Raw genomic sequence first — 44,498 nt, forward strand, 5'->3', positions numbered from 1 at the left:
AGGGAGTCGGCGGCACGGGCGAGCGCGGGGACCGCTCCCTCGGAGCTGCCCGGCAGGAGCGACACCCCCGCCTCGCCCCGGAGCTCCACATCGGCGCCGGCCGCCGCGGGCGGTGCCGACAGGCTCAGGGTGAGGGTGCTCGACGCTCCGGTGGCGTGGTCGAGGACCAGATGGACGGTGTCCGCGGGACCGTGCGCCGCCGCCACGACCTGTCGTACGTCACCGAGTACCGGCAGCAGCACCGACAGGGCGTGCGGGCCGACGTCCCACAGCGCGCCCTTCTCCCGCCGCCACGGAGAGGCCGCGAACGGGCTGTCGGTCGTGAACACCGACCCCAGCCACTGTGCACGGGCCGTGAACCAGCCCGGCACGGCGGCCTGTTCCTCGATCCAGGCGTCCGGCTCCTTCTGGAAGCGGGCGGTGAAGAAGACCACCGAGGCCACCCCGGCGCGCTCCACGGCCTCCGTGACGGCCCGCGCCTCGGCGGCCGACACCGCCAGCGGCTTGTCCAGCAGCAGATGGCGGCCCGCCCGCGCCGCACGCACCGCCAGCTCCGCCTGTACGGACGGCGGCAGGGCCACCGCCACCGCGTCCACGTCGGCCAGCAGCGCGTCCACGTCGGCATGGGCGGCGACGCCGTACCGCTCCGCCAGCTCGGTGGCCGCCGCCGGCCGGCGCCCCCACACGCCGGCGAACTCCACGCCGGTGTGCCCGGCGAGAGCGGGAGCGTACGCAGTCCGGGCCCACGGGCCCGTCCCCAGCAGTCCGATGCGCATGTCGCGTTCCTTTCTCCGAGCCGTTCCCCGCGGCCTCGTCATGCCGTGCCGCGAGCCGTTCCCCGCAGCCCCGGAGAGGCTGCGCCGCATGTCTTGTCCGCCGTCTCACAACGTTGCCCGCAAGTCGTCGGGGGCGGCCTCAGGATGCCGCGCTCCGATCGCCCTCCGGGCACGTGCGGACCGTGTCCGCAGGCCCGGCGAGCCAGCCGGCGATGGTGGCGGCGATCGGCTGTCCGGTGTCCATCTCGATGAATCCGAACTGGCCCGACTGGTTGCATTCCAGGAACCACCAGATCCCGTCGGCGTCCTCCGCGAAGTCGAACGCCCCGTAGGCCAGTGAGGCGTCGCCCAGGTAGTGCAGCACGCTCTCGGCGACCCGTGGGGGCACGTCCGCCGGCTGCCAGGGGGAGACCGACGGGGCGAAGCGGACGTCCACGTCCTCCGGCCGGGCGTCCGGGTCGACGGGCTTGCGCGCCGCCAGCAGGGTGTCGCCGACGGCGGTGAGCCGGATGTCGGCCCGCTTGGGCACCCGCCGCTGCAGCAGCGTCGGGCCGAACGCCACCGCCGAGAAGTCGGCGTCCGGCGGGACCCGGGTGGTCGGCACCGCACGGGGCGGCTCCTGCGGATGCGCACCGGAGACGGGCTTGACCACCAGATCCGGGAATCGCTCCGCGAACTCCCGCGCCGCCTGCGGGAACGTCGTGATCAGCGTGGCGGGCACCGCCAGGCCGCAGTGCTGGGCCAGGTGCAGCTGCCAGGGCTTGTGGCGGGCGCGGCGGGCGGCGTCCGGGTGGTTCATCCAGCGCGCCTCGGTGGCGCGCAGCATGCCGTACAGCGCCTGCGCCGACTCCTCCGTCAGCCATGCGGACGGCTGGGCCGCGCGGGCGGCCGCGTTCCCGGGTCTGCGCACCCACACGGAGCGCAGTCCGCTCAGGCTCACCAGGCGTCCGCCGACGGACAGATGCGCGCGGTGGGCGCCCTGCACGAATTCGCCCGACAGTGACACCCCATGGGTGAGATCGGCGGGGTCGAGCCGGACGACGGGCACGCCTGCCTCGCCCAGCCGGAGGACCACCATGTCCGCCGTCACGTCCTCTTCACTGGTCAGGATGAGCACGGTCATCTTCCAAGGCCCACGCTTCAGTCGTCGAAGTGCGTCTTGGAACCGGCGGTCGACGTCGTCGTTCCGAGTGCTCTCAAGGTCGCGTGGTCGGTGGCGGCGATCCGCCCGTCCGGGAGGACGTTCAACTGCAGTCCGGAGTCGTATGCATACGGAGTGGTGACGTCCAACTGCACTGCTGGCCGCGCGTAGTTGAGCGTGAACGGTTGCATGGTCTCTCCCTGATTCGGCTTTCACGTCCTTATACGAATCGAACGGGTGAATGGTTTCCTTACTCTGCGTGATGGCGGTGTGGAGGAGTCGCCGCGAGGGTGCCGCAGACGGGCGACAACGAAACGTCGTCCTGCTGTGAGGGTGGGCGGCGCGCCTGCATGACACATGACGAAGTGTCGGACATCACAGCCGACGCCGACCCCGACGCTGACGCCGACCCCGACGCGCCGACGCCGACGCGCCGATGCCGCCGGTGGGATCGATGCCGTGCGTCAGCGGGCGCCCGGCCGGCCGGTCACCTCGCCAGCGCCTCGCGCGCCACCGCCAGGGCCTGCTCCGCGTAACCCCGCCCGAACAGCACCGCGTGCACCAGCAGGGGGAAGAGCTGGTGCACCCCGACCCGCTCACGCCGGCCGGCGGCCGTCGGTGCCGTCTCCTCGTACCCGGCGAGGACCCGGTCCAGGTGGGGGCAGCCGAACAGCTGCAGCATGGCCAGGTCCGTCTCCCGGTGGCCGCCGTGCGCGGCCGGGTCGATCAGCCGGACCTCGCCGTCGGCGCCCCACAGCACGTTCCCGTTCCAGAGGTCGCCGTGCAGCCGGGCGGGCGGCTCGGCGGGCCCCGCCAGCTCCGGCAGCCGTGCGCAGACCCGTTCGAACACGCCCGCCTCGGCCGGGCGGAGCGTGCCACGGTCGACCGCGCCGCGCACATACGGCAGCACGCGCTGCTCGCCGTACCAGCCGGGCCAGTCCGGCCAGTCGGGGGCCGGCGTGTTGCGCATGGGGGCGAGGCCGATGCAGGCGTCCTCGGGGCCGCCGGGGGGCGGTGCTCCGAAGTGCGGCGCGCCGGCCGAGTGCAGGGCGGCCAGCGCCCGGCCGAAACGGTGCGCCGCCGCCGGGTCGGGGTGCCCGGTCGGCACCCGCTCGGTCACCAGCCAGTGCTCGTCGTGCCCGAGCACCGCCGGTACCGCGACCGCGTCCGCCGCCGCCAGCCAGCGCAGTCCGGCCGCCTCGGCGCGGACCGCCCCCGGGACGCCGTCGGGCTTGACCATCACCGTCGTCCCGTCGTCCAGCGTCACTTCGGTCGGCCGTCCGTGCGCCGCCCTGGCGCCGGTGACCGGGCGCCCGGTGAGCCGGGACGCCGCCTGCCCTGGATCCTCGTCTCGGTCGGCCACGCCCCCAGCGTACGGCCGGGACCGGACCCCGCCGCGGCGCCCTTCGACCGTTACTACGACGCTTTTCGGCCAAACCCCGGCAGTTACTACCCGTGCTGATCTCGTACGACTAGCGTGAGGGCGCCGCGTGGCCACACCAGGGGCACAGGGCCCCACGGGACTTGCGCGCGGCGGAGGATCTTCCCCGTGACCACAGCATCCGTGCTGATGGCCGACGTCTTCGAAGTCCAGCCCTACACTTCCCACTGCGAGATCATTCTCGGCGAGGGTGCGCATGCCGTGATCGGCGTGTCCCCGGGCAACAGCTACTTTTCCGCCCGACGCCTGCACGAGCTCGCCCGCTGGGGACTGGACCACTTCGACAGGGTCGACTTCGTCTACACCGACCTGTACGTGGCCGAGATGTACGAGGCTTCCGGCTATCCACCCGACGAGGCCCGCCGCAAGGCCGTGAAGAATCTGAGAGGCGTCCGCGCCAAGGTGCGTGACGCGGTGTCGGCGGCCGACCCGCACGGGCTGCGGCTGGACTGGCACCCGATGTCGGAATTCCGCACCAACCCCGCCTATCAGGAGATCCACCGCGAACTGCAGGCGCGACTGGCGTCCGACGGGGCCTTCCGGGCCGTCTGCGACGCTCTGGTGAATCGTTTCCTCGCCGCTCGTGGCGAGGTGCCCACCGAGCGGCAGCAGGCCGTGTGCCTGGAATACGTGTGCGCCGAGGCGCCGCTGTTCCTGGACACCCCCGCCATCCTCAAGGTGCCCTCCTCGCTCAACTGCTATCACCAGCTGCTGCCGATGGCCGAACTGCTGTACTCACGCGGTGCCGGCCTGCGCGCCTCCCGCAACCAGGGTCACGCCATCGTCACCCCGACCGCCCTGGAAGGAGCCGTGGCATGACCACCGCCCCCGGCATCCGCGCCGACCACCGGCCCCTGCCCGACTTCCCGTTCTCCTGGGACGGCACGCGCGTGCCCGCCGAGGTGGCGGAACTGCGCGCCGCCACCCCCGTACGGCGCGTGCGGACCATCGCCGGCGACGAGGCCTGGCTGGTGTCGTCGTACGAACTGTGCGCCCAGGTCCTGAAGGACGACCGGTTCTCCCTGAAGGACACCTCCGCACCCGGTGTGCCCCGGCAGTACGCGCTCACGATCCCGCCCGAGGTCGTGAACAACATGGGCAACATCGCCGGGGCCGGGCTGCGCCGCGCGGTGATGAAGGCGCTCAACCCCAAGGCGCCGGGCCTGATGGAGTGGATGCGCGAAGAGGCCCACCGCCTGGTGGACCTGATGCTGGCCGACGGCCCCACGGCCGACCTGCGCGGGGCGTTCTGCGAGCCCTACTCGGCGGGCATGCACTGCCGGCTCCTGGGTATCCCGCAGAGCGAGGCCCCGGCCTTCCTGCGCAGCCTCGACATCGCCTTCATGAACTCCGCGTGCCCGGTCACCGGTGCCCGGATCAACTGGGACCGGGACATCGCCCGGATGACGGCCCTGCTCGACGACCCGGCGACGCACGGCCTGATGGGCGAACTGGCCGCCCTGCGCGACGACCCCGGCTACGCGCACCTGACCGACGAGATGCTGGCCACCGTCGGCGTCACCATGTTCGGCGCCGGAACCATCTCCACCTCGGGCTTCCTCGCCATGGCCCTGGTCCACCTGCTGACCCACCCCATCGCCCGCGACCTCCTCAGGGACCGCCCCGACCTGACCGGCGCGGGGGTGGAGGAACTGCTGCGGGTCAACCTCTCCATCGGCGACGCCCTGCCGCGCCTGGCCCTGGAGGACGTCCGGCTGGGGGACGTCGAAGTGCGCCGGGGCGAACTCGTCCTGGTGCTGGTGGAGGGCGCCAACCTCGACCCGGCCAAGTTCCCCGACCCGCACCGCTTCGACCCGCACCGTGACAACACCGCCGACCACCTCTCCTTCGGTGGCGGCGCCCACTACTGCCCCGCCACCGCGCTCGGCCGCGCCCACGCCCGCATCGCCCTGGAGGTCCTGCTCGACCGGATGCCACAGCTCGCGCTCGCCGTGCCCCCCGGCCAACTGGTCTGGCGCACCGGATTCATGAAGCGGATACCGGAGCGGCTGCCGGTGACCTGGTAGCCCGCAAGCGGGCCTTTGCGCGGCCGCCGGACCTGGTGGCCCGCCGCAAGTGGATGCCCGAGCGGCTGCCGGTGACCTGGTGGCCCGCCGTGCCGTTCCCCCGTACGGCGTCCCCGGCCCGGTACCCCGGGCGGGGCCGCCGACGGAACGCGGGTGCCGTCAGCCGCCGGCGACGTACGCCCCCCGGGTGAGCCCCACCGGATTGCCGGGCGGCAGCAGTCCGGCACCCTCGACGGCGCGGGCGAGCGGCTCCAGCAGCTCGGCCAGGCGCGCGGTGCGGTCCGCGCCGAGCGCGGCCCAGGGCCCCTCGGCCGCCGCGTCGGTCAGCGCCTCCACCTCCGCCCGCAGGGCCGCCCCTGCGGGGGTCAGCGAACCGTCCGCCGCGAGGAGGCCGCCCTCACTCAGCCGCGCCTCGGCCGCCGCCCAGTCCGCCTGCGCCCACTTCCGCGTCTCCCGCAGGAACAGCCCGTCGGACTCGCCGGCCGCCGCCTTCAGCACCATGGCGTCCACTGGTCCGAGCCCCTGGCTCACCAGCACCGCGACGTGCCCGTCGCCCCGGTGCTCGCGCAGGGTCGTGAGTGCCTGCCACAGCCGCGCGGTGGGCTGCGCCGGGCGTTCCAGGACCTGGTTGGCGGCGGCCAGCACCCGGCCCGCGGTGTCCGCGGCCGCCGCGGCCTCCCAGGCGAGGTCCGCGGCCTCGGCGAACCCGTCGGAGCCGACGGCCTCCGGCCCGAACAGGCCGGTCAGCGCCGCGTCCATGGCCTGCCGGCGCGCCGCAAGCACCTCGGCCGGAGCCGCGTACCCCCAGGCGTCGGGCAGCGCCCGCGCCACCCGGGCCGGATGGAAGACGTAGAACGAGCTGCACACCACGGCGGGGGAGACCGCGCCGAGCGGCGCGGACCGCAGCGCGAAGTAACCCATCCAGAAACCGCGCATCCCGAGCGCGTCCGCCGCCCGGTGCGCCTCCGGGGCGAAGTACACCAGGTCGTGCACCGGCTCGTACCGCTCCCACATGGCCCGCGCCATCCCGTCCGCCACAGCTTCCTCCCACCGCCTCGCCCCGCCGTTCCATCGGCACCAGCCTGCGCTATGACGCCTGTCATAACAAGGGGGGGGATCGGCGGCCGGAGGTCCGCGACCGCGCGGCCGGCGCGACCCGGCCGGACGCGCGCGGTCCCCGGCGCACGCGCACCGGCCCCGCCGCGCCGCCCGATTGACCCGGACGAGGGGCCGGACGGCGCAATCAGTGGGTCAGACGGGTGGTGCGGTGCCCCGGCTGGACGGCCCGGATGGTGGGAGCCGGAGCCCTCGCTGACGGTGGTTCATGTCGAGGCCGGGTCCATCCAGCTGATGAGGTATCCGCTGCCCGGTCACGTCGGAAGGACATCACTATGCGTTCTGCCCGCATGCTTCTGGCCACGGCGGCCGCCACGGGCGCCATCGCCATCGCCACGCCGGGCGTCGCGTCCGCCGCCTTCGGCGGCGACGACGGAGGCCGTGACGACTCCTCATACAGCCGGGAACGTGACTCCGGCGGCGACCGGGATAAGGGTTCCGGTTCCGGCAGGGACCAGGAAAAGGATTACGGCAAGGAAGGCGGCGACGAGGGAGGACGCGGCGAGCCGCGCGGCGGAATGCACACGGGTGGCGGAGCGCTCGCCTCGGTGCTGCGCAGCGGCGACTGGGATTCGGGCTCGGACTCGGACTCCGGCTCGGGCCGCGGCGACAGCCGCTTCGACCCCGAGAGCTACAAGGGCGACAGCGGTGACAAGGGCGGCAAGGGCGGCAAGGGCGGTGGCGACGACGGTGGTGGCGGCGGCAAGGGCGACTGGGGTGACGACGAGGAGAAGCCGCGCGGCGGCATGCACACCGGTGGCGGCGCGCTCGCCACGCCCGGAGTCACCGCGGGCGGGCTGGCCGTGCTCGCCGTAGGCGCCACCGGCATGTACGCCCTGCGGCGCAAGAAGGCCACCGCGCCGGCTTCCTGACGGGGCGGCACGGGGCCGCGGGCGCCGTCGGCGCGTCCTGCGTGCCGTCGGCCCGCGCCCCCGGCGCCCCGCCCGGGCGCCGGTAACGGTGCCCCGCCCTCCGCTCCGATCCGCGTGCTGCCGTGCCCGAATGAGGTGATGTCCGATGGCAGCAGACCCGTCCTCCCCGACCGCCACCGATTCCCCGGCCGCGCCGAATGCGCGCGGCGGGCGCCTGGCCCTGTGGGGCGTGGCGATCGCCGTGCTCGCCATCAGCATGTTCGGCGGGCACGACAACGGCTCCGGTGAGGTGTCCGGCGCGTCCCGTACCCCGGGTGCGAGCGCCGTGGCCCGGTCCGACCCCGAGCAGCCCGGCGACGCGCTGCCCCGCTCCGTGCCGACCCGCCTGCTCATCCCCAAGATCGCGGTGGACGCGCCCTTCACGTCCCTGGCCATCGGAACCACGGGCCAGCTGCAGCCTCCACCGGCGGGCGACACCAACCTCGTCGGCTGGTACGCCGACGGAGTGGCGCCCGGCGAGCAGGGCACCTCGATCATCGCCGGGCACGTCGACACGACGACCTCCCCCGCCGTCTTCGCCAATCTCGACGCGCTGGAGTCCGGCGACACCTTCTCCGTGGAGCGCGCCGACGGGCGGACGGCGAAGTTCGTCGTCGACAGTGCCGAGTCCTTCGCCAAGGACGACTTCCCCAGCAAGCGGGTGTACGCCGACGCGGCGCGCCCCGAGGTCCGGCTGATCACCTGCGCCGGCGACTACGACCACGACGTGCGGGACTACACCGAGAACCTGGTCGTCTTCGCCCACCTGGTGTGATCGGCCGCGCCGAGGCCCGGACGGCGTGGCTCGGGCGGCCGGGGCTCAGGCGGCCCGGTCCGCGAAGGGGCCGCCCGCCGTGAACGCCAGTGCGGCGAACCGTTCGCCGATCCGCCGGTGCGCGGCCGCGTCCGGGTGCAGGCCGTCGGGCAGCGGCAGCTCGCCGGAGTCGGCCTCTCCGTACAGCTCACGGCCGTCCAGGTAGTGCAGTGCCGGATCGTCGGCCGCCCGCTCGCGGACGATCCGGGACAGCTCCTGCCGGATCACACCGAGGGTGAGTTTCCCGGTCGCCCGGTCCGCCGGGGCCCCGGCGGCGTGGAACCGCACCCGCCCCTCGCTCAGCGCGGAGAAGTCCGGGGCGCTGGGGCTCGGCGTGTCCTCGTGGATGGGGCACAGGATCGGGGAGACGACGAGCAGCGGTGTGCCGGGGTGGCCCTCGCGAACGGTGTCCAGGAAGCCGTGGACGGCCGGGCCGAAGGCGCGCAGCCGCATCAGATCCGTGTTGACCAGGTTGAGGCCGAGTTTGACGCTGATCAGGTCGGCGGGGGTGTCGCGCAGCGCGCGGGCGGTGAACGGATCGAGCAGGGCGCCGCCGCCCAGCCCCAGGTTGATCAGTTCCACCCCGCCGAGGGAGGCGGCCAGGGCCGGCCAGGTGGTGGCGGGGCTCGCCGCGTCGGAGCCCTGGCTGATCGAACTGCCGTGGTGCAGCCACACCTTCAGACCCCGGTCCGGTACGGGTTCCACGGGCGCGTCGGTGCGCAGCGCGACCAGTTCGGTCGTCTCGTTGTGCGGCAGCCAGATCTCCACGTCCTTGACCGCGTCGGACAGGCCGGCGAAGCGCACGGTGCCGACGGGGCCGGCCCGGCGCTCGGCGGCGCCGGTGCTCAGATCGATCGTGAGGGTGTTGCCGCCGCCGACCGTGGCGCGGCCGGCCGGACGGCCGTCCACGAGCAGGTCGTAGACGCCGTCCGGGCGAAACGGCGCGCCGACGTAGATCCGCTTCGTCGCCAGGGTGTCCAGTTCGACCGTGGTCGCCCGGGTGCGGAAGGACAGGCGTACGCCGGAGGGCTGCGACTCGGCGAGGGCCAGCTGGGGGTCGGCGCACTGGGCGCGGGCCCGGGCGGGCAGCCGGTGCGGCAGCAGTCCGTGGGCGGTGCGTTCGAGGTCGAGGGCGCCGCGGATCAGCTCGGGGGTCAGGGGCGTGGTGTGCATGTGGTGGCCGGTGTTTCCAGGAGTGGGCGGTGGGCGGTGTGGGCGGCCGGGCCGGTCGTGTCACCGCGCGTGAGCGGTGCCGGGGCCCGGGCCCGTCGCGTCACCGCGTGTGCGGGGTGAGTGGGGCCGAGTCAGCGGTGTCAGGGGGCGGGCCAGTTGCGCAGCAGGGCGTCGAGGGCGTCCAGGATGCGGGTCCACGACTCCTGCGAGTCGGGAGCACTGTGGCTGAACCCGCCGGCCGTCTCCAGGCTGACGTAGCCGTGGAAGACGCTGCCGAGGAGGCGGACCGCATGGGTCTCGGAGGGTTCGGGCAGGTCGTAGCCGCGCAGGATGGCCCGGGTCATCAGTGCGTGCCGGCCGCCGGCGCTCGCGGCCGCAGTCTGCGCGTCCATCGGGTGGCGGGCCGCCGCGTAGCGTCCCGGGTGCTCGCGGGCGTAGTCCCGGTAGACGTTCGCGAAGGCGGTGAGGGCGTCCTTGGCGGCCCGCCCCGCGAGCGCGTCGGCGGCTCGGTCGGCCAGTTCCTCGAGGGCGAGGAGGGCGATGCGCGTCTTCAGGTCCTGGGAGTTCCTCAGGTGCGAGTACAGGCTCGCCACCCTGACGTCGAACCGCCGGGCCAGTGCCGACACCGTCACCTGCTCGAAGCCGACCTCGTCGGCCAGCTCCGCGCCCGCCCGGACCAGGCGCTCGGTGGTCAGGCCTGCACGAACCATGAGTGTCCTCCCGTCGGTCACGTAGGAGTATGCATTTGCCTAAAGCCTTTAGGCAAATGGTGATGTGCTGTAGGCAGGGGCCGCGGGCGGCCTCAGGGCACCGGCCGGCGGGGTCGGGGAGGTAATCGGGTCGCGCGCGAGCCGGCCCGCGTCCTAGCCTGCGCGGCATGGCAAAAGCACCCGTTCTCACCCCCCGGGCGGACGACTTCCCGCGCTGGTACCAGGATCTGATCGGCAAGGCCGAGCTGGCCGACAACGGGCCGGTGCGCGGCACCATGGTCATCCGACCGTACGGATACGGTCTCTGGGAGCGGATGCAGCAGGAGATGGACGTCCGCATCAAGCGGGCGGGAGCCCAGAACGCCTACTTCCCGCTCTTCGTCCCGCAGTCCTACCTGACGAAGGAGGCCGAGCACGTCGAGGGCTTCGCGCCCGAGCTGGCCGTCGTCACGCACGCCGGCGGCAAGGAGCTGGAGGAGCCCGTCGTGGTGCGGCCCACCTCCGAGACGATCGTCAACGACTACTTCGCCAAATGGGTGCAGAGCTACCGCGACCTGCCCCTGCTCATCAACCAGTGGGCGAACGTGGTGCGCTGGGAACTGCGGCCGCGCGTGTTCCTCCGTACGACGGAATTCCTGTGGCAGGAGGGCCACACGGCGCACGCCACCTACGAGGAGGCCCGGGAGTACGCCGCCCACATCCACCGCGACGTGTACGCCGACTTCATGCGCGAGGTCCTCGCCATGGACGTCGTACCGGGACGCAAGACGGTCAGGGAGCGGTTCGCCGGCGCGATCAACACCCTCACCCTCGAAGGCATGATGGGTGACGGCAAGGCCCTGCAACTGGGGACCAGCCACGAGCTGGGGCAGAATTTCGCCAAGGCCTTCGACACGCGGTACCTGTCGAAGGACGGCCGTCGGGAATACGTCTGGCAGACCTCGTGGGGCTCCACCACGCGCATGATCGGCGCCCTGGTGATGATGCACGGGGACGACGACGGCCTGCGCGTGCCGCCCCGGCTGGCGCAGGTCCAGGCGGTGGTCGTCGCGGTCAAGGACGACGCGGCGGTGACGGCCGAGGTCCGCTCGATCGGCGAGCGACTGCGGGCGGCCGGCGTACGCGTCCATGTCGACGACCGCACGGACGTGCCGTACGGCCGCCGAGCGGTCGACTGGGAACTCAAGGGCGTGCCCGTACGGATCGAGGTGGGACCGCGCGATCTGGAGAACGGCACCGCGGTCCTGGTCCGGCGCATCCCCGGCAGCAAGCAGCCGGTGCCGGCCGAGGCGCTGCCCGGGCTCGTGCCCGGCGTGCTGGAGGAGGATCAGGCGCTGCTGCTGGCCCAGTCCCGCGAGCGCCGCGAGGCCCGCACCGCCGAGGTGGCCACCATCGAGGAGGCCGCGGAGGCCGCGGGCACCGGCTGGGCGCGCATCCCGTGGTCCGCGCTGGGGCCGCAGGGCGAGGCGGCCCTTGCCGAGCAAGGGGTCTCCGTGCGGTGCCTGGTCGCCGCGGACGGCTCGGTCCCGGGCGGCGACGACCAGCCGGGCAACATCGCGATCGTGGCGCGCGCCTACTGACGGGAGCGCACCGGTCCCCGCGCACGGGCGCCGTCACGGCACCGGCTACCGCGCGCGGGGCCCCTCAGAGCCACGAACAGACCACCCCGGCCCCTCGCCCGGCTCCAGCGCGCGGGCGGGGCCCCTGCCCGCTTCCCGCGGGCGCGTGCGGGACCGCGGTGCCCTGACTTGTGCGTGCGGGGGCACAATGGAACGCTTCGGTCCGCAGGTCGCGACCATGGCCGGCAACGGCTGTGAGCACCGGCTTTCCGAGTGGCTCGCGCTCTCGGCCGACCGGCCGCGGGACGGAACGGGGAGTGGACGGATGGAGCTGGAGCTTCGGCACCTGAGAGTGCTGTGCGCGATCGCCGACGCGGGCAGCGTGGGCCGCGCCGCCACCCAGCTCGGGTACTCGCAGCCCGCCGTCAGCACCCAGCTGCGCCGCATCGAGCGGCACCTGGGCGAACCGCTCTTCGAACGAGGCACGAGCGGGGTGCGCCCGACCCGCTACGGCGCCGAGGTGGTCGCCCAGGCCCGTGACGTCCTGGCCCGCGCCGACGCCATCGGTCACCGTCCGGCGGGCGAGCGGCCCCGCCGTACCCTGCGGGTGGCCGCGACCAACTCACCCATGCTCTCCGGCACCCTCTCCCGTGTCCGCACCCGGCTGCCCGAGCTGTCCCTGGCCGTCACCAGCGTCTACGCCTCCTCGCGGATCGTCGAACTGCTGGAGGAGGGCGCGGCGGACATCGCCATCGCCGCCGACTATCCCGGGATGGAGCTGCGCCATTCGAGCGCCGTGCGGCACCGCGGGATCGTCACCGAGCCGACGTTCGTCGCCCTGCCGGCCCGGCACCGGCTCCGGCAGTGCGCCCAGGTGCAGCTCGCCGACCTCGCGCAGGACGCCTGGTTCGTGACCCCGGACGACGGCGCGGGCTGGCCGGGGGTGTTCTACGACGCCTGTGCGGCGGCCGGGTTCACCCCGGTCACCGTGCACGAGTTCCTCGGTGACCAGACCCAGCTGCAGAGCATGATCGCCGACGGCCTCGGGGTGTCGCTCGTGCAGCCGACGCTGCGGCCCATGCCGCACGTCGTCGTCAAGCCCCTGGTCGGCTCACCGCTGTGGTGCCGCTACGTGCTCGCCTGGCGGCCCGACGTCGTCACGGACGACATGGCGGAGACCCTGTGCCAGTCCGCCACGGCCGCGTACCGCGACCTCGTCGCGCAGGCGCCTCACCTGCGGACGTGGGCCTCGCGGACCTGGAGCGCCGCCGGGGCGTAGCGGCACCGCGGGGGCACTCCGCGATGTTATGAGCTGACCGCGCCATGTGCTATGTCACACACCATTGTTGGGCGTGCGGCCCGCTGAGACAGTGCCTCACACGCCTCAACACCCCACAGAGGCGCATCCCTTCGTGGAGGAACCAAGATGCGCTATCGCTTCGCGCTGCCCGGGCACGGGCCCGGACGCAGAGCCGGACGTCTGGCCGGCGCCGCCGCCGTCTGCGTCACGGTGGCCGGTCTCCTGTCCGCCCCGGCAGTGGCGGCACCCCGGCCGCACTCCGGCACGGCCGTCGCCGTACCCCGCAAGGCCCCTGCCCGGCCCTCGCCCACCGGGGCGGTCACCGCCGCCACGGAACGTCCGGCGGCGCAGACCCGGCCGTCGAGTCCGGCCCAACTCCCGCCGCAGGCACCGTTGCTGTCGCCCGGTCACGACAAGGGGCGCGAGGCCCCGGCGGCCGCCTCCTGCACCCCGGCCGACTTCGGCGGCCGCACCGGTTCCGCCCTCGTCTCCTTCGTGAAGGCCTCGTCCACGGACTGCGTCAACACCCTGTTCTCGGTGACCGGCAAGGATGCCTACGACGTCTTCCGGCAGGCGCAGATGCTGACCGTCGCGAACGCGTACACGCGCTCCGCCGGGCAGTACCGCGGCGACGACTCCGGCAGCCTGGAGCAGCTGGTGCTGTTCCTGCGCGCCGGCTACTACGTGCAGTTCAACCACCCCGGTGACGTCGGTTCGTACAACTCCCGGCTCACCACGGCCGTCACCGCCGGCCTCGACACCTTCTTCGCCCGCGCCCACTCGCGCGACGTCAGCGCGGCCAACGGCCGCATCCTCGGCGAGACGGTCATCCTCACCGACAGCGCCGACCAGCAGGGCCGCTACCTCTACGTGTACCGGCGGCTGCTGAACGGCTACGACAGTTCCTACGACGCCGTCGACAGCATGATCGCGGCCGTCAACGACGTCTACACGCCCCTGTGGCGCGGCAACTGGAACCCGCAGTACGTGCAGGCGGTCGAGGCCGACCCGCGGGTCATCGACACCCTGTACGACTTCGCGCTGGCCAACACGGACCTGCTCGGTACGTCTCTGGCGTTCCTGGACTCCAATGCGGGTATGAACGTGGGCCGTTACGTCGAGCACCCGGAACTGCGCGACATCGCCGCGCCGCTCACCCGGGACCTGCTGGACGAGACGGAGATCGCCGGCCCGACGGCCGGACTCTGGGTGGCCGTGGCCACCCAGGCGAACTACTACGACGGCGCCAACTGCGCGTACTACGACGTCTGCGGCCTGCCGGACCGGCTCACCGCGGCCGTCCTGCCCACCACCCGGCACTGCGACGCGAACGTCGCCATCCGGGCCCAGGCGCTGACCGCCGCCGATCTCGACGCCACCTGCGCGAGTGTCCTGAACCAGGACGCCCACTTCCGCTCACTGGTGCGGGCCGGCGGCCCGATACCCGGCCAGTACGTCTCGTCCCTCCAGCTCGTGGTCTTCAGGAGCCGCGCCGACTACCAGACCTACGCCGGCGCGATCTGGGGCATCAGCACCGACAACGGCGGCATGACCCTGGAGGGCGACCCGACGGACCCGGCCAACCACGCCACCTCGATCATGTACCAGAAGGACTACGACGACGGCTTCACGGCCCGGATCTGGAACCTCAACCACGAGTACACGCACTTCCTGGACGCCCGCGACGACATGCAGGGCGACTTCGGCCGGCAGATCTCCGTGCCGGACGTGTGGTGGATCGAGGGCCTCGCCGAGTACGTGTCCTACGGCTACCGGAACATCGCCTACGCCCAGGCGGTCCAGGAGGCGGGCAAGCACACCTACCGGCTCAGCACCCTGTTCGAGAACACCTACGACAACAGCGACACGACCCGCGTCTACCCGTGGGGCTATCTCGCCGTGCGCTACATGATCGAGAGGCATGCCGACGACGTCCAGCGCATGCTCGCCCGCTTCCGCGTCGGTGACTACGCCGGCGGATACGCCGTCTACCACGACGGCATCGGCACCCGCTACGACGCCGACTTCGACCAGTGGCTCACGGCGTGCGCCGCGGGCGCCTGCGTCGGGCCGGCCTCGGCCTGACCGCACGCGCCGCAGTGGAACGGCCGCCGACCGGAGAACCCGGTCGGCGGCCGCACGGTCCGCTGGGCTGCGGTGTCAGACCGCCGTCACCGGGAACGTCGGGTACTCGACGCCCGAGACGTGCTGGACGACCCGGACGACCTGGCAGGAGTAGCCGAACTCGTTGTCGTACCACAGGTAGAGGATCGCGTTGTCCCCGTCGACCTTGAGGGCGCCGGCGTCGACGATCGAGGCGTGGCGCGAGCCGATGAAGTCGCTGGAGACCGCGTCGGGTGCCGTGGTGAAGTCGATCTGGCGCTTGAGCGGCGAGGTCAGCGACACCTCGCGCAGGTAGTCGTGGACCTCCGCGCGGGTGGTCCCACGGGCCAGCTGCAGGTTGAGGATCGCGATCGACACGTCCGGCACCGGCACGCGGATCGAGCTGCCGCTGATCTTCGCCTTGAGGTCGGGCAAAGCCTTGGCGACGGCGGAGGCGGCACCGGTCTCGGTGAGCACCATGTTGAGCGGCGCGGAGCGGCCGCGGCGCTCGGACTTGTGGTAGTTGTCCAGCAGGTTCTGGTCGTTGGTGAACGAGTGGACGGTCTCCACGTGGCCGCGCAGCACGCCGTACTCGTCGTCCATCGCCTTCAGCGGCGGGACGATGGCGTTGGTGGTGCACGAGGCGCAGGACAGGATCTGCTCGTCCGGCTTGATCATGTCGTGGTTGACGCCGTGGACGATGTTCGGGACGTCGCCCTTGCCCGGCGCGGTCAGCACCACCTTGTCGACGCCGGGGCGCAGGTGCTTGGACAGCCCCTCACGGTCACGCCACTTGCCGGTGTTGTCGATGAGGATGGCGTCCCGGATGCCGTACTCGGTGTAGTCCACCTGCGACGGGTCGTCGGCGTAGATCACCTTGATCTCGTTGCCGTTGGCCACGATCGTGCTGGTGTCCTCGTCCACGGTGATGGTGCCCTGGAACTGACCGTGGATGGAGTCGCGGCGCAGCAGCGAGGCACGCTTCACGAGGTCCCCGGCGGCCCCGGCCCCGCCGCCGCGGACGACGATGGCGCGCAGCCGCAGGCCGTTGCCGGAGCCGGCCTTCTCGATCAGCAGGCGGGCGACCAGCCGGCCGATCCGGCCGAAGCCGTACAGAACGACGTCGCGCGACTCGCGGCGCTCGATCCGGTCGGGGCCCGTGGCCCCGGCGACGGCCTCGGCGGTGAACTCCGCCACCGTCAGGCCGCGGTCGTCGGCCTTGTGCAGGGTGGCGAGCATGCCGAGGTCGATCTGCGAGGGCCCGAGGTCGAGGGCGGTCAGGGCCTGCAGGTACGGCATGGTCTCGGTGACCGAGAGCTCCGCACCGGCGATCTGCCGGGCGAAGCGGTGCGTCTTCAGGATGCTGACCACCGACTTGTTCACCAAGGAGCGGCTGTGCAGCAGGATGGTCACGTCCCGCTCGCGGTGCAGCTTCCCGATGAGCGGGATCATCGATTCCGCGATCTCCTCGCGGATCTTCCAGTTGGTGAACGAGTCGTCGTTGACAGTCACAGATCTATCTTTCGAGCTAGGCAGCGCTCATATGCTAACCACACCCTACTTCGATCATCCTGGTGGGTTGCCGGGGGGTGCCGGCGAGTGAGGATCCGCCCCGGCACCCGGGCGCGTCATGGCATCGGTCCCGGGGTTCGTTCCTGAATCAGGGTGGAAGTGCGGGAGAAACCCGGGTCGTGGATTGCACGCCCGCACGGGCGTGCCCAAGGTCAGGGCGTGAGCACCTCTTCCGTCCCCCGGCCCGAGCCGGCCGCCGAGTCCGGCCCGCGCCGCCGCCCGGTACTCCCGCGGATCGCCCGGCGCGGTGTCCCCGAGGGCGCGCTCCCGGCCCTCGCCCTCTTCACCGCCGTCCGGCTCACCGGCCTCCTGGCCGTGATCCTCACCAACGGCCTCAGGGGACACCCACTCGTCCGGAACCTGGCCCACTCCTGGGACTCGCGCTGGTACCTGCACATCGCCACCCACGGCTACGGCCGCCTCATCTACGTCACCCCGGACGGCGCCATCCAGACCGACTGGGCGTTCTTCCCCCTGTACCCGGCGCTCATCAGAGCGCTCACCACCGCCCTGCCGGTCACCCCGGGCCAGAGCGCGATGCTCATCGCCTGGGTCGCGGCGATCGTGGCCGCGTACGGCCTCTACGCCGTCGGCCATCAGCTGTACGGGCGCGGCGTCGCCACCGCCCTGGTCGCCCTGTGGGCCGTACTGCCCCATGCCGTCGAACTGACCATCGCCTACACGGAGTCGCTGTTCACCGCGCTCGCGGCCTGGTCCCTGTACTGCGTCCTGCGCGGCCGCTGGCTGTGGGCGGGCTGGCTGGCCGCGCTGGCGGGCCTCGGCCGCCCCAGCGGATTCGCGGTGGCGGTCGCCGTCGCCCTCGCGGCCGCCCACGAGGCGCTGCGGCAGCGCGGCCGGGTCCCGGCGAGCCTCTGGGCCGGCGCGGTACTGGCCCCGCTGGGCTGGCTCGGCTACGTGCTGTGGGTGGGCAGCCGGACCGGCGACCTGCTGGGCGGCTATCTGCGGGTGCAGAGCGCCTGGGACTCCCGCTTCGACTTCGGCGCGGGCGCGCTGCGCTTCCTGAAGGCGCTGCTCCTGCACGGTGGCGGTTTCGTCTACCCGGCCGCCCTGGTGATCGTCGCGGCGGCCGTCCTGCTGTTCGCGCTGCTGTGCCTGGAACGCGCCCCGCTGGCCCTGGTGGTGTTCGCCGGGGTGCTGATCCTGCTCGTGCTCGGCGGCTCCGGCTCCTTCTCGTCCAAGCCGCGCTTCCTGCTGCCGGCCTTCCCGCTGCTCATCCCGATGGCGCGGGCACTCGTCCGGACCTGGCGCCGGCGACCGGCCCAGGCGCTGCTCGTCACCGGTGCCCTCACCGCGGCGTCCCTGCTGTTCGGCGCCTATGTGCTGGCGGTGGCCCACTCCCCGCTGTGAGCCCCCACCGGCCGACGGCCCGGCTCTCCCGCGGCCGGAGAGGCCACAGCGAGGGTGAGACCGCCGAGCACGGCGACGAGCGGACGACACAGGCGCATGTCGGTGCCCTGCGGGGGTGGGGGAGGGGTCGGAGGACGCGGACGACGTCCGCATCCGCCATCTCACACCCGGGCGGCCCGCGACCCCACCGCCGACACGGGCGCGTCAGCCGTCCGGGGGACGCGCCGCCGACGTCGTTTCAGACGGCCGTGCGGCCGCCCGCCACGTCGAGCACGGCGCCGGAGATTCGGCTCGCGTCGCCGGATGCCGGGTAGGCGCTGGCCGTGGCCACCTCCTCGGGCCGGGCGACGCAGCCGAGCGGCGAAAAGGGCCGAAGAACTCTGAACGGACATGACGCTCCTCGGATGTGCGGGCCGCTGTGCGAAGACCGGGATTCGGGGTAGGCGGGCAAGGCCCGAGGAAAGGATCGTCATGACGACCTTCGTGATCAGCGTCCCCGGCACCTTCACCACGGCGGTGGCGGCGGAGACCCGGACACGGCTGGCCCGCGCGCTGCGGCCCGCCGATCCCCATGGCACGCGGATGGGGAACGCCGAGGACCTGGACGTGCTCAGCGTCAACGAGGACAACACCTTCACGCTGCGACTCACCGTCGAGGCGGACACCGGCCCGCACGCCGAGGAGGAGGCGCGCCGGCTCGCGGACTCCGCTCTGCGCGACGCGGGAGTGGACGAGGGCGGCGCGCCCCTGGGGCCCGCCGTGATCACCGGCATCGACTCCGAGATCCGCTGACCGGGACCGCACGGCGGCGGGGCTGCCCGCGGGGCCGAATCGGGTCAAACGGATAGGATCTAGGCATTTGCCGTATATCCAGGTGACTGGCCCGCCACGCGCCACCGCCCCACCGGAAGTGATCGATGCCCCGCAAGCGCGCCATGGACGAAGGCGACGAGCTGCTGGTCAGACTCGGCTCGCTCACCGCCCAGGCGCGCCGGCGCGCGGAGCTGCAGCGCACCCAGGTCGAGCTGGCCATCGCCCTGCAGCGGGGCATGCTGCCGCGGGACCTTCCCGCCGCCCCGGGTCTGCACCTGGCGGTGCGCTACGCGCCGGCCAACCTCGGTCTCAACGTGGGCGGCGACTGGTACGACGCCTTCACCATGCCCGACGGCCGGATCGGGCTGGCCATCGGCGACGTCCAGGGGCACAACATCGAGGCCGCCGCCTTCATGGGCCAGGTCCGCGCCGGCCTGCGCGCACTGGCCTCCGTCACCGGCGACCCCGGCGAACTCCTCGCCCGCACCAACGAGCTGCTGCTCTCCCTGGGCAGCGACCTGTTCGCCACCTGCACCTTCATGCGGCTCGACCCGGCCACCGGAGTGCTGGAGAGCGCGCGGGCCGGCCACATCCCCTCCGTGTGGGCCACCGCGGACGGGAAGTCCGGCGTCGTCGAGGACGAAGGAGGACCGCCGCTCGGCGTCGAGAAGGGCATGGCATACCCGGTGACCCGGCATCGGCTGGCCACCGGCGGCGTGTTCGTCCTGCTCACCGACGGAGTCGTGGAGGGCCCGTCGCTGGACATCGAGGACGGACTCGACCAGGTGGTACGCCTCGCGGGCGTCGCCGCCGTCGCGGGACTGGAGGCCCGTGCCCTGGCCGCCGCCGTGATCAAGGGCGCCGAAGGCATCGGGCACGAGGACGACGCCGCGGTGCTCGTCGTCGGCCTCGACGGCCCCGGCGGCCGGCTGTGAACCGGTGCTCGGCTCTTGAACCGGTGCTCGGCTCCTGAACCGGTGGTCGGCTCCTGAACCGGTGGTGGTCTTCGGTGCCGGCCGCCGGGCGGCGCCGGGCCGGTGGCCATTTCGGTGGCCGCCCGGAGCCGGCCCCGGATTCAGCCATAGGGCCGGACCGCGAGGTCTCTCGCCTCGCCGACCGTGCTCCGCCGGTGTGAGATTGCTGCTGTGGTGGGTAGTGAGAGTCTGCGCCGGCCGGGCGGTTACATCGTCCAGGTGCTGGCCGTCGCTGCCTGCTACTACGCGGCGGGCCGGCTCGGCCTGCTGCGCGAGCTGTCCGTGGACGGCGCCGTCGTCACCCCCATCTACCCGCCGACCGGCGTCGCCGTCGCCGCGCTGCTGATCCTCGGGCTGCGCTGCTGGCCCGGCATCGCGCTCGGATCCCTCCTCGTGGTGCTGTCGCTCACCAGCTTCCGCCCCGACGTGCTCGTCATCCTGTTCGGCAGCACCGCCGCACCCGTGTGCGCGGCGGTGCTGCTGCGCCGGGCCGGCTTCCGGAGCGACCTCAGCCGACTGCGGGACGGCGTCGCCCTGGTGTTCCTGGCCGCCCTGGCCGCCATGCTGATCAGCTCCACCCTCGGCGTGGGCGTCCTCGTCCTGACGGACAGGCTCGCCTGGCACAGCTTCTGGTCCGTGTGGCTGGCCTGGTGGGTCGGGGACGCGATGGGCGTGCTGATCGTCACCCCGTTGCTGCTGTTGCTGCACGAGGCCCGCTGGCCGCCGCCGCTGGGTCGCTGGAAAGAGGCGACCTCGCTTGCCGTCATCACCTGCTGCCTCGTGCCGCTGGCCGTCTACACCTCGATCAGCCTGCTCTTCCTCGTCTATCCGCTCGTCATCTGGGCCGCCCTGCGCTTCCAGCTCGTGGGCAGCGTTCTGTGCGCGCTGCTGACCTCCGTCGTGGCCACGGTCGCCGCGACCGACGGCGCCGGGTCCTTCTCCGGGCTGGGCCGGATCGAGGTCATGGTGAAACTCCAGGCCTTCAACGGCGCGCTGGCCCTCACCGCGCTGCTGCTGTCCGCCGTGATCATCGAGCAGCGCAACACCCGGAACTCGGTGGAGAAGGCCTGCCAGGAACTGGTCGAGGTGCTGGAACACCTCACCGCCGGCGATGCGCCGCCGCCCCGGGCACATCCCGACGCGGACGAAACCGACGACCGTCCGTGGCCCACGGGGACCTCGTAGGGCGTTCCGAGGGCCCCGAGGACCCGAGGACCCGAGGACCCGAGGACCCCGAGGACCCCGAGGACCCCGAGGACCCCGAGGACCCCGAGGACCCCGAGGACCCCGAGGCCCTGAGGCCCTGAGGCCCTGAGGCCCTGAGGCCCTGAGGCCCCGGGGCGCCAAGTGCGCGAACGGCGTGTCGAACGACCGGCAGGGGGCACTGGGAGACGATGGGTGCGGCCCGTACGGCACGAGCCGGACCGGAGGGACAGGGCGGCATGGACCAGCGGGTGACTCCGCGGACGGCGGGCGCGGCTGACGAGAGGACCGGGACGGCCGGCCCCGGTCCCACGGGCCCGGCGCACCCCCGGGACGACGGCACCACCCGACCGGCCGGGACGGCCGACGCGCCTCACGGAGGCGACCGGAGCGCACGACGGGCCGGGACCGCGGACGCCCCGCGCGGTGGCGAACGGAGCGAGCGGTCCGCCCAGGGTGAACGGAGCGAGCGGTCCGCCGAGGGCGCCGACGCGCGCCGCCGTATCCCGCGTACCGATGTGCTCCTGCGCGACCCCCGGCTGTCCGCGGCCGTCGAGCGGCTCGGGGTGCGCCTGGTGAAGTCCGCCGTCCGGCAGGCGCAGAACCGGGCCCGGACGGGGGACATCCGGCCCGAACAGGTGCCGGACGCGGCCCTAGCCCTGTTGCCCGGCACCGCCGGCGGCCTGCGTCCGGTGATCAACGCCACCGGAGTGCTGCTGCACACCAACCTGGGCCGGGCCCCGCTGTCCGCCGCGGCCCGGCAGGCCGTCCAGGAGGCCGCCGGCCCCACGGACGTCGAGCTGGAGCTGCCGACCGGCGTACGGGCCCGGCGGGGACGCTCCGCCCTCGCCGCACTGCACGAGCGGGTGCCGTCCGCCGGTGCGGTGCACGTCGTCAACAACGGCGCCGCCGCCCTGGTGCTGGCCGCCACCGCGCTCGCGGCGGGCAGGGAGATCGTCGTCAGCAGAGGCGAGATGGTGGAGATCGGCGACGGCTTCCGGCTGCCCGACCTGCTCGTCTCCACCGGCGCACGGCTGCGCGAGGTGGGCACGACCAACCGTACGACCGCCGCCGACTACGCCGACGTGATCGGCCCGGACACCGGGTTCGTGCTGAAGGTGCACCCGTCGAACTTCCGGATCACCGGTTTCACGAAGTCGGCCGAGGCCGCCGAACTCACCGGTCTCGGCGTCCCCGTCGTCGTCGACATCGGCTCCGGACTGCTCGCGCCGCATCCGGCCCTTCCCGCGGAACCCGACGCCGACACCCAGCTCCGCGCCGGCGCCGCGCTGGTCACCGCGAGCGGCGACAAGCTGCTCGGCGGACCCCAGTGCGGACTCCTGCTCGGCGCCCCGGACCTGGTCCGCACCCTCTCCCGGCACCCGCTGGCCCGCGCCCTGCGCGTCGACAAGCTGACCCTGGCCGCGCTCGAGGCCACGCTCACCGGGCCGCCCACCCCGACGGCCCTCGCGCTCACCGCCGACCCGGACCGCCTGCTGGCCCGCGCCGGCCGGCTCGCCACCGGCCTGGCCGCCGACGGCATCGACGTACGGGCCGTGCGCTGCACCGCCACGGTCGGCGGTGGGGGAGCACCCGGCGTCCCGCTGCCCAGCGCGGCGCTCTCGCTCCCCGAGCCGTACGCCGCCGCACTGCGCACCGGCCGGGTTCCGGTCGTCGGACGCCTGGAGACCGGCCGCTGCCTGCTGGACCTGCGGGCCGTGCCGGAGCAGGACGACGAACGACTCGGGCAGGCCGTACGGGCGGCGGCCCCGAGGGCCTCGACGCCCCCGGTGGGCTCGGCGGTCCCGGCGGACTCGACGGACTCGTCGGCCTCGTCGGACTCGACAGGCGCGAAGGGATCGGTGGACCCGGCTGACCCGCCTGACCCGCCTGACCCGCCCGACCCGGCGGACCAGCAACCTACGGCTTCGGCGCCCGACGGGCGGCCGGCCGAGGGTGCGCGGCCGGTGCGGGCCACCGAGGAAGGGTAGGTGGGTGCGATGCGGGTCCTCGCCACCGCCGGACACGTCGACCATGGCAAGTCGGCTCTGGTACGCGCCCTCACCGGCATGGAGCCCGACCGCTACGAGGAGGAGCGCCGCCGCGGCCTCACCCTCGATCTGGGCTTCGTGTGGACCGCGCTCCCGGACGGCGAACACCTCGCCTTCGTGGACGTACCCGGCCATGAACGGTTCGTCGCCACCATGCTGGCCGGTGCCGGACCCGTGCCCGCCGTACTGTTCGTGGTCGCCGCCGACCAGGGCTGGCAACCCCAGTCCCAGGAGCACCTGGCGATCCTCGACGCACTCGGCGTCCGGCACGCCGTCCTGGCGGTGACCCGCTGCGACCTCGCGGACCCCGAACCCGTGCGCGCCGACGCCGTCGAGCGCCTCGCCGGTACCTCCCTCGGCAAGGTGCCGTCGGTCGCGGTCAGCGCGGTCACCGGCGCGGGCCTGGACGAGCTGCGCGCCGAACTGGCCCGGCTGGCGGACGAGTTGCCCGTGCCCGACCCCGACGCCGACGTACGCCTGTGGCTCGACCGGGCCTTCACCGTCCACGGTCACGGCACCGTGGTGACCGGCACCCTCGGCGCGGGCACCCTGCGGGTCGGCGACCGGCTGGTCACCGGGGACGGCAAGACCGCCTTCCGGGTACGCGGGCTGCAGAGCCTGCACGAGGAGCGGACGGCCGTCAGCGGCGTGGCCCGCGTGGCCGTCAACGTGCACGGCCACGGCGACGACGGCCTGCGCCGTGGGCAGCTGCTGCTGAGCCCCGACCGCTGGCTGTCCACCGAGGTGATCGACGTCCGGGTCGCCGGCGAGCCGGTGGCCGACCTGCCCCGCTCGGTCACCCTGCACATCGGCTCCGCGGCCGTACCGGTGGCCGTCCGCCCGCTCGGCGAGGACACCGCCCGGCTCACCCTGGGCCGCGGACTGCCCCTGCGGGTCGGCGACCGCGCGGTGCTGCGGGAACCCGGCGGCAGCCGCACACCCTGCGCGGCCACCGTCCTCGACGTACGGCCACCCCGGCTGACCCGGCGCGGCGCCGGCCGGGCCCGCGCGGCCGAACTCGACGGCATGACCGGCCGTCCGGACGGCGTCGCCGAGCTGCGCCGCCGCAAGCTGGTCCGCGCCGCCGACCTGCGGGCGATGGGCGTCCCCCCGCCCACCGCACCCCTGGCGGGGGACTGGCTGGCCGACACCGCGCACTGGGAGACACTTCAGGAACGGCTGGCCACCGAGGTCGAACGGCATGCCCGCGCACACCCGCTGGAGCCCGGGCTGCCCGCCGAGGCCGCCCGCCGCCTGCTCGGCCTGCCCGACCGCGTCCTGGTCGACGCACTGGCCCGGGTGATGCCCCGACTGCGCTCCGCCCAGGGCCGGCTGTACCTCCCCGACGGCGCCCGGCGCACGCTTCCCCCGGCCGTCGGTGCGGCCGTGGAGGCCGTACGCGGCGACCTCGCCCGTACGCCGTTCCGCGCCCCCGAAGCCGGCCGGCTCTGCGAACTGGGCCTGGACCGCAAGGCGTTGGCCGCCGCGGTGGCCGCCGGGGCCCTGCTGCGCATCGCGGAGGGGATCGTGCTGCTGCCCGGCGCCGACGCCGGGGCCGCGGCCGTGCTGCGCGCCCTGCCGCAGCCGTTCACGCCGAGTGAGGCGCGGCGCGCGCTCGACACCACACGCCGGGTGGCCGTACCGCTGCTGGAGTTCCTCGACGCCCGGGGCTACACCGAGCGGATCGACGACCGGCGCCGGCGCTGCCGTGCCGGCGCGGTGAACGGAGGCGGACAGGAATCGAACCTGCCTGCCCGAGATCCTCGGGCACCTCGGTTTTGAAGACCGGGAGGGCCACCAGGCACCCACACGCCTCCACCGCACGTCAGGCTACCGCCCCAGGAGACCGGGATGACAGCGACCCGCCAAGCGTCCGTCCGACTCACGCAGTTCGCCCACGGCGGAGGCTGTGCCTGCAAGATCCCGCCGGGCGAGCTGGAGGAGGTCGTCGCGGGGCTGACCGCGTCACCGCTCGCCGGGGGCGACACCCCGCTGCTCGTCGGGCTGGCCACCGGTGACGACGCGGCCGTCGTGCTGCACCGGGGGACGGCGGTCGTCAGCACGGCCGACTTCTTCACCCCGGTCGTGGACGATCCCTACGACTGGGGCCGCATCGCCGCCGCCAACGCCCTGTCCGACGTGTACGCCATGGGCGGCCGGCCGGTGCTCGCCGTCAACCTCCTGGCCTGGCCGCGCGACCGGCTCCCGTTCGAGCTGGCCCGCGAGGTGCTGCGCGGCGGACTGGACGTCGCCACGCAGGCGGGCTGCCACGTCGGCGGCGGGCACAGCGTCGACGACCCCGAGCCCAAGTACGGCATGGCCGTCACCGGCATCGCCGATCCCGGGCGGCTGCTGCGCAACGACGCCGGCCGGCCCGGGCTGCCGCTGTCGCTGACCAAGCCGCTGGGCCTCGGCGTCCTGAACAACCGGCACAAGGTCACCGGGGAGCGCTTCGAGCAGGCCGTCGCCACGATGGCGGCCCTGAACCGGGAGGCCTGTGAAGCCGCCCTGGCCGCCGGGGCCTCGTGCGCCACCGACGTCACCGGGTTCGGCCTCCTCGGCCATCTGCACAAGCTGGCCCGTGCGTCCGGCGTCACCGCCGTGGTCGACACCGCCGCCGTGCCCTACCTGGACGGCGCCCGGGAGGCCGTGCGGGACGGCTACGTCAGCGGCGGCACCCGGCGCAACCTCGAATGGGTCGCCCCGCACACCGGCTTCGGGAACACGGACATGGACACCCGGCTGCTGCTGGCCGACGCCCAGACGTCCGGGGGACTCCTCGTCGCCGGAGAGGTGCCGGGCGCACCGGTGATCGGCCGGCTGGTACCGCGAGGAACCCATTCCGTCGTGCTGGAGTGACCCGGAGCCGCTCCGCTCGGGCCGCGCTGGAGTGCCCCGCGAGCCGATCCGCTCCGGTCGTGCCGAAGTGGCCCGCGATCCGGTCCGGCCGTGCCGAAGTGACCGGCCCCGGTGCCGATCCGCGGCATCCGCCTCGATGTGGTGGAACCCTCCCGAAACCTCCCATCTTGGCCCCCCGGCCCGGCGGTGATCGGTCGCCGACCCGCTGGCTAAACAGCCCCGTCTACCCGCCCTGTCCGAATCCATGCCGCCCCTCACCGCGTGATTCCCGCGATCGGGGAAGATTGGCCGATCGCTTTGGTCGATGCCGCGGGGGTGGGTTAGCCTGCGGCGTATTTTTCTCATCATGCAAATCCGTGAACTGCGGAAATGCACACGCCAATGGCCGGGTCAGGCCGCGTGCCCGGCCGTGGTTCCGAGCCCTCCGCACGAGGGCTCCTGGGGAGCGGAACGAGGGTGCGCATGGCCGGCAAGGCGACCGGTACGACCGACATGGTCCCGGGTGACCAGGAACTGAGAAGACTGCTCGCGGGGCTGACCGCGGTGCGCGACGGAGACTTCGGCACGCGGCTGCCGGACGACTCCACCGGCCTCATGGGCGACATCGCCACCGTCTTCAACGGCATGGTGGACCAGCTGTCCGTGTTCACCTCCGAAGTCACCCGCGTGGCCCGTGAGGTGGGCACCGAAGGCACCCTCGGCGGCCAGGCGCAGGTACCGGGCGTCTCCGGCACCTGGGCCGACCTCACCGACTCCGTCAACGCGATGGCGGGCAACCTCACCACCCAGGTCCGTGACATCGCCCAGGTCGCCACCGCCGTGGCCAAGGGCGACCTGTCCCAGAAGATCGACGTACCCGCGCGGGGCGAGATCCTGCAGCTGAAGGAGACCGTCAACACGATGGTCGACCAGCTGTCCGCGTTCGCCGACGAGGTGACCCGGGTCGCGCGCGAGGTCGGTACCGAAGGCCGGCTGGGGGGCCAGGCGCAGGTGCCCGGAGTCGCCGGTGTCTGGCGCGACCTGACGGACTCGGTCAATTTCATGGCCGGGAACCTGACCGCCCAGGTGCGCAACGTCGCCCAGGTGACGACGGCGGTGGCGCAGGGTGATCTGTCGCAGAAGATCACGGTGGACGCGCGCGGCGAGATCCTGGAGCTGAAGAGCACCATCAACACGATGGTGGACCAGCTGTCGGCGTTCGCGGACGAGGTGACCCGGGTGGCCCGCGAGGTCGGCACCGAGGGCCGGCTCGGCGGGCAGGCGGACGTCAAGGGGGTCAAGGGCACCTGGCGCGACCTGACGGACTCGGTCAACTTCATGGCCGGGAACCTGACCGCCCAGGTGCGCAACGTCGCCCAGGTGGCCACGGCGGTGGCGCAGGGTGATCTGTCGCAGAAGATCACGGTGGACGCGCGCGGCGAGATCCTGGAGCTGAAGAACACCATCAACACGATGGTGGACCAGCTGTCGGCGTTCGCCGACGAGGTCACGCGGGTGGCCCGCGAGGTCGGTACCGAAGGCCGGCTGGGGGGCCAGGCGCAGGTGCGCGGGGTCGCCGGCACCTGGAAGGACCTCACCGACAACGTCAACGTGATGGCCTCCAACCTCACCGGCCAGGTCCGCTCGATCGCCCAGGTCGCCACCGCCGTCGCCAAGGGCGACCTCTCGCAGAAGATCACCGTCGAGGCCAAGGGCGAGGTCGCCGCCCTCACCGACGTCATCAACACGATGGTCGACACGCTGTCGGCGTTCGCCGACGAGGTGACCCGGGTGGCCCGCGAGGTGGGCACCGAGGGCCGGCTGGGCGGCCAGGCGCATGTGCCCAACGTGGCCGGCACCTGGAAGGACCTGACGGACAACGTCAACTCCATGGCCAACAACCTCACCGGCCAGGTGCGCAACATCGCGCTGGTGACCACCGCCGTGGCCAAGGGCGACCTGTCCAAGAAGATCGACGTCGACGCGCGCGGCGAGATCCTCGAACTGAAGACGACCATCAACACGATGGTGGACCAGCTGTCGGCGTTCGCCGACGAGGTCACCCGCGTCGCGCGCGAGGTGGGGACCGAAGGGCGGCTCGGCGGACAGGCCGAGGTCGAGGGCGTCTCCGGCACCTGGAAGCGGCTGACCGAGAACGTCAACGAACTCGCCGGAAACCTCACCCGGCAGGTCCGCGCCATCGCCGACGTGGCCAGTGCCGTCGCCGAGGGGGATCTGACCCGGTCCATCACGGTCGACGCCTCCGGCGAGGTCGCCGACCTCAAGGACAACATCAACTCCATGGTGGAGTCCCTGCGCGAGACGACCCTGGCCAACCACGAACAGGACTGGCTCAAGACCAACCTCGCCCGCATCTCCGGCCTCATGCAGGGCCACCGGGACCTGCCGGTCGTCGCCGAACTCATCATGGACGAGCTGGCGCCCCAGGTGTCCGCGCAGTACGGCGCCTTCTACCTCGCCGAGGACGGCGACGGGGGGCCCGAGCTGCGGCTCGTCGGCTCCTACGGCCGTCCCGAGGAGGACACCCGGCCCGTCCGCATGTCCTTCGGCCGCACCCTGGTCGGCCAGGCCGCGCGCAGCCGCCGCACCATCGCCGTGGACCGGCTGCCGACCGGGTACGTCACCATCTCCTCCGGGCTCGGGCAGATCGAGCCCACCGCGCTGCTGCTGCTGCCCATCGTCTTCGAGGAACAGGTCCTCGGCGTCATCGAACTGGCCTCGGTCACCCGGTTCACCCAGATCCACCGGGACTTCCTGCAGCAGCTGGTGGACACCATCGGGGTCAACGTCAACACCATCGTGGCCAACGCCCGGACCGACGAACTGCTCCAGGAGTCGCAGCGGCTGACCAGCGAACTGCAGTCCCGCTCGGCCGAGCTGCAGGCGCGGCAGGAGGAGCTGCAGAGTTCCAACGCCGAACTGGAGGAGAAGGCCTCGCTGCTGGCCGACCAGAACCGCGACATCGAGGCGAAGAACCTGCAGATCGAGCAGGCCCGCCAGGAACTGGAGGCGCGCGCCCAGCAGTTGTCGCTCGCCTCCAAGTACAAGTCCGAGTTCCTCGCCAACATGAGCCACGAGCTTCGCACCCCGCTCAACAGCCTGCTCATCCTCGCCCAGCTGCTGGCCCAGAACCCCTCCCGCAACCTCACCCCGAAGCAGGTCGAGTACGCGGGCATCATCCACTCCGCCGGCTCCGACCTGCTCCAGCTGATCAACGACATCCTGGACCTGTCCAAGGTCGAGGCCGGCAAGATGGACGTGACGCCCGAGCGCGTCTCGCTGCGCCAGCTGATCGAGTACGTCGAGGCCACCTTCCGCCCGATGACCTCGCAGAAGAGCCTCGAGTACACCGTCGCCACGGCTCCCGGCGCCCCCGCCGACCTGCTCACCGACGACTCCCGGCTCCGCCAGATCCTGCGCAACCTGCTGTCCAACGCGGTGAAGTTCACCGAGCAGGGCGGGGTCGAACTGCGGGTGGAACCCGCCCCCGACGACGAGGTGCCCGCCGGTGTGGTGCGGGGGAGCACGATCGTCGCGTTCCGCGTGCGGGACACCGGGATCGGCATCCCCGAGCAGCAACTGGAGACCATCTTCGGCGCGTTCCAGCAGGCGGACGGGACCACGAGCCGCAAGTACGGCGGCACCGGGCTCGGGCTGTCCATCACCCGGGAGATCGCCCACCTGCTCGGCGGCGCCGTCAGCGTCGACAGCACCCCCGGCAAGGGCAGCACCTTCACCCTCTTCCTGCCCGTGGCCCGGCCGGACTTCGAAGAGGCCCTGCGCACCGGGCGTACGGTGCCGAAGCCGGCCGAGCAGCTGCCGGCGGACGGTACGACGGACCACGACCTCACGGCGGGGACATCGCTCGTCAGCGCGAAGCGGCAGCGTGCACGCCGGCTGCTGGTCGTCGAGGAACGCCCGCGGGGTCTGCTGACGCTGGTCGCCGAGAGCGTGGTCGGGGACCTCGCCCACGGCCCGGCGGACGAGAGCGGTCTGCCCGTCGACATCATCACCGCGGTCGGCGCCCAGGAGGCGGCGGGTGCCCTCGCCGCCGAGCCCTGCCACTGCGTCGTGGTCGAACTGGGCATGCCGGACGGCGAGTCCGCCCGCTTCCTCGACGCCCTGCGCGGGGACTCCGCCCTGGCGAGCGTCCCCGTGCTGGTGCACAGCTCGCACCGCACCGAGCGGACCGCCGAGGGGACCGACGGACCGCTGGAGTACCTGTTCAGCCTCGACGAGCTGCGCGAGCGGATCGCGCTGCATCTGTCCGCCGAGGAACCCGGCGAGGTGCTCACCCTGGTCCGCAGCGACGAACCGCAGATCACCGCCCCGCATCTGATCGACGACCACACCCGGGGCCGTACCGTCCTGGTCGTCGACGACGACGCCCGCAACCTGTTCGCGCTCAGCGGCATCCTGGAACTGCACGGTTTCCGCGTCCTGCACGCGGAGAACGGCCGCAAGGGCATCGAGACGCTGATGAACAACCGGGACGTCGAACTCGTTCTGATGGACGTGATGATGCCCGAGATGGACGGATACACGGCCACCGCGGAGATCCGCAGGATGCCGCAGTACGCCGACCTGCCGGTCATCGCCGTGACCGCCAAGGCCATGCAGGGCGACCGGGAGAAGAGCCTCGCCTCCGGCGCCAGCGACTACGTGACGAAACCGGTGGACACCCATGACCTCATCGCCTGCGTCCGGCGCTGGCTCCCCGCATGAGGACAGCACGGTGCGGCCGCCCGCTCGCCGGACTAGGAGCGCGGACCCGGTGAGCACCCACGAACCCCCCGCCGTACCGGACACGGCCGGCCTCGTCCCGCTCCGGCTGCCCGACACGGAGGCGGCGTCGACCGACGTGCCGGCCGCCTCGCCGGTCGGCCGGCTCGCCGCCACCGTCGAGCGGCTGCGCCGCGAGGTACGGGCGGCGCAGGCCGAGGCCGAGGGCCGGGCGCTGATGGAACTGGCCAAGGGCATCCTCGTCGAGCGCCTCGGCTGCGGTCCGGCGCAGGCCGCGCGTCAGCTCGCCGAACTGACCGAGCAGGCGCAGACGACCCCGCTGGAGCTGGCGGTGGACGTCATCAACCAGGCGGCCCGGGACCGGGTCTCGGAGGTCACCGAGGCGTTCCTGTCGGTCACCGCGAACCCGTCCGGGGCCGTCGAGGAGTCCGCCGCCGTACGGCTGCGCGCCGCCGAGAGCGGGGTACTCGCCGCGCACGACGCCCAGGCGATGGCGGACTCGCTGCTGGAACACGCCCTGCGGCCGCTGGGCGCCGTGGCCGTGGCGATCTGGGCCGTCGGTTCGGACGGTTCGCTGACCCTCGCGGGCAGCGCCGGCTTCCCGGCCGGCGAGGCGGCCCGCTGGCGGTACGTCCCGCCCGACGTGGTCACGGTCGCCCGGCGCGGCCTGACCGAGCCCGACGGGCAGTGGCTGCCCTCGCTCGCCGCCTCCGGACTGCCCACGCTGGGCCGCCGGGAGTACGCCGACGGCGCCCGCTTCGCTCTGCCGGCGGGCGCGGGCGGCCGGATCCACGGTGTCCTGGAGATCGCCTGGCCCAGGCCCGAGGGCCCGCTGCCGCGTCCGGTGATCCGGCAGGCGGAAGCCCTCGCCGAGCTGTGCGCGCACACCCTGGAGTCCTTCACGCCACAGCCCGGCGCGGGACAGGAACCCCGCGTGCTGCCCGATGTGGTGGAGCTGATGGACCTGGCGGACGGGCTGCACGACCCGGCCCTGGTACTGGTGCCGCACCTCGACGGCACCGGCCGGCTCGTCGACTTCCGCATCCAGCACGTCAACGGCCGCTTCCTCGATCCGGCGGGCCGGTCACGAGCCGTCGTCAACGGTGCCCTGCTGCTGGAGGCCTATCCGATGGCGGCCGGCGCCAGCGAGCTGTTCCAGCGCGTGGAGCGCGTCTACGCCACGGGTGAGCCGTTCCGCGCCCGCCGGATGCGGCTGACCGCCCTGGTAGACGAGGTGCCGCTGTCCGCCGTCGCGGACATCAGCATCAGCCGTCACGGCTCCAGCGTGCTGCTGATCTGGCGCATCGAGGACGAGACGGCCCGGCTGGCCAGCCTGCTCCAGCACGCCCAGCGGCTCGGCCGTATCGGCGGCTTCGAGGAGAACCTGCTCACCGGCGAGATCACCTGGAACGGCCAGCTGTTCCACCTCTACGGCCGCCCGGCCACCAGCCCTCCGGTGGCCCTGGAGGAGCTGGCCGCGCACGCGCATCCCGACGACGCCGTGTCCATCGGCCGTTTCCTGCGCACGCTGCTGCACCACCACAGGCCCGCGTCCGCCGCGTTCCGGCTGCAGCGCCCGGACGGCGTGACCCGGCACATGCGGGTGGTCGCCGAACCGGTCCTCGACACCGTGGGTCAGCTCTTCGGCGTCCGCGGCGCCTACCAGGACATCTCCGCCCAGCACTGGACCGAGGTCGCCCTCGCCGCCACCCGCGACCAGCTCGCCCACACCGAGCAGCAGGCCGACGAGCGCAACCGGCTGGCCCTGCAGCTGCAGCACGCCATCATGCCGCCCACCCAGGCCCCGCTGAAGGTGCCCGACCTGCAGGTGGCGGTGCGCTACCGGCCGGCGGAGACCCGGCAACTGGTCGGCGGCGACTGGTACGACGCCGTCGTGCTTCCTTCGGGGCTGGTCCTGCTGTGCGTCGGCGACGTCGCCGGGCACGGGATCGAGGCCGCCACCAGCATGGTCGTCCTGCGCAACGCGCTGCGCGGCCTGGCGGTGACCGGGGCGGGCCCGGCGCAGCTGCTGGCGTGGCTGAACATCGTCGCCCACCATCTGACCGGCGCCGTCACCGCGACCGCCGTCTGCGGGCTGTACGACGGCGAGCGGCGGACCCTGCGCTGGGCCCGGGCGGGCCATCTCCCGCCGGTCCTGGTGCGGGAGGCGGAGGCCACCGCGCTGCCCACACTCAAGGGTCTGCTGCTCGGTGCCCTGCCGGAGGCGGTGTACCAGGAGACGGAGGTGCAACTCGCCGCCGGTGACACCCTGTTGATGTACACCGACGGTCTGATCGAGCGCCGGGACCGCTCGGTGGAGGAGTCCCTGTCCCATCTGCTGGAGACGGCGCGCTCGGCGCCGGCGACCCTGGACCAGAAGCTGGACCGGCTGCTCACCTACAGCAGGTCGGACACCGACGACGACACCTGCATCGTGGGCATCCGGGTCGGCTGAGCCGGCGAGGTGCTCACCCGGCCTGTTCGCCGGTGAGCGGCACGGTGGCGGTGACCCTCTTGCCGTGGGACAGCGGGGTCACCTCCAGGCCGCTGGAGAGCATCGTCACCAGGTGCAGTCCGTGGCCGCCGACCCGCCGCGGGTCGGGAGGGCGCTGCCGGGGCTGTTCGGCGGAGGTGTCGGTCACGGTGATGCGCACGAGGGAGGCGTCGGGCGGCACCTCCAGCCGCAGGGCGCACGGCCCGGGGGCGTGCTTGATGGCGTTGGTGACCAGCTCGCTGACGACCAGCTGGGCATCCTGCACCGAGCGCCGGTCCGGTGCGGGTCGCACCCGGGACAGGAGCGACGCCACGGCGTCTCTCGCGTCGGCGATGCCGGTGACGCCGCTGTCCCAGGTGCGGCTGCACCGCAGGAGTGCGGGGCGGTCCTGCGTCGTCGTGTGCGTCCTGAACGGGATGTCCATACCTCGTTTGCCCTTTTCCTCCGGGGTCGGGGTCCCTTCCTGTCCACACGGGGTCCTTGCCGTCTTGCTTCGGCTACCCGCGGAACCGTCGATCAAGGGGACGTCCGCCGGGAATCCTCCGGTTGCACACGATCCCGTGATGAGAGGTGGCCGGCCGGGCGCGGAGCGGCCGGCCGGGGCCGGACGCGCTCGGCCCCGAGGTCTCGGCGGCGGAACGGCGGAACGGGCCCGGGAAATCCGCATCCACGGGAATTCCCGGACCCGTTCCGAATCCGAATGGGTGCCCGATTCAGTGCTTGAAGGTGTCCTTGGCCTTTTCCTTGGCCTGCCGGGCGTCTCCGCGCGCGCCTTCCATGCGGCCCTCGGCCTCCAGGCGCTCGTTGCCGACCGTGCGGCCCGCGGCCTCCTTGGCCTTGCCCTTGGCCTGCTCCGCCTTGGCCTTGGCCTTCTGGTTGCCAGCCATGGGTTTCACATCCCAACGTGTTCGCGGTGTGTGGTCGACATTCGGCTTGCCACTGTGCCGCGGTCCAAACCAGAAAACCGGATCCGGGCCGGGTCGAAAGAGCGCGGGGTGATCGGGCAATGGGCGGCCGCCCACGGTCCCGGAGGTTGATGAAAACGGTTCCTCTGCTTCTGGTTCTTCTGCCGGCCCTGATTCTCTTCGGCACGGGCTTCGCGCTGAAGGCGCTGTGGTGGATCGCGCTCGTCGTGATCGTGCTGTGCCTGCTGGGCTTCCTCGTCCGCCCGGCCGGGACCCGTCCGGTGTGCCCGGCCGCGCATTGCCCGGTCTTGGTGTACAGCCCAGACTGATAAACCTAGTGTTATCAAATGTGGATACCACTGCACTCGCGGGCGCGCTGCGGCTGGCCATGGGCCGGATCGTCCGCCGGCTGCGCCAGGCGCACGCCGTAGGGGACCTGTCGCTCTCGGGCGTCTCGGTGCTGGCCAGACTGGCCCGCACCGGACCGGACTCGCCGGGCTCGCTCGCCGACCTGGAGCGCGTACGGCCGCAGGCGATGGCCGGCACCCTGGCCGGACTCGAACAGCGCGGCCTGGTGAGCCGCAGCCCCGACGCGGTCGACGGTCGCCGGGTCATCGTCTCCGTCACCGAAGAGGGACGCACGGTGCTGGAACAGCGCCGGTCCGAGTCCGTCGGCCGCCTCGCCGCCGCCCTGGACGAGTTCACCCCGCGGGAGCGGCAGGCACTGCTCGACGTCCTGCCCCTGCTCGACCGGCTGGCGGAACGGCTGTGACCGGCAGCGCGCCCGCCCCGCGCGGCCGTGCCGAGGCCGGCCTGCGCGCCCGTGTGCTCGCCCACTCGGCCCGCCTGCGCGACACACCGCCGGGGCCGGGCTACAAGTGGGTCGCCCTCTCCAACACCACGCTCGGCGTGCTGATCGCCACGATGGACGCCTCCATCGTGATCATCTCGCTGCCGGCGATCTTCCGCGGGATCGGCCTCGACCCGCTGGCGGTGGGGAACATCGGCTACCTGCTGTGGATGATCCTCGGCTATCTGCTGGTCTCGGCCGTGCTGGTCGTCGTCCTCGGCCGGCTCGGCGACATGTTCGGCCGGGTCCGGATCTACAACCTGGGCTTCCTGATCTTCGCCGGTGCCTCCGTCGCCCTGTCCCTCGACCCGTTCCGCGCCGGCGCGGGCGCGCTGTGGCTGATCCTGTGGCGCATCGTGCAGGCCTTCGGCGGCTCCATGCTCACCGCCAACTCCGCCGCCATCCTCACCGACGCCTTCCCGGCCCGGCAGCGCGGCATGGCCCTCGGCATCAACCAGATCACCGCCCTCGCCGGGCAGTTCCTCGGCCTGCTCGCCGGCGGACTGCTCGCGGCCGTCGACTGGCGGGCGGTGTTCTGGCTGAGCGTCCCGATCAGCGTCACCGGCACCGTCTGGTCGTACCTGAGCCTCAGGGAGACCGCGACCGGCGTGCGGGGCCGGATCGACTGGCTGGGCAACCTCACCTTCGCCTCGGGCGCCGGCATCCTGCTCGCGGGCATCACGTACGGCATCCAGCCCTACGGCGGCCACCCCACCGGCTGGACCAACCCCTGGGTGCTCACCGGCCTGTTCGGCGGTGCCTTCCTGCTGCTGGTGTTCTGCGTCGTGGAGACGCGGGTCGCCGAGCCGATGTTCCACCTGTCGCTGTTCAAGGTGCGGGCGTTCGCCGCGGGCAACCTCGCCGCCCTGCTCACCGCCGTCGCCCGGGGCGGGCTGCAGTTCATGCTCATCATCTGGCTGCAGGGCATCTGGCTGCCCCTGCACGGCTACGACTTCGAGGACACGCCGCTGTGGGCCGGCATCTTCATGCTGCCGCTCACCCTGGGCTTCCTCGTCGCCGGCCCCGTCTCGGGCTATCTGTCCGACCGGTTCGGCGCCCGCGTCTTCTCCACCGCCGGGCTGCTCCTCGTCGCCGCGTCGTTCCTCGGCCTGCTCGCCCTGCCCGTGGACTTCGACTACGGCCTCTTCGCCGCGCTGCTGTTGCTCAGCGGTCTCGGTCAGGGCATGTTCTCCTCGCCCAACACCTCGTCCATCATGGGCAGCGTGCCGGCCCGCTACCGGGGGGTGGCCTCCGGGATGCGCTCCACCTTCCAGAACTCGGGCACGGCCCTGTCCATCGGCGTCTTCTTCTCCCTGATGGTGAGCGGTCTGGCCGCCTCCCTGCCGTCGACGCTGAGCAGCGGCCTGCAGGCACACGGAGTGCCCGCCCCGACCGCCCACGGGGTGGCGTCGCTGCCCCCCGTCAGCACCCTGTTCGCGACGTTCCTCGGTGACAATCCGATCGGCCACCTGCTCGGGGCCGGAGACACCCTGGACCACCTGTCCGCGGCGCAGCGCGCCACCCTGACCGGCCACACCTTCTTCCCGGAACTGGTCTCCGGCCCCTTCCACCACGGGCTGAGCATCGTCTTCGGGGTCGCCGCCGGCATGGCGCTGGTCTCCGCGGTGGCCTCGGCACTGCGGGGCGGCCATGAACGCGCCGTCGACGACACCCGGCCGAGCGGGCCGGACCGCTCACCCGAGGACCGGCCAACCCGCACCTCGTCCTAGAGGCGGTCGGGCAATGGCCGCCGGGGCCGCGCCCGCACCGTGACGCGGCGAGGGCTGACGCGCGGGCGGCGGGGCTCCGGTGGGGCTGGGGAGTGCTAGGAGGCGGTGGAGGCTGCGCCCTCGTCGTCACCGGGGCCTGGCTGGCATGTGTGGCACAGCTCGTGGTCCCCGTCGCGGGTGACGACGGTTCCCCAGCCGAGGCACTGCTCGCAGTCGCGCGCGAGGCTCAGGTCGGGGTGGGGAGGCAGCAGGGGGGTGCGGGGGGCTCCGTACGCCATGCGGTGAGCGGCTCCTCGAAGTCGCGGGGGAACGCGGGGGAGAGATCGGAAAAGCAGCGGCCAAGCGGTGACAACGCTGTCCGAACACTCACCATTATGTCCTACTTTTCTCTTATGTCCATAGCCTATGTCACGCAATGCCGGATTTTTCTGCACTCCGTGCCAGGCTCAGCCGAGCGTGCCGAGCCGGGCCTCGCGCCACAGGTCCACGCCGCCCTCGGTGGCGTACTTGTCGATCTCGGCCAGCTCCGCCTGGCTGAAGTCCGGGTTCTCCAGCGCGGCGACGTTCTGCTCGAGCTGCTCGGTGCGCGAGGCGCCGATGACCAGCGAGGTCACCCGCTCGTCGCGCAGGGCCCAGGCCAGAGCCATCTGGGCGAGGCTCTGTCCGCGCCGGGCCGCGATGCCGTTCAGAGCGCGCAGCCGCTGCCGCATGTCGTCCGTGAGCCACGCGGGGTCGAGGGACTTCCCCTGCGCCGCCCGCGAATCCGCCGGCACGCCGTCGAGATAGCGGCCGGTCAGCATCCCCTGGGCGAGGGCCGTGAAGCCGATGACGCCGAAACCCTCCTCCCGGGCCGCGTCCAGCAGGCCGTCGGTCTCGATCCAGCGGTTGAGCATGCTGTACGACGGCTGGTGGATCAGCAGCGGCGTGCCCAGGTCCCGCAGGATCGCGGCCGCCTGCCGGGTGCGCTCCGCGTCGTAGGAGGAGATGCCGACGTACAGCGCCTTGCCCTGGCGGACGGCGGTGTCGAGCGCGCCCATCGTCTCCTCCAGCGGCGTACTCGCGTCCAGCCGGTGGGAGTAGAAGACGTCCACGTAGTCCACGCCCATGCGGCTGAGCGACTGGTCCAGCGAGGCCAGCACGTACTTGCGGGAGCCGCCGCCCTGCCCGTAGGGGCCGGGCCACATGTCCCAGCCCGCCTTGGTGGAGATCACCAGCTCGTCCCGGTAGGGCGCGAGGTCCTGCTTCATCAGCCGCCCGAAGTTCAGCTCGGCCGCACCGTAGGGCGGGCCGTAGTTGTTGGCCAGGTCGTGGTGGGTGATCCCGAGATCGAAGGCGCGCAGGGCGATCTCGCGCTGGGTCTCGAAGGGGCGGTCGTCGCCGAAGTTGTGCCAGTAGCCGAGCGACAGGACCGGCAGGTCCAGCCCCGAGCGGCCGGTGCGCCGGTAGCGCATGGTGCCGTCGTAGCGAGCGGGGTCCGCGACGTACGTCATCGGGTCTTCTCCGGGTGGTGCGGTAGGGGCGCCCGTGCGTGTGCGCAGGGGCCTCTCCAGCCTCCGTCGCGGTGCCGGGCAAAGTCCAACCGTCGTCCCGTATGGGATTGATTGGTTCCGTTTCTGAATCGGCCATGGGGGCAGGCGGTGATCAGTGGAGCGAGAGAACGGAGACGCTCGTGAGCGGTGCGAAGACCGAAGGAGAGCAGCACGGCGGCAGCCGGCCCCGGGTGCCCAAGGCGGTGGCCGGGCTGCCGCACCAGGTCCGTGAGGAACTGACCCGCAGGCTCCGCCGCAACCGCCGGGCCTTCGGCAAGGACGACGTCCAGGTCGTCGAGGCCCCCCTGCTCAAACGCGCAGTCGGAGCCTCCGCGCTCGGCAACTGCATGGAGTGGTTCGACTTCGGCGTCTACAGCTATCTCGCCGCCACCATCGGCAAGGTCTTCTTCCCGGGCGCCTCCCCGGCCGCCCAGGTCATCTCCTCCTTCGCGACCTTCGCCGCCGCCTTCGTCGTACGGCCCCTCGGCGGTCTGGTGTTCGGGCCGCTGGGTGACCGGATCGGACGGCAGAAGGTACTCGCCACCACCATGATCATGATGGCCGTGGGCACCTTCGCCATCGGCGTCATTCCCGGTTATTCCACGATCGGCATCGCCGCGCCCGTGCTGCTCCTGCTGGCCCGCATGGTCCAGGGCTTCTCCACCGGAGGCGAGTACGGCGGGGCGACCACCTTCGTCGCGGAGTACTCGCCCGACCGCCGGCGCGGCTTCCTCTCCAGCTGGCTCGACTTCGGCACGTTCGTCGGCTACGCCCTCGGCTCGGCCCTGGTCACCGTGCTGAACCTGGCACTGACAGACGATCAGATGCTCTCCTGGGGCTGGCGCATCCCCTTCCTGATCGCCGGCCCGCTCGGGGTCATCGGCCTCTACATGCGGCTCAAGCTGGAGGAGTCCCCGGCTTTCCAGCAGCAACTGGACGAGCACGAGAAGAGCCTCGCGCAGGAGTCGGCGGGCAGCGAGTTCCGGGACATCGTCAAGAACCACTGGCGGTCACTGCTCGTCTGCATGGGCCTGGTGCTGCTCTACAACGTCACCAACTACATGGTCACCGGCTATCTGCCCACCTATCAGACCGAGACCCTGAACCGCTCCAGCGGCTCGGCCGATGTGCTCGTGCTCATCGGCATGGTGTGGATCGTCGTGCTGATCACCTTCCTCGGCCGGCTCAGCGACCATGTCGGCCGGCGGCCGCTCTACGCCGTGGCCGCCGCCGCGATGATCGTGCTCGCCGTTCCGGCCTTCCTGCTGATCAAGGCGCACGGCACCTGGCCGCCGATCCTCGGGGTGCTGCTGCTGTCCACCCTGCTGGCCTGCTTCGCGGCTCCGAGCGCGGCCACGCTGCCCGCCCTGTTCCCGACCGCCGTGCGCTACGCGGCCATGGGCATCGGCTTCAACTTCGCCGTCGCGGCGTTCGGCGGGACCACCCCGCTGGTCACCGCCGCACTCGTCGACATCACCGGCGACGACCTGATGCCGGCCTACTACCTGATGCTGGCCGGCCTCATCGGCCTGGTGACCGTCAAGTTCCTCCCGGAGAGCGCCCAGGTGCCGCTCAAGGGCTCGCAGCCGATGGTCGGTTCGCGCGCGGAACGGGGCGAACTCATCACCACCTCCGAGGAGCTGTACGCCTTCACCCGGGAACGGGAGAAGGCGGGACAGGGCTGACCCCCGGGCGGCCCCGCCCGGGAGCTGTTCGATCCTACGAACTTCTCGCGCGACGGGTTACCGGTCCGCACCGCATTTGATAGGAAACTTTCCTACCAGTACCGGTACGGACCAACGACCCACCCCCCACTCCCTCTTGGAGCCCCGTGGTGCATGCAGACCGCTCATCAGCAGCCCCCGCCCACCTCTCCCGCCGGACCGTCGTCGCCGCGCTCGGTGTCGTCGCGTCCGGCGCCCTGCTGGGGAACCGGCGCGCCGCCGCGGCACCGGCCGTCGCGCCGGCAGCCGCGCCGGGCCTGGACGACCCGGCGAAGAAGGAGACGGCGATGAAGCTGGTGTCGAGCGCGGAGAACTCCTCGCTCGACTGGAAGGCCCAGTACAAGTACATCGAGGACATCGGTGACGGCCGCGGCTACACCGCCGGCATCATCGGCTTCTGCTCCGGCACCGGGGACATGCTCGATCTGGTCCAGCTGTACACCGACCGCAAGCCCGGCAACGTCCTCGCCAAGTACCTGCCCGCCCTGCGCAAGGTCGACGGCACCGACTCCCACACGGGACTGGACCCCAACTACCCCAAGGACTGGGCGAAGGCCGCCCAGGACACCGCGTTCCAGCAGGCCCAGAACGACGAACGAGACCGCGTCTACTTCAACCCCGCAGTCGCCCGGGGCAAGGCCGACGGACTGCGCGCGCTCGGCCAGTTCGCCTACTACGACGCCATCGTCATGCACGGCGACGGCGACGACCCCACCAGCTTCCGCAACATCCGGGCGCGCGCCCTGCGCAGCGCCAAGCCGCCGGCGCAGGGCGGCAACGAGACGACATACCTGAACGCCTTCCTCGACGCCCGGGTGTGGGCGATGAAGCAGGAGGAGGCGCACAGCGACACCAGCCGCGTCGACACCGAACAGCGGGTGTTCCTGCGCAAGGGCAACCTCGACCTGAACACCCCGCTCGACTGGAAGGTGTACGGGGACAGCTACCACATCGGCTGACGCGCCGCGGCCACGAGGAGTACGGCCCGCGGGCCGGCGCGTGCCACGGGCGCCGCGCACCGGTCGGTCGGCCGCCCGCCGGCCAGCTGTCCGCCGTCTGCCTCTGCCGTTGCCCCTGCCGTTGCCCCTGTCGTCGCCGTCGCCGTCGCCGTCGCCGTCGCCGTCGCCGTCGCCGTCGCCGTCGCCGTCGCCGTTGCCGTTGCCGTTGCCGTTGCCTCTGCCGGTGTGCCGGTGTGCCGGTGTGCGGGTCGGCCGTCCGCCGTCCTGCCGGCCGTGCCGCGCCGGACGACGGCGATCGCCGGGGCACCCGCCGTGGGAACCCGGCCGCAGGGCGGATCGCGCCCCGGTGGCGTGGCTGGCGGGGCGCACTCGCATGGCACGCCCCTCACGAGGAAAGATGGGCGGTGAGCGCACGACCCCACCGATGCGGAGGAACAGAACTCATGCCGCACGAGCGAGCCGGCCGGCCGGCCGGTCCCGAGGACCTCGTCGACGTGGCCCGGCTGGTCACGGCGTACTACGCCTTGCACCCCGACCCGGCCGACCCGGGCCAGAAGGTGGCGTTCGGCACCTCGGGGCACCGGGGTTCGTCCCTGGCCACCGCGTTCAACGAGGACCACATCGCCGCCACCACCCAGGCCATCTGCGAGTACCGCGAGGGCCAGGGCACCGACGGCCCGATCTTCCTGGGCGTCGACACCCACGCTCTGTCGGAACCCGCCAAGGCCACCGCGCTGGAGGTGTTCGCCGCCAACGAGGTGACCGTGCTCATCGACGCCGAGGACGGCTACACGCCCACCCCCGCCGTCTCGCACGCCATCCTCACCCACAACCGGGGCCGCACCTCAGGGCTCGCCGACGGCGTGGTCGTCACCCCGTCGCACAACCCGCCCGGCGACGGCGGCTTCAAGTACAACCCGCCGAGCGGCGGACCGGCGGCCTCCGACGCGACCTCCTGGATCCAGGACCGTGCCAACCAGCTCATCACCGGCGGCCTGAAGGACGTACGCCGGGTGCCGTACTCCCGTGCGCTCGCCGCGGGCACGACCCGGCGGTACGACTTCCTCGGCACCTACGTCGCCGACCTGCCGAGCGTCCTGGACCTGGACGCCGTCCGCGCGGCCGGCGTGCGCATCGGCGCCGACCCGCTCGGCGGGGCCTCCGTCGGCTACTGGGGCCGGATCGCCGAACAGCACCGCATCGACCTCACCGTGGTCAACCCGCACACCGACCCGACCTGGCGGTTCATGACGCTGGACTGGGACGGCAGGATCCGCATGGACTGCTCCTCGCCGTACGCGATGGCCTCCCTCATCGAGCAGCGCGACCGGTTCTCCATCGCCACCGGCAACGACGCCGACGCGGACCGGCACGGCATCGTCACCCCGGACGCCGGTCTGATGAACCCCAACCACTACCTCGCCGTCGCCATCTCCTACCTCTTCCGGCACCGCGAGCAGTGGCCCGCCGGGGCGGGCATCGGCAAGACCCTGGTCTCCTCGACCATGATCGACCGTGTCGCGGCCGACCTCGGGCGCCGGCTGGTCGAGGTGCCGGTCGGTTTCAAGTGGTTCGTGGACGGTCTGATGGGCGGCGACCTCGGCTTCGGCGGCGAGGAGTCGGCCGGGGCGTCCTTCCTCCGCCGGGACGGCTCGGTGTGGACCACCGACAAGGACGGCATCATCCTGGCCCTGCTCGCGTCCGAGATCACCGCGGTCACGGACCGGACCCCCTCCGAGCACTACGCCGAGCTGTCCGGCCGTTTCGGCGAACCCGCCTACGCCCGCATCGACGCGCCCGCGACCCGCGAACAGAAGGCCCGGCTGGCCAAGCTGTCGCCCGCCCAGGTCACCGCGGACACGCTGGCCGGGGAGCCGGTCACCTCCGTCCTCACCGAGGCGCCCGGCAACGGCGCCTCGATCGGCGGCATCAAGGTCGGCACCGAGAACGCCTGGTTCGCGGCCCGCCCCTCGGGCACCGAGGACGTGTACAAGGTGTACGCCGAGTCCTTCCTCGGCGTCGATCATCTCGCCCGGGTGCAGGAGGAGGCCCAGGCTGTGGTGCTGGGGGCGCTCGGCGGCTGACGGTCCCGCAAGGCGGCCTCGGCACGGGGCGGAGGCCGCCTTCCCCGCTCAGCCGCGCCCGCGGCCCGCGTCCAGCCGGTTCAGCACCGCCTGTGCCATCGCCGCCTCGCCCTTGGCGTTGGGGTGGGCCGGGGCCGCGGGGGAGGCCGGCTGCAACGGCTCGATCCAGCGGTCCGCGGGAGACTTGCACATGTCGTGGCCGACGGTGGGGCGGTAGGTGCCGGCGTACTCGGCCCGGTTCACGGCCGCCACCAGACGCAGCATCAGGTTCAGCCGCTTCTCGGTGTCACGCAGGTAGGGGAAGTCCCCCCGCGCGAACGGCACCTGCGGGAAGCAGCCGCTGCCGTCGTCGGGCAGCAGGTCCGGATAGCCGACGACGATCACTCTGGCGTGCGGCGCCCGGGCGTGCACGGCCCGCAGCACCCGGTCCACCTTCGGCGCCGTGCGGGCGACGGCGAGGGTCAACTGATCGTATCCGGCGGCCCGGTAGGCGCGTTCACACGGGTTGCCCGCCGGATCCTGGGCGGCCAGCCGGGCACAGGTGCCGATGATGGCCCCGAAGCCGACGTCGTTGCCGCCGATCTGGAGCGTGACCAGGTCCGTGTCCCGGCGCAGCGCGTCGAGTTGCGGGGGGTTGGTGCCCTGCGCCTGCCACATCTCCTCGGTCGTGGCGCCGCCGCAGCTGACGTCCGTGAACGAGGTCACGTGCCGCCGTGCCGTCACGAGTGAGGGATAGTTGCGGTCCGAGCGGGCGCACTCGGCGTTCACCTGGCGCGGGATGCCCGGGCCCGAGGTGTAGGAGTCGCCGAGAGACACGTAGGCGAGACCGTGGCCGTGCCCGTGGCCGCCGGGGTGTGCGGCGGCCGGTGCGGTGGACGCGGCGGCCAGGGCGCACCCACTGATCGCCACCCCCAGTACGGTGGCCCGCCGCCGGCCTCTCGCCCCGCCCGTCGCACGTGTGCCGTCGTTCATGGTTCCGCCCCCTGAGGCCGCTGCGGCGCGCTGGGACCCTCGAGGAGGGGCCCTCGCGCGTTCGACTGGGCCTGTATACCGTCCGGTTGGTCTCACGGACCAGAAGCGGGAGGCGACGACTTCGAGAGGGGTCCCTGCGCAACGGGAGCCGGTGGCGGGCCTGTTCGGCCTGGCCTTCACGCCCTCGGGCAGGGGCCCGGGGCACCGTCCGGCACGGGTGCCGCCCGTGCCCCGGGGTCCGTCACACTCCGGACGCCGATCGCGCCGTGGCGCCCGCCGGGAGCAGGGAGTCGTCCTCGGGGCGCGCCCCGGAGAGACGGTGGCGTGCGGCGATGAGGGCCATGTCGACGTCCTTGGTGCCGGTGGCCACGCACAGCGTGTAGGAGATGTCCGCGAGCCGCTGCCGGGCCTGCCGGGTGCTCTCCTCGGCCCCGAGCAGCTTGAGGGCCTCGTACTGGGCGATGAGGTCCTGCAGTACCGCGGGGTGTGCCATCAGCATGCGTTCCGCCTCCCGGGCGCGTGATCGGTGTCCGAAGTCGCAGCGCGAATACCCCCGCCCGAGGGTCGCATTCCACCCCGGCCGGACATCACCTCCGC

At 72.7% G+C, this 44,498-nt stretch carries 36 protein-coding genes, 1 tRNA gene and 1 pseudogene (1 of these 38 cut by a window edge); 23 read left to right on the forward strand and 15 right to left on the reverse strand.

The annotated features are described in order from the left end of the window. From ACGFT2_RS22490 to ACGFT2_RS22505, 4 genes are all read right to left on the reverse strand, one after another. Window positions 1-776 carry the 5' portion of a Gfo/Idh/MocA family protein gene (locus ACGFT2_RS22490; protein WP_393281126.1) on the reverse strand. Its footprint begins 172 nt before the window's first position, so the window shows 776 of its 948 coding nt (coding positions 1-776); the start codon lies at window positions 774-776; its stop codon lies off the left edge, out of view. A 139-nt stretch (window positions 777-915) separates the two neighbouring features. After that, window positions 916-1,899, reverse strand: a complete 984-nt coding sequence (gene tgmB, locus ACGFT2_RS22495) for an ATP-grasp ribosomal peptide maturase (RefSeq protein ID WP_393281128.1) — start codon at window positions 1,897-1,899, stop codon at window positions 916-918. A 17-nt stretch (window positions 1,900-1,916) separates the two neighbouring features. Next, window positions 1,917-2,108, reverse strand: coding sequence for a putative ATP-grasp-modified RiPP (tgmA, locus tag ACGFT2_RS22500; protein ID WP_020938095.1), 192 nt, complete (start codon window positions 2,106-2,108; stop codon window positions 1,917-1,919). A 296-nt stretch (window positions 2,109-2,404) separates the two neighbouring features. Beyond that, on the reverse strand, window positions 2,405-3,280 hold the full coding sequence (locus ACGFT2_RS22505) for a fructosamine kinase family protein (protein ID WP_393281130.1): 876 nt from the start codon (window positions 3,278-3,280) through the stop codon (window positions 2,405-2,407). Between the two features lie 186 nt (window positions 3,281-3,466). Between ACGFT2_RS22505 and ACGFT2_RS22510 the strand changes: the two genes are divergently transcribed. Continuing rightward, the gene (locus ACGFT2_RS22510; protein ID WP_393281132.1) at window positions 3,467-4,177 is read left to right on the forward strand and encodes a tRNA-dependent cyclodipeptide synthase; all 711 of its coding nucleotides are present in this window, start codon (window positions 3,467-3,469) and stop codon (window positions 4,175-4,177) included. Continuing rightward, complete coding sequence (locus ACGFT2_RS22515; RefSeq protein ID WP_393281133.1) at window positions 4,174-5,385, forward strand: cytochrome P450; 1,212 nt, start codon at window positions 4,174-4,176, stop codon at window positions 5,383-5,385. The genes ACGFT2_RS22510 and ACGFT2_RS22515 overlap by 4 nt, the downstream gene beginning before the upstream one ends. A 159-nt stretch (window positions 5,386-5,544) precedes the next feature. On the opposite strand, the gene ACGFT2_RS22520 is transcribed toward ACGFT2_RS22515, so the two are convergent. Further along, window positions 5,545-6,423: a hypothetical protein gene (locus ACGFT2_RS22520; protein ID WP_393281134.1), complete on the reverse strand. Its 879-nt coding sequence runs from the start codon at window positions 6,421-6,423 to the stop codon at window positions 5,545-5,547. Between the two features lie 353 nt (window positions 6,424-6,776). Here ACGFT2_RS22520 and ACGFT2_RS22525 point away from each other — a divergent pair, with 353 nt between their 5' ends. Together ACGFT2_RS22525 and ACGFT2_RS22530 are read left to right on the forward strand one after the other, a co-directional pair. Continuing rightward, window positions 6,777-7,373, forward strand: coding sequence for a hypothetical protein (locus ACGFT2_RS22525; RefSeq protein WP_393281135.1), 597 nt, complete (start codon window positions 6,777-6,779; stop codon window positions 7,371-7,373). A 145-nt stretch (window positions 7,374-7,518) separates the two neighbouring features. Beyond that, window positions 7,519-8,187 (forward strand): class F sortase, encoded by a 669-nt coding sequence (locus ACGFT2_RS22530; RefSeq protein WP_393281136.1) that lies wholly within the window; start codon window positions 7,519-7,521, stop codon window positions 8,185-8,187. Between the two features lie 45 nt (window positions 8,188-8,232). On the opposite strand, the gene ACGFT2_RS22535 is transcribed toward ACGFT2_RS22530, so the two are convergent. Further along, window positions 8,233-9,399 carry a GDSL-type esterase/lipase family protein gene (locus tag ACGFT2_RS22535; RefSeq protein WP_393281137.1) on the reverse strand — a complete coding sequence of 389 codons (1,167 nt, stop codon included), beginning with the start codon at window positions 9,397-9,399 and terminating at the stop codon, window positions 8,233-8,235. Between the two features lie 140 nt (window positions 9,400-9,539). Continuing rightward, window positions 9,540-10,109 (reverse strand): TetR/AcrR family transcriptional regulator, encoded by a 570-nt coding sequence (locus tag ACGFT2_RS22540; RefSeq protein WP_393281139.1) that lies wholly within the window; start codon window positions 10,107-10,109, stop codon window positions 9,540-9,542. 167 nt (window positions 10,110-10,276) lie between these two features. On the opposite strand from ACGFT2_RS22540, the gene proS reads away from it, so the two are divergent. The 3 genes from proS to ACGFT2_RS22555 all read left to right on the forward strand — a co-directional run bounded on the left by proS (window position 10,277) and on the right by ACGFT2_RS22555 (window position 15,053). Beyond that, window positions 10,277-11,689, forward strand: a complete 1,413-nt coding sequence (gene proS, locus ACGFT2_RS22545; RefSeq protein WP_393281140.1) for a proline--tRNA ligase — start codon at window positions 10,277-10,279, stop codon at window positions 11,687-11,689. A gap of 304 nt (window positions 11,690-11,993) precedes the next feature. Next, window positions 11,994-12,947 (forward strand): LysR family transcriptional regulator, encoded by a 954-nt coding sequence (locus ACGFT2_RS22550; RefSeq protein ID WP_393281628.1) that lies wholly within the window; start codon window positions 11,994-11,996, stop codon window positions 12,945-12,947. 147 nt (window positions 12,948-13,094) lie between these two features. Beyond that, window positions 13,095-15,053 (forward strand): collagenase, encoded by a 1,959-nt coding sequence (locus ACGFT2_RS22555; protein WP_393281142.1) that lies wholly within the window; start codon window positions 13,095-13,097, stop codon window positions 15,051-15,053. 75 nt (window positions 15,054-15,128) lie between these two features. On the opposite strand, the gene ACGFT2_RS22560 is transcribed toward ACGFT2_RS22555, so the two are convergent. Next, window positions 15,129-16,583 carry a glyceraldehyde-3-phosphate dehydrogenase gene (locus ACGFT2_RS22560; RefSeq protein WP_393281143.1) on the reverse strand — a complete coding sequence of 485 codons (1,455 nt, stop codon included), beginning with the start codon at window positions 16,581-16,583 and terminating at the stop codon, window positions 15,129-15,131. A 219-nt stretch (window positions 16,584-16,802) separates the two neighbouring features. On the opposite strand from ACGFT2_RS22560, the gene ACGFT2_RS22565 reads away from it, so the two are divergent. The 7 genes and pseudogenes from ACGFT2_RS22565 to ACGFT2_RS22595 form a co-directional block, all read left to right on the forward strand. Beyond that, complete coding sequence (locus ACGFT2_RS22565; RefSeq protein ID WP_393281144.1) at window positions 16,803-18,011, forward strand: hypothetical protein; 1,209 nt, start codon at window positions 16,803-16,805, stop codon at window positions 18,009-18,011. A 471-nt stretch (window positions 18,012-18,482) separates the two neighbouring features. Then, on the forward strand, window positions 18,483-18,803 hold the full coding sequence (locus ACGFT2_RS22570) for a hypothetical protein (RefSeq protein WP_393281146.1): 321 nt from the start codon (window positions 18,483-18,485) through the stop codon (window positions 18,801-18,803). A gap of 125 nt (window positions 18,804-18,928) precedes the next feature. Beyond that, the gene (locus ACGFT2_RS22575; RefSeq protein WP_393281148.1) at window positions 18,929-19,759 is read left to right on the forward strand and encodes a PP2C family protein-serine/threonine phosphatase; all 831 of its coding nucleotides are present in this window, start codon (window positions 18,929-18,931) and stop codon (window positions 19,757-19,759) included. A 210-nt stretch (window positions 19,760-19,969) separates the two neighbouring features. After that, on the forward strand, window positions 19,970-20,983 hold the full coding sequence (locus ACGFT2_RS22580; protein ID WP_393281150.1) for an MASE1 domain-containing protein: 1,014 nt from the start codon (window positions 19,970-19,972) through the stop codon (window positions 20,981-20,983). Then, window positions 20,962-21,105 (forward strand): hypothetical protein, encoded by a 144-nt coding sequence (locus ACGFT2_RS22585; protein WP_393281151.1) that lies wholly within the window; start codon window positions 20,962-20,964, stop codon window positions 21,103-21,105. The genes ACGFT2_RS22580 and ACGFT2_RS22585 overlap by 22 nt, the downstream gene beginning before the upstream one ends. Window positions 21,106-21,240: 135 nt before the next feature. Next, window positions 21,241-22,992 carry an L-seryl-tRNA(Sec) selenium transferase gene (gene selA, locus ACGFT2_RS22590; protein ID WP_393281152.1) on the forward strand — a complete coding sequence of 584 codons (1,752 nt, stop codon included), beginning with the start codon at window positions 21,241-21,243 and terminating at the stop codon, window positions 22,990-22,992. 9 nt (window positions 22,993-23,001) lie between these two features. Further along, window positions 23,002-24,741: pseudogene (locus ACGFT2_RS22595) on the forward strand (SelB C-terminal domain-containing protein); the annotation flags it as partial. A 35-nt stretch (window positions 24,742-24,776) separates the two neighbouring features. Here ACGFT2_RS22595 and ACGFT2_RS22600 read toward each other — a convergent pair. Continuing rightward, window positions 24,777-24,869: transfer RNA gene (locus tag ACGFT2_RS22600), tRNA-Sec, on the reverse strand. Between the two features lie 34 nt (window positions 24,870-24,903). Between ACGFT2_RS22600 and selD the strand changes: the two genes are divergently transcribed. The 3 genes from selD to ACGFT2_RS22615 all read left to right on the forward strand — a co-directional run bounded on the left by selD (window position 24,904) and on the right by ACGFT2_RS22615 (window position 33,109). Beyond that, on the forward strand, window positions 24,904-25,911 hold the full coding sequence (gene selD, locus ACGFT2_RS22605) for a selenide, water dikinase SelD (RefSeq protein WP_393281153.1): 1,008 nt from the start codon (window positions 24,904-24,906) through the stop codon (window positions 25,909-25,911). Between the two features lie 462 nt (window positions 25,912-26,373). After that, entirely contained in the window at window positions 26,374-30,636 is a 4,263-nt protein-coding gene (locus ACGFT2_RS22610; protein WP_393281154.1) for a HAMP domain-containing protein, read from the forward strand. 49 nt (window positions 30,637-30,685) lie between these two features. Further along, window positions 30,686-33,109 (forward strand): SpoIIE family protein phosphatase, encoded by a 2,424-nt coding sequence (locus tag ACGFT2_RS22615; RefSeq protein WP_393281155.1) that lies wholly within the window; start codon window positions 30,686-30,688, stop codon window positions 33,107-33,109. A gap of 13 nt (window positions 33,110-33,122) precedes the next feature. Here ACGFT2_RS22615 and ACGFT2_RS22620 read toward each other — a convergent pair whose 3' ends face one another. Both ACGFT2_RS22620 and ACGFT2_RS22625 read right to left on the reverse strand, forming a co-directional pair. After that, window positions 33,123-33,572, reverse strand: coding sequence for an ATP-binding protein (locus ACGFT2_RS22620; RefSeq protein WP_393281157.1), 450 nt, complete (start codon window positions 33,570-33,572; stop codon window positions 33,123-33,125). A gap of 289 nt (window positions 33,573-33,861) precedes the next feature. Further along, on the reverse strand, window positions 33,862-34,035 hold the full coding sequence (locus ACGFT2_RS22625) for a CsbD family protein (protein ID WP_393281158.1): 174 nt from the start codon (window positions 34,033-34,035) through the stop codon (window positions 33,862-33,864). A gap of 149 nt (window positions 34,036-34,184) precedes the next feature. Between ACGFT2_RS22625 and ACGFT2_RS22630 the strand changes: the two genes are divergently transcribed. The 3 genes from ACGFT2_RS22630 (at window position 34,185) to ACGFT2_RS22640 (ending at window position 36,633) form a co-directional block, all read left to right on the forward strand. After that, window positions 34,185-34,382, forward strand: coding sequence for a hypothetical protein (locus ACGFT2_RS22630; RefSeq protein ID WP_393281630.1), 198 nt, complete (start codon window positions 34,185-34,187; stop codon window positions 34,380-34,382). A 20-nt stretch (window positions 34,383-34,402) separates the two neighbouring features. Beyond that, window positions 34,403-34,825, forward strand: coding sequence for a MarR family winged helix-turn-helix transcriptional regulator (locus ACGFT2_RS22635; RefSeq protein ID WP_393281160.1), 423 nt, complete (start codon window positions 34,403-34,405; stop codon window positions 34,823-34,825). 152 nt (window positions 34,826-34,977) lie between these two features. After that, complete coding sequence (locus ACGFT2_RS22640; RefSeq protein WP_393281632.1) at window positions 34,978-36,633, forward strand: MFS transporter; 1,656 nt, start codon at window positions 34,978-34,980, stop codon at window positions 36,631-36,633. Window positions 36,634-36,728: 95 nt separating this feature from the next. On the opposite strand, the gene ACGFT2_RS22645 is transcribed toward ACGFT2_RS22640, so the two are convergent. Next, window positions 36,729-36,911 carry a hypothetical protein gene (locus ACGFT2_RS22645; protein ID WP_393281162.1) on the reverse strand — a complete coding sequence of 61 codons (183 nt, stop codon included), beginning with the start codon at window positions 36,909-36,911 and terminating at the stop codon, window positions 36,729-36,731. A 168-nt stretch (window positions 36,912-37,079) separates the two neighbouring features. Next, a complete protein-coding gene (gene mgrA / locus ACGFT2_RS22650) occupies window positions 37,080-38,123 on the reverse strand; it encodes an L-glyceraldehyde 3-phosphate reductase (RefSeq protein ID WP_393281164.1) in 1,044 nt (347 codons plus the stop codon). A gap of 134 nt (window positions 38,124-38,257) precedes the next feature. On the opposite strand from mgrA, the gene ACGFT2_RS22655 reads away from it, so the two are divergent. The 3 genes from ACGFT2_RS22655 (at window position 38,258) to pgm (ending at window position 42,929) form a co-directional block, all read left to right on the forward strand. Continuing rightward, window positions 38,258-39,847 (forward strand): MFS transporter, encoded by a 1,590-nt coding sequence (locus ACGFT2_RS22655; protein ID WP_393281165.1) that lies wholly within the window; start codon window positions 38,258-38,260, stop codon window positions 39,845-39,847. Between the two features lie 146 nt (window positions 39,848-39,993). Continuing rightward, window positions 39,994-40,845 carry a chitosanase gene (locus ACGFT2_RS22660; RefSeq protein ID WP_393281167.1) on the forward strand — a complete coding sequence of 284 codons (852 nt, stop codon included), beginning with the start codon at window positions 39,994-39,996 and terminating at the stop codon, window positions 40,843-40,845. 443 nt (window positions 40,846-41,288) lie between these two features. Then, window positions 41,289-42,929 carry a phosphoglucomutase (alpha-D-glucose-1,6-bisphosphate-dependent) gene (gene pgm, locus ACGFT2_RS22665; protein ID WP_393281169.1) on the forward strand — a complete coding sequence of 547 codons (1,641 nt, stop codon included), beginning with the start codon at window positions 41,289-41,291 and terminating at the stop codon, window positions 42,927-42,929. 48 nt (window positions 42,930-42,977) lie between these two features. On the opposite strand, the gene ACGFT2_RS22670 is transcribed toward pgm, so the two are convergent. Continuing rightward, window positions 42,978-43,901, reverse strand: coding sequence for an SGNH/GDSL hydrolase family protein (locus tag ACGFT2_RS22670; protein WP_393281171.1), 924 nt, complete (start codon window positions 43,899-43,901; stop codon window positions 42,978-42,980). A gap of 241 nt (window positions 43,902-44,142) precedes the next feature. Next, the gene (locus ACGFT2_RS22675) at window positions 44,143-44,400 is read right to left on the reverse strand and encodes a DUF5133 domain-containing protein (RefSeq protein WP_393281173.1); all 258 of its coding nucleotides are present in this window, start codon (window positions 44,398-44,400) and stop codon (window positions 44,143-44,145) included. Window positions 44,401-44,498 lie beyond the last annotated feature (98 nt).

It is taken from the genome of Streptomyces sp. NPDC048514 (genome assembly GCF_043199955.1).
In the GTDB taxonomy this organism is placed as follows: Bacteria; Actinomycetota; Actinomycetes; order Streptomycetales; family Streptomycetaceae; genus Streptomyces.

What these genes read in the sequence shown, in the direction of transcription:
- tgmB (WP_393281128.1), bottom strand. Translation starts at nt 1,899, where the DNA reads ATGACCGTGCTCATCCTGACCAGTGAAGAGGACGTGACGGCGGACATG.
- ACGFT2_RS22575 (WP_393281148.1), top strand. Translation starts at nt 18,929, where the DNA reads ATGCCCCGCAAGCGCGCCATGGACGAAGGCGACGAGCTGCTGGTCAGA.
- ACGFT2_RS22620 (WP_393281157.1), bottom strand. Translation starts at nt 33,572, where the DNA reads ATGGACATCCCGTTCAGGACGCACACGACGACGCAGGACCGCCCCGCA.
- ACGFT2_RS22630 (WP_393281630.1), top strand. Translation starts at nt 34,185, where the DNA reads ATGAAAACGGTTCCTCTGCTTCTGGTTCTTCTGCCGGCCCTGATTCTC.
- ACGFT2_RS22625 (WP_393281158.1), bottom strand. Translation starts at nt 34,035, where the DNA reads ATGGCTGGCAACCAGAAGGCCAAGGCCAAGGCGGAGCAGGCCAAGGGC.
- ACGFT2_RS22535 (WP_393281137.1), bottom strand. Translation starts at nt 9,399, where the DNA reads ATGCACACCACGCCCCTGACCCCCGAGCTGATCCGCGGCGCCCTCGAC.
- selA (WP_393281152.1), top strand. Translation starts at nt 21,241, where the DNA reads ATGGACCAGCGGGTGACTCCGCGGACGGCGGGCGCGGCTGACGAGAGG.
- mgrA (WP_393281164.1), bottom strand. Translation starts at nt 38,123, where the DNA reads ATGACGTACGTCGCGGACCCCGCTCGCTACGACGGCACCATGCGCTAC.
- tgmA (WP_020938095.1), bottom strand. Translation starts at nt 2,108, where the DNA reads ATGCAACCGTTCACGCTCAACTACGCGCGGCCAGCAGTGCAGTTGGAC.
- ACGFT2_RS22530 (WP_393281136.1), top strand. Translation starts at nt 7,519, where the DNA reads ATGGCAGCAGACCCGTCCTCCCCGACCGCCACCGATTCCCCGGCCGCG.
- ACGFT2_RS22570 (WP_393281146.1), top strand. Translation starts at nt 18,483, where the DNA reads ATGACGACCTTCGTGATCAGCGTCCCCGGCACCTTCACCACGGCGGTG.
- ACGFT2_RS22640 (WP_393281632.1), top strand. Translation starts at nt 34,978, where the DNA reads ATGGACGCCTCCATCGTGATCATCTCGCTGCCGGCGATCTTCCGCGGG.
- selD (WP_393281153.1), top strand. Translation starts at nt 24,904, where the DNA reads ATGACAGCGACCCGCCAAGCGTCCGTCCGACTCACGCAGTTCGCCCAC.
- ACGFT2_RS22675 (WP_393281173.1), bottom strand. Translation starts at nt 44,400, where the DNA reads ATGCTGATGGCACACCCCGCGGTACTGCAGGACCTCATCGCCCAGTAC.
- ACGFT2_RS22540 (WP_393281139.1), bottom strand. Translation starts at nt 10,109, where the DNA reads ATGGTTCGTGCAGGCCTGACCACCGAGCGCCTGGTCCGGGCGGGCGCG.
- ACGFT2_RS22670 (WP_393281171.1), bottom strand. Translation starts at nt 43,901, where the DNA reads ATGAACGACGGCACACGTGCGACGGGCGGGGCGAGAGGCCGGCGGCGG.
- ACGFT2_RS22655 (WP_393281165.1), top strand. Translation starts at nt 38,258, where the DNA reads ATGGGGGCAGGCGGTGATCAGTGGAGCGAGAGAACGGAGACGCTCGTG.
- ACGFT2_RS22645 (WP_393281162.1), bottom strand. Translation starts at nt 36,911, where the DNA reads ATGGCGTACGGAGCCCCCCGCACCCCCCTGCTGCCTCCCCACCCCGAC.
- proS (WP_393281140.1), top strand. Translation starts at nt 10,277, where the DNA reads ATGGCAAAAGCACCCGTTCTCACCCCCCGGGCGGACGACTTCCCGCGC.
- pgm (WP_393281169.1), top strand. Translation starts at nt 41,289, where the DNA reads ATGCCGCACGAGCGAGCCGGCCGGCCGGCCGGTCCCGAGGACCTCGTC.
- ACGFT2_RS22515 (WP_393281133.1), top strand. Translation starts at nt 4,174, where the DNA reads ATGACCACCGCCCCCGGCATCCGCGCCGACCACCGGCCCCTGCCCGAC.
- ACGFT2_RS22525 (WP_393281135.1), top strand. Translation starts at nt 6,777, where the DNA reads ATGCGTTCTGCCCGCATGCTTCTGGCCACGGCGGCCGCCACGGGCGCC.
- ACGFT2_RS22610 (WP_393281154.1), top strand. Translation starts at nt 26,374, where the DNA reads ATGGCCGGCAAGGCGACCGGTACGACCGACATGGTCCCGGGTGACCAG.
- ACGFT2_RS22555 (WP_393281142.1), top strand. Translation starts at nt 13,095, where the DNA reads ATGCGCTATCGCTTCGCGCTGCCCGGGCACGGGCCCGGACGCAGAGCC.
- ACGFT2_RS22550 (WP_393281628.1), top strand. Translation starts at nt 11,994, where the DNA reads ATGGAGCTGGAGCTTCGGCACCTGAGAGTGCTGTGCGCGATCGCCGAC.